We start from the raw sequence: 43,731 nt of genomic DNA on the forward strand, positions 1-43,731 counted from the left end.
TCGAACACACCATCGCCATCCCAATCGAACCAGACATCGAGATAACTGGTGCTCGAAGGCGAAGGTGCTCCTTGACGCTGGTTGATCGAAACTTCGAAATCGCTACTGAACCCTGGCTGCAGGGTTCCGAGCTGGATAACTCCGTCGTCGATATCGAGGTCATCGTTGGTGCCGTTGACGTCGGCCGTGACCGAACTGCCGAGGAACAACGCGTCGTCGTCATTGTCGACGATCGTATGGCTCGGGCCGCCCGCTTGGATCGTGGTCGGATAGTTCTGACCGTTGCCAAACGTCAGGGAAGCGTCGCCGTAATCGGACAACTGTCCGACCAGAATCTCAACGCGGGATCCCACTTGCTCGCTGGCCGGTTGCAGACGGTTGCCTGCTTGGTCAGCGATGAACTCGGTCACCACAGCGTCACCGCGTGGGGTGGTTTCGGTCTTCAACAGCACACGGTTGTCGATCTGTTGCACGTCGGTACCGTCGACGCCGCCCAGGCCGGCAGCGAGTGCCGCATCACCGAAGGCTTCGGCGACCGTATTGGAATCGTCGTTGTAACGAATCACGACGGCTTGCGATGCCGGATCACCCGGCGAACCGACTTGTTCGATCACCGTGCCTGCGGTGTTCAAACGAATGTCGTCATCACCACCGAGCGTGATTGTGCCGCCACCGTGGTTGATCGGTGTCAACGATGGGAAGACCGCTGAGACCGCCGAAACGATCGCGTTGGCGAGGGCATCCGGCGAACCGCCAAAGCCTCCACCGAAGACCGTCACAGGAATCGCACCGGTGGTGGACGTCGTACCGTCGAAATCGATCTCGAAAGTGACCGGCGTTGCTAGGCCGCTCGCGATTGTGAACGTCTGACCGTCTTGAACCGCCTCTGACATCTCGCCGGCGATCGTCGGAATCTGCATTCCAAACCCGAGCGCGACGCCGATGTCGCTGTTGCCGGTAACCGACGCACCGCCGGATTCAGCCGACAACGAGATCGGTCCATCGGTTCCGCGAACTCGGAACACGCCCGAGGCACCGGATGCTTGCAACTCGAGCCCTTCGTCTTGGAACCCTTGCAACAATGCCTGAACCAACTCACGCAGCGAAGCGTCCTCGGCGACCGGCAACACGACACGATCGACGTTTGGATCCACCGCGTCAATGATTCCGTCGGTGTCAAATTCGAACGCGACCTCACGGGTGCCATCAAACACAACGATTGTTTCGTTGTAGTTCGACAAACGCGTTCCATCAGTGTCGATCGTGATATCGGGCAGCAATTGAACGTCGAGTTCTTGGTTCACCTGACGGAAGATCGAATCATCGTCGAAGCTCACGTAGGCAAGGTTGCTGGTAGCGTGAGTTCCGAGCAGTTGCATGCGGCCCGTCGTCGAGGTTCCGTCGTCTTCGAGATAGACGGCTTCGATGTTGAGCACGCTCGGTTGCGACTGCACCAACTCGTTGATCGCGTTGGTGAGCAACAGTGCCACACGTTGTGCGGTTGCCGTCGATGGCAATCGGATCGCGTAGTTACCTGACGACGTCACAATGCCGTCGACGACTTCCTCGGTGATGTCCGTGACGAATTCAAACGTTACTTCGGAATTGATTCCGTCGAAGACCGTAATCGTTTGCCCGCCGAGCACTGATGATGTCAGACCGGTAAGGTCATCAACCTCGGTAAGCTCTGAGGCCAATACAGACAACTGAATACCGAGTTCGGTTTCGAGGACTTGTCCGTCGATGAACGTCTTCTCGCCATCCGCGTATTCGGTTCCGCTTTCGGCTTTGAGGACAGCGTTGAAACCGTCCGCACTGCCCATTTCGGTTCCGAGGAACTCGACGGTGTAGACCGCATTGTCGGCCCAGATACCTGCGATCGGAGTGATCCGGATCATGTTGTCGGCAGGTTCGTAGGAGAACGTGTAGTCCTGACCTTCCTCGAGCAGTTCGACTTCGGTGCTGCCGACGACCAAGCGTGTGACCAGGATATTTTCGCTGGTCACGGTGTTGTCGTTGACACCAACGCCGTTGCCGGTATCGGCCGGGATGATGCCGTCGATCAGTTGGATCTCGAACGCGTCATAGATCGTCCCCTGCGTGATCGAACGTCCGAAGAGTTCTCGGGTTTGATCGAAGATCAGGTCTTGCCCGCGAGGTGACGAGAGCACGAATCGCGGACCTTCGTTGTCAGTCCGCTCTTCGGCACCGCGATCAACAAATCCGCTCAGCCCGACACCGAACGAAGTATCAAACGTCGGGTCGTCGACGCGGAGTTGTCCGTTCGCGTCAAACGTCGGAGCAAAGATTGGGCTCTCCGGCAGGCCGAGCGAGTTACGCAGCGAGATCAGCGACGCACGGTCTTCGAGCGATGCGATACCGCTGTCGATGATCGGTGTGCGTGATTGCGGTGTGAAGATCAGGTTCAACGGGTCGACGAACACCGACTCGCTGGAGTCGATGAATTGAGCCGACTGCCCGAAACCTTCAACTCCCGCAATCGCGGACGCTAGCGTGTTGCGATAGTAGGTCGTGCCACCGATCACCGTGAGGTCGGCCGACACATCGACCAAACCGCTGCCAGCATCCGGTGTTGGCGACACCGAAACGCCGACATCGAAGTTGCTGACGACGTTGTTGAGCAGTGTCGGTGCCGAGTTATCGGCGACCTGAATACCGGTTTGACCGGCGATGAATTGATCACGTGGCACCGTCGAGATCGCACCGATTGCATCGATGTCAGCACCACCAGGACCGAAGTTGTTCGTTCCCGAAGGCGACAGGTCGGTCAATCGCACGTACGAGAATCGGTCACTGAGTCCGAACCCGAACGCGTCGAGGTCGATCGTGTTTTCGAGCCCGAAGATCTCACCGACGTTGAAGTACGTGATGCCGTCGCGGCTGATTTCGACCCGAACCCGTTCAGGGATTCCGGTTTCGAAGATCACCAAGTCATCAATTCCATCTCCGACTCCCATGACCGCATCCGGGTTGCTCGAGCTACCCGTCAACAAGTTGTCGTCGAAGGCGAACACGGCACTTCCGCCCGAACCGAGCGAGAAGGTAAACAGTCCGTTTTCGGGATCGGTATCCGACACGCCGTAGCAATCCGGCGAACCCAGGGCCGCTTCGCTGTCGGTGAACGAGGCTTCCACATCGGGGCCAAACACCGTTTCACTGTCGACAACACTGTCGGCGAATGAAATCGCACCGAGCGGGAAGAAGATCGATTCGAAGATCTGCGAACCGAGGCCAACGGTTTGCTCGATCGTTCCACCCATCAACGTGTTGTTGAGAATACGGTCGAATCCGACAGGGTTCTGCGACGCCAGTCCGCCGTTTTCCAACCCGCTGATGTCGATGCCGACTTCTTCGTTGAACGCGAAGGTGTTGTTTCGAACGACGACACCGGGAACGAGGTTCTCCGTGTTGAGTTCGAGGAAGTTTCGAGCGTAGGTCACCAATGATGGTGTCGAATCGGTCTCTTCGTTGGAGATCACCGACTCTTCGGCGTCACGCGAGATCTGCAGACCAGCGTCTTCGTTGTAGATGAAGCGACTGTTCTCGATCATGATCACACCTTGTTCGATGCGATCACGGTTGGTGTCCCCGCGAAGATCGTCAGTGCTCGTTGATACAAACGCGGTCGCGCCAATCGCATTGGTGCGAATCGAGGACGCACCGGAAAGGTTGATACGGCTATCGGGCACACTGCCTGACGTATTGATACGGGTCAGGTTGCCACGCGTCGCTGTCACGCCGAGCAGCGTGCTGACCTGCTGCGAGTTGATTCGCGAGATAATCGTGTCGGCGACTTCTTCCGCCGTCGCGTCTGCGGCAACTTGGACCAGCACACGGTTCGCGTTCTGTGCAAAGCCGTTGCTGTTGCCCGCCGCGTCGAGAACGTCGAATTCGAACGTCACGCGGTTGTTCGCTCCGGCGATCGTGAACGTCGAACCGTCCAAGATCTCCGACGCCGATTTCGTCGTCAGGGAAACGCTCGAGGACACCAACCGGTCGTTCGTGTCGAATGCCCGGAAGCGAGCGTCGACCAAGTTCGGTGCGTCTTCGAGAACAGCTCCCGAGGCGATGTATTCAGATGCGTCACGAATCTCGAGCTGGTAAGAGCCCGACGACGTCGGACGTGGCGTTTCGGCGGGCGATGTCAGCGACAGCTCTCCCGAATCGACGAACGCTTCGTCGGCATCGATCGGCGTCGCGGACGTCACCATTTCACCACGCTCGGCAAAGCCGATGATGATGTCGTCGATATACGCACCCTCGAACGCGTTGTCCGATGCACCGGCCTGATAGTCGCCGCCGAATTGATCGCCATAACGCTGAGCGGTCGAAACAAACGGGCCGAGCAGGTCGGTATCGACATTGAGGTTTGGCAGACGAACCGCCGTTCCCGCGACCGGGACTAAGTCCGTGTTGCCGTCGGCGAATCGTTCCGCCACCGCAGATTGCAACGCCAACGCGACGTCCGCAGCGGTGTCATCACGATTGACTCGGATCGGTGTCCCAACCAGTTCGGTCTGGTTGCTGACGGCCAATCCGTCGGCGGCACCATCGGTGACCTCCGCAGTGCCGACACTCACCAATCCGGCACCGTTGAATTCAACACTCGCACCGGAGGCGGTGATGTTCATGTCGGTTTGGATCACCACGGTCGCGGCGTAGCCACCGGTCTGTGCGGCGTCGGCGGTTCCCGAGATGCGTGGGTCGTAGGTGGAGTTTTCCGGACCGCTGATGCCGATGTAGTACAACCCGTCGCTCGGGACAACGACCGAGACGGTTCCGTCGGAGATGTTCTCAACAGCGAGCAAACCGCCACCATCGGCCAACAACTCGATACCGTCTTCGTCGAAGAAGCGAATGTTGTTTTCGACGCCCGGCTGATCGGATGTCACGCTCACGCTGATCGTGGTTCCCGCCAACACGTTATCGACACTGACCATGTCAATGTCACCGCGATTGGTGATCAAGGATGGCGTGATCGTACCGAGCGTCCCGCGGCCGTTGACCACCAAGTTGCCGCCGCTGTAGCTGATCGGGGTCGCTTGGTAGGTCAGATCGTTGCGGCCGAGTTCTCCGGCCGGGTTCGTGTTACCGAACGGATCGGTCGGATCGGATGGATCGCTAAAGTCGAACTGGTCGATCGATGCGTAGGACGGCGTTTGCACGCCGGTATTGCTCTCGACGACCGACTGCAATTCGCCGGCAATGTCGGCCTGTGACACGTCCGTGCCCAGCGGCACCGAAACTTGATTCACACCGACCGTTCGCAAACCGTCGTTGAGGACATATCCGACATCGTCGATCGTCACAACAAACGTCACGTCTGCATCGGCGTAGTAGTTATCAAGGATCCCGGCGGATGGAACGAGTTGATCGTAGTCGACCGCGAAATCGGTTTCGCCGATCAGCGTTCCGATCACAAATGCCACATCGTCATCAGACAGATCATCGAGCGATGTCGCGTCGGTTCCGTCGACCGACAGGAGCTGGAAGGTTTCGAACACGTCCACCTGTCTCGGGAAGGTGAACAGGTCGTTGTTGAATTCGAGCGTCAGGTCACTTCGCTGAGTGTCTCCGTCGAGCAGAACGAACTCGGTACCGTTGAGATACACCGTAAACAGTTTATCCGGATTGTCCGCGTAGTACTCATCAGGATCGGCACCGATCGGAATCGGGTTGGCATCATAGAACTGCTCGATCTCGGTACCCGATGGCAACACACGACTGAGATCGACTTGTCGTTCAAATCCCTCGGCAACCGTGCGTGCAATATCAGCCGCAGTCAGGCTATCGAGCGTTGCTCCGGCCGGTTGATCGGCCAGGAGGTCGATCGAAATCACGCCAGCAGGTACGACCCGGGTTCCGTCGTTGAGGAGATAAGTCTGCCCATCGACCGTGAACGTCGAGGTCGCGTTCGGGTCCTGATAGAACTCGGCCAGCGATGTTCCCGAAGAGAACGTCACGACAGGAGCCATGTCGATCGAGAACGTTTCGCCGTTGATCACGAGCGTTTCGCCGTCGATCAGTTCGCTCGCCGCAACCGTTCGAATCTCGTTAGTCAGCGTCGACGTCGTTCCGGCTGTCGCAAATTCGATCCGCAGTGACAGTCCACTCTGGCCGGCGAATTCGCTCAGCGACACACGAGCTTGACGCCACGTTCCGGTGTTGTCGTAGAGTTGCTGCACATCGACATCGATGTCGTCGTCATAGATACCGAATTCCGCCGGATCGTCGAACTCATCGTCGTTGAAGAGATCACGTCGCAATTCGTTGTTGGTCGCAACGAGGTGTTCGACACCATTTTGGTCGACGACGTAAACCCGCAGCGAATCCTGGTCTTCGTCGAACAGGTTGGTGTCGTCCTCGGTTTCTTCGTCGACACCATCGGTTTCCAAGAAGTAGTTGAAGTACATCGTCGGCAGGTCGTCCGCCGAGTAGCCGGCCAACGAGAAGGCGTTGGACTGCACCGATCCGTGAGCACCGCCGGGGAAGTTGTACGTCCCCTCGACGTCCTGTCCGTCTTGACGCACGTTCTGGGCAGCGGTGCCGAGTCCCTGCACGGGTTCTTCGCCATCCGTGTAGTTGTTGTTGAACGCGGCCGCGGTGTAGTTGAACACGAGCGAGTTGTTGGCATCACCTTGATCAGGACGTGCCCCATGGAAGGCATCGTTGATTCCGTGCCCTTCGTCGGTATCCCGCGCGTCGGTGACGTGCCACAGGTTGAAGTCCAACGTTGCGAAGTCGAGACCTTGTGCTCCGAAGATTCCCGTACTGATCGAGGTGCGTCCGCCTGCAAAGACAGGCAACAATTCACCTTCGAGGTTGAACGCGTGAATTTCCCCGGAGTTCGTGATCCCGAACAGGATTTCACGCCCCTGGTCATCGCGGAGGCTGTTGGGCCCCGTACGCAGACCGGAGAACTGAATACCGATCAGGTCGGTTGACGAGGCAACGTATTGGCCGACGTCATTGTTTCCGTTTCCGTTGAGCGAACCAGCAGATACGAAGTACAGGCCACCGGCGTCGGACACGGCATACAACGCGTTTCCGACCATCTCGATCCCGGTGATGGATCCGCCGTTGGCAAACCCGCCGAGACGAAGGTTACCGCCCGTGGAGTTGGCACTGACAACGACACCGGTCACTTGCACAGCATGGCCGAGTGATGTTCCGATGACGGTCGGCAGTGCACCGCTCGCGTTTTGCGTTGCGATCGCCTGGACGATTCGGTTGGCAATCGTTTCTGCCGAATCGGTTGGCAACAACGTGATCGGCACGTTGCCAGACTGAACCAGGTTACTGCCGTTGAGCGTCAAGCCCGTTGTTGGGTTTGCGTTCGGTGATGTCAGGGCAACCGAGGTCGCGGTCGGGAACGCCAACTGCGTTCCTTCGAACGAGACCGGAATGTCCGGAGCTTCTGCACGAATCGCGGCGGCGAGTTGTTCGATAAAGACCGTGTTGCTCGCCGTTCGATCGATGTTCACGATCACATTGCCCGGCGTGGTCGGGTCTTGAGCATTGGTCAGCTCGAAGATCACCGGTGATCGACCTGGCAGAGTGATCGACAAAGTCGTGCCATTGGCGATGCTCGCCGGGTCCGACGATATCAGCGTGTAACCCTGATTGAGTTCGAACGTGACGAACTGCGTTCCGTTGGTCACGGTGAAGCTATCACCATCGAACAACTGAGGCACCGCAACTCCGGCGGAGTTGATTGCGGTCGCCGAGGAGACGCCGATCACGTTGGCGTCGTCCGGTTGGCCGTCGTCGGGATCTTCGCTCGTGTCGATCTGGCCGACTTCGCGGATATTGGTTCCCGCACCCGCGTTAGCGAGCGTGAGATCAAACTCAGGGCCGGTTGCGGCCCCGGTCTCCTCATCGAACGCGTAAAGGATGTTGGTCGTGTAACCCTGACGATTGAAATTGAAACCAGACGTCAGACCTTGACGGACGATTGGCCGATCGGCGACGAAGAAGCCGGTCTCTTCGCCAGCCCGATCACGAATCGTGATCCCTTCGACGATCAAACCGTCATCGCTATCCTCGTCGAGCACCTGCACGGCGTCTTCTTCGATTTCCAAATCATGCGACGTTTCGATGCCGGTGTTTTCGAGCGGCGTGATCGTCGCATCGACCGTATCGATTCGGGCGTATGTGTAACTGCCGTCGTCGAGTTCTTCCGGAATGGTGTAACCGAACAACTCGCCGTTGGCGGTGAACGCGATGTCACGGATGGTCGTTCCGAATTCACCGAGTTCCGCATAAGTCTCGCCGGTGAACGGATTGACCAAGTACAGATCGCTGCCGGTGTTGACGTACAACAGCACGTCATCGAGCGTGTAATCAATGATCGAATCGTTGTCGAACAGAACCGGAACCACTGGCCCCTCGGCGACCTGCGAGTAGGTCGACGGGTTCCCGAAGTTCTCGAAACCTTCCTCGGCGATCCGGCGAGTGCTGTCGACCGGTTCGAGGCGGATCAGCGGGTTGGTCGGATTACGCGAGGTGAATTGATCGAGTTGGGCAGGTGCCTGATACTTGTTCGAGATCGCAACGTAATACGTTCCCTCAGGCAGTTCGGCGGATCCAATGTACGGGTCGGCGGTACCATACGAACCGCGTTCGAGATCCGACGTCGTTGTGCCGCCCGATGACGTGATATCGTCAGCGATGTTCGAATCGCCACCGATCAAGACCAAGTTGCCCGCTGCGTCAAAGACGTACAGCGAGAGGTCAGCACGGGATGCCCCGTCGGCGTAATCGATGTCGAACACCGTAGCGAGATACATCGCCGCAGCGTCGCGGGTGAGTTGTTGGTATTCGATCTCGAATTCGAACCAATCGACGTCGTCGGTTCCATCGATGAAGCCCGACACGTTCTTGGCCAAACGATCCGACGAGAGCGGACCGGCACCATTGTTGAGTTCCACATCGACACGGTCTTCGGTGGCCGTATCGCGTGACACCAAGATGGAACCATCGGGCAACACCACGGTTCCCGCATCGAGTGCTGGATCGCCGGTGAACTGCGTGTCGTAGAGGCCGAGACGTTGTGCGTTGGCAAAGGTGTCGTTGTCACCAGCCGTTTCGAAGTCTTCCCCGGTCAACGGGCTGTGCATCGGACCACCGATGACCTGCACACCGTTATCGGCGTACATCACATCGCTGTAACGGATCTGGGTCCCTGGCGAGACGTCGGACTCTTCGATGCGAATCTGCAACTGGTACGAACCTTGGGTCAGGCCCATCCGCAGACCGCCGTCTTGATCGGTTGTCGATTCGTTGTCGAACACGTTGCTCGTGTCGCCGACCACCATCGGGTTCTTCCCGTCGCTGGTCAGGTTTTCCTTCGAACTGGTCGAAACGGCACTACGGACGCGGACGTGATAGAGCGTCGTTTGGCCAACAACACCAGGCAGGATGACTCGCATGCCCGCGTCGCGACTGTTGATCGAGTAGTTGTCCTGGAACGCGACGAGACCGGCACTGGCGTCGATTTGGCCGGTCGCCAAACCGAAGATCGAATCGATATCGAGGGCTTGGTCTCCGCGACCGGTTCGTGAATTGATCAGTTCAGTCAATTCTTCGCGGCGGGCGTCGTTGGCAGGATCGGCAGCGTCGAGGCTCAGCAGTTCTTCGATCAACGCGGCCTCCTGCATCGCGTCATCGGAGAGCACCAACGTTTGACCGTTCGCGTTAACCAATTCGATCACGGTGTCGACGCTGAGATCGGTCCGGTCGATGTCCAACCATACCTGCGTGCCGGCTTCGGCTACGAACGAGTAAACGTCCACGTCACTTGAACTGGACAACTCGCCGTCGACGATCAAACCGAGGCGACGGTTCTCGTCACCCGAAGCACGGTCCGGTGCGATTTCGCCGAGGAATTGTGCTTGGCTCGCGATCGCGTTGGTATCGCTCTGGCCGACGTTGGAAGGCTCGTTTTCGGACGTGATCGATGCGTTGGAATCCGATGCCGCTTCGCGGATCACGATTCCGTCCCATCCGCCCGCGGTCGGGTCGATGTTCTCTCCGTCGGTGTCCAAGTTCGCAAAACCGGCCGGCGTGAAACCTGCGCCCACGCTGTCATCGGCCAACGAAGTCAAGATCACAGGGAAGTCCGGCTGGCCGATCACCTGCAGACTGCCGCCGATGCGATCGGCGATGCCGTTGAGTTCTTCTTCGGCGGTGTAAGCGTTACCACCGACGATGATACCTGCCTGCTGACGCAGCAACGCATCGGACTCAAACTCCACGTCACTGACGGGGAACAATGTTCCGGTATCGATGCGAATCACATCGTTCGGTTCGAACGTCAAGCCGGCAAGGTTCAAGAACAAGTTGCCGTCGATCACCGTCACTCGGTCGCTGTCAAAGCCGTTGAGTGTCGTGTCGCCGATATCCAACGTCGCGTTGTCGAACGCACCGAGGTCAAACTCGGCACTGATTTGAAAACCGTTGAAGGTATTGTCTGCAACCGTCGCTCCAACCGGTTCGATGATTTGAACCTCGATGAAGTCGTCGCCCGCGGTAACGGTGTAGTCGAGCGTCGCGGTGTCATCGGCGGTGACGGAGGTGAAGTCACCCGCCTCACCAAGCGAACCGTCCGACACGAAGTCGACATCACCCGGGGTCGGCAGGTCTGCCGGATCGACATCGGTGTTGATTCCAGTAAAGAACAACGTTTGCTCAGGCGTGTCGCCGAGCGTATCAAACTTGACCACCAACGAGGCACGTGCGTCACTCTCGATTCGCAACCCACCGTAGATGTGTTGGTTGGGGACTTCGATCGTATCGCGGACAATGTGAACGATATCGGTATCGTCCCAAACCACCTCTGTCGCGACTTCGCCGCCACGGATTTCCATCCCGGCCAATCCGAAGTCGGTTTCGATGCGGTTATCTTTGATCAACGGGCCGCTGTTACCACGCAGTTCGATCGCGTCGAGCATGCCGGTCGAACGACCGTAGTCGGTTTGCTCTTCCCACGTGAAGCTGTTGACGTCAAACGTCAACGTCGGGCCGCTGCCGTCGATGAACGTGTTCCCCACGATGATCGGCTGCGATCCACGAACGAAGATCGTTCCGCTGGCGTTGTTCACACGTCCGACGCGTTCTGCGAGCGGATCCGATGGGTCGCTGCTGTCGTTGACCGCCGAACGGCCGTCATCGTTGTTTTCGAATCGCGTGTTGGCGACCCGCAGGTTGCTTTGGTGGGCTTCGATCACGTTGAAGCTGGCGAAACCGCCCTCCACCCGCGACACACCACCGCCACCGGCGATCACACCGTGGTCGATCGAAACATCGGCACCAAACGCGGCATAGATGCCGGCCCAGTCGCCCGCCTCGCCGCTCGAGATCGCTCCCGGGGTGGAGTCCTGCAGCAAACCGTTGGTATTGAACGTTCCGCCGGATCCGTATCGACGATCATTCAGACTCGTCATCACGATCGGTGCGGTGTCAGTTCCCTCGGCGTACAATCGGGCACCGAAGGTGACATCGATGCGGGCATCGTTCATCTTCAAAATCGTGCCCGGGTCGATCGTCAGGCCCGGATCGAGACGTCCGGCCAACGCCAAACTGCCCACGCCCAGACGGCTCGGGTCCAACAGCGTGTCGCCGACCGCGAGGGTATCGGTGAAGGTCGTCGACGATGTATTGAGTCGACCGACTCGCATAAAGTCACTATAGATCGGCAGCCCATCGGCGTCGGTGCCGATGACTTCGGCGCGATACAAACGGCGACCGGTGTAGCCCGCACCCGAAACCACGGTCGGCAGGTTGCTCAGCGTGATCGCACCGGTTGCGGTCAACGAAACGGTCTGACTGACGTCGCTCGCGGCACTTTCGAAACCGTCTCGAGTGACGTAGGTCATCCGGTAGACATAATCGCCCTGAGGGATGTCACCGTTATCTTGGGTCGGTGTGTTGACGACCGGGTTGGCTTGCGTGAGCAACAAACTCGGGCTGTCGTTCAAACTGACCGGACCGCCCGGATTACCTTCGATGAGGAGATTCTCAATCAGGATGTGAACGATGTCGGTGTCATCGAAACGGGCGTTGATGTCCAACGTCTCGGTGCTGCCACCGGCCGGCGTGTTGATCCGAATCAACAAACCGTTGTAGGTGTTGTCGGTGATCGTGTTGCCACGAATGTGTGGCCCGATTCGGACAAAGTCGCTCGTGAAGTATTCCGTCTCCCCGGTGGTCGGGTCGATGTCATTTTGGAAACGGGCTTCGTCGAAGCGAGTCTCCTCAAACGTGTTCGGTGTCGCCGCGATGGCTGCGTCACCCGACTGCGAGATCATGCTGTTGATGATCGTCGCACGCGATTCGGCCAACTCAACGGCAGACACTCGTCGCAGTTCGCCACCTTCACGAACCTGGCCACCGGCGTGTTGAATGTCGGCGTATTGAATGTGGTTGAGGAAGATACCGTTCTCTTCCATGTTCGTGCGGCTGTCATCGGCAAAATCGATGTCGCCACGGATCTCGATACCGCCCCACGTTCCGGCTTGCGGGTTGGTGCCAAAGCCAACCAACTCGACCGGATTATCCGGCGTTCCGAGGACTTGAATCGATGCACCGCTTCGGTCCACCGACGCCGACGTGCTGCCCACGCCGATCCGACTACCGGACATTTCAAACCGTACACCGGCATCGAGAATCAGGTTCACGTCCTTCGGCACGTCGACGGTGGTCAACTCGCCGTTGGTCAGTGCCGATCCGAGTTGCGTGGTGCCGATTTGGTAAGTCGGGCTGGTGCTATCGTCGTCGCTTCCGACCACTCGAACCACTTCGACCGGGTTGTCAGTGCCACGTCGATTCTCGACGCTGCTGAACGCTTGGCTCAACGTCGTGAACGGGTTGGAGATCGATCCGAGGGTTCCGGTTCCGCTCGCTGTTCCCGAGTTGTCTACGTAGACAGTGTTGTTGGCGTCGTTCGGTTCGAACCAGTACTGGAACAAACCACCCGCTTCCCCGTCGGCATCGCCGTCGAGAATGTTCACACCGTCGGAGATCGACGAGTTGCTGGTCGTTCGCGGCGTGAAGGTCATCGAAACTTCGTAGTCGCCTTCGCTGACACCGCCGATGCCCGTTCCCGAAATGATCGGATCGTACTGGTCGTTTCCGGACGCACTGACACCGACGACGTACGTTCCGCTTTCGACTTCGATTTCGATCATCGAATCGTTGCTGAAGTAGTCATCGTTGGCTGCGATCTCAATCGGCACGCCGCCCTCGATCTTGTACAGACGCAGCATCGTGTCGAGCGTGCTCGACGATGACAAACGTTCCGCGATCGTCGAAACGTTCAGCGTTCCCGCGTTGGCGAGCGTGAACTGATACAGGTCAATGTCGTTGCTCTCGGGACGATATAAGAACTGACCGTTGACGATGTCTGCGGGGCTCGGATAGGAAGCCTCGTTCAGATCAACCAGATCCGCCGTCGTCGTTGGATTTTCCGCTGCCGAGGTATCCGGATCGAGGACCGATTCGGTCGACTGCGTGATCGGTTGCGGAAGGTGGTCGGCGTAGCCGTAACCGAGCAACTGACCGATTCCCAAGAACACACCGCGGAAGAATTCGCCGCCGGTGAAGTCATCGGTGCTTTGATCAAAATCCTGTCCATCCAGGACGATCAATTGATTTCCGTTGACCGGAACCGTATCCACGTCAAACGGCAGGAAGGTGTTTCCCAGATCGTCGAGGGCGCGGTTTGCCACGGTGACGCCACCGGCAGCACTGTTGACCGCCGCGGTGGTTCCGTCAAACGTGCTCGCCAATTCGCCCACACCGATGCTGTAAACCGGTCCGGCTTCGCCCGCGAAGTTGGGATCCGAGATGGCTGCGGCGGCGTCCTGGCCCACTTCGATAAACTGCACGCCGAGATACTCGCTGAACAGAGCCGCGACTTCTCGGACGCGTTGCTTTTGCTGTTCGGTGATCGCGTTGGAGTAGGTTTCGTCCAGGTCGGTCGATTGCGTTCCGAAATCTTCGCCCTGCCATTCGTCAGGGAAGTTGTAATAGATCGTGCTGATCCCGTCGGTGGTATCACCGTCGGTTCGCCAAATGCCCAAAGGCACAACGCGATCGTTGCCGGTAGGGTCGTCCGGACGAATGTCCTGAACACCCTCGTAGTCGGTACCACCTGGGAACTGCAGGATTTGCCCGATCGGCGTGTCAATGCTGCCGCCGGTCAGACGTATCGCGGTGGCTTGATCTTGGTTGACGCCGTTGAAGTCCGTCAGGATCATCGGCCCCGGTTCTTCGGTCGGCGACGACGGGTTGGCGAAAATGCTGTCGCCGGACTCCGCTTCGGTAACCGGAGTCACCACCGGTTCCATCGGCAACGAAGTGTCATTGCCCACGCGGAAGCGAACCGCTCCTTCGATCGAATCACCCGGGTTGTCCGGATCTGGTGTACGTGAGAACGGCGAGTTGAACACGACTCGTACCGCGTCGGATCGACCGTCGAGAGCAACCACATCGATCGGTTTGATTTCGACGTCGTCTCCGCCGGTCACCGAATCGCGAGTGAACACGGCCGTGTAATAGTCTTCGATCAGGACCGAATCGTTGACATCGCTGGTGAAGTAGACCTCGATCACGTTCGGTTCGGAGATCAATCGTCCGTCATCGAGTTTCGTAACCGGTTCCGGCACGACGGCGAGAACCTGTGGCGGCGAGTTGATCTCGAACTGAACCGCGAAGTCCACTCCGTCGTTGAACGCTTCGCCATCGGTATTGAGAAGGGCACGTTCGCCTTCGCCGTAGATTTCGATTTGATATGCGTCATCGGGCAGCGGTTCGGCAAAACGGAACACAACTTCGTTGGCAGTGTCACCGATTCCGACGTATCCGGCCGGCACGACCGTGTCGCTCGCTCCCGACAAAGGCAAACCGCTCGGGTTGTCCGTCGAAACCGTCGTGAAGGTGGTCGGGATCTCGCCGGTCGACGCGCCACGCTGCAGCGACGCGGTCACCAGGTTAGCCGCAGTCGGGTTGCCATTGACCGCAGCGATCAATTCGCCGACGGTGGTCTGAGCCGATGAATTGGAATTGATACGAATGTTGATGACGTTGTTCGTCACACTCACCAACGGCGTCGACGACGAACCCAGGTTCGCCGGCGTGATGCTGATGCTGATGTCGCGGCCGCCGGTACCGGACTGGTTCGCCAGGAAACGCACCTGAGTCGTATCGCCGAGCCCCAAATCGGTCGTCAGACGAGCCGTGTTCGCACCGTCGAGGTTGAACTCAAAGCCACCTGCGGGAACGTATTGATCGATCGCGGTGGTGGTCAGACCGTGCACCGAATACGCGGTCACGACTTGATTCGCCGTCGGGTGATTTTCCAACGTATCCAACAGGTCGCTGACCGTCGCCGCACGAGGGGCGTTCGTGTTGAACGTGATGTCGATGGTTTTCAAATCGGGGTCGACCGACGAAATCACCACGGGGGCCGCACTGCCGGCCACGCTCGCTTCGACTACGCGGACGGTCGTGCCGTTGCCCGACACACCCGGAGCGGCCGCACGGAACTCCACCTCGATACGGCGGCTTTCACTCGCGTTGACGCTCGTTCCAAAGTCGGTCAGGGCCGTCGCGGTTTCAAACCGCTGGTCGCTGCCCGCACGCGTGATGCTGAGCCCCAGAGGCGACAACGTATCGTCGTTCGCCGTCGCCGGATTGAGCAGCGTGTCGACGTCGATCGACGAATTGCTGTCGAAACGGAACCGCAATTCGTTGGGAGCCGTTTGCAGCACCTCGGTACCGAACAGCGAGGAGTTCTCGATCGACGTGCCGCCGCGAATCAACTCGCCACTGTTGGGCTGAATGCCTACGAGCTCAGGCCCCGCCAATAATTGACGTGCCTCCAACGGTTGCGAATGCAACCGACGCTCGATTCTCGCTCGTCGCTCCCGGACGCTCAACGAACGCTTGCCGCGCCGTCGTTGCGTCGATTCGTCGCCGCCAAACCCAAGCCGGTTGGCTAGATTGTTGCGGAAACGACGTCCTGAGAAGTCTTTACCCGGTTTACCGATCGTCATCAGTGGCCTCGTGATACCGCCCCCAAACTCCGCGGTCCGGAATGGTTGCGTTAGTGGGGGACAGGAAGCTGAAATTCATGTTGCAAATGCACCCTCGAGCTGGGTCACCGTGCCGACGCGAACGTGGATTCGGCACAAATAAGCGAAAGCGTCGAGAATGCGAGTCTGGATAAGATGAGGAACCTGCGCAGCCTGTGCGTCAGTCTCAAGTTGCGAGTGTAGTCGGGGCGTCCGGCATAGCAACGAAAAACGCGTTCTGGGCAGGGTTTACGCCCATCGCGACCGGACAAAACGATTGCACCGGTCGTGAGGTTGATACCGGCGATCTGACGCCTCGGGATCGCGAAAAGTTCCATGACGTCTGATTGAGCACGCAACGTGGCGTCAGAGACGATCGCCCCCAAACCAACCCCCCCAACAGAACGGCGTGATCGAAGCGTGCAACTGAACCGCCCCGCAAATATCGCCCAACATCCGGAAAGCGCTCCGGCAGATAGCCTCCCGACCAAAAGACCGCCAGAATCGACATTCATTCCCCCTCCACGCTGCCAGATCCCGGTGCGATGTCGCTGCGATGTCGCCGCGATGCAACGACGGGATTCCATCGAGCCTGCTCATCCTGAGCAAATATGGCATCCCGAGCGATTGTGGCGGCGAAAGCGACTAAGATCGGCACGCTCAGGCGATTAGCCAATCCACCGTTGTTTCGCTACAATCCATCGCTCTCCGCGAGCCAGCCTCGTACGCCATTCATGCGCAAGCGAGCGGCACTGTATCTCACGGAGCCTGTCGTTTCCCCGGATGAGCAGTTCTTCCGTTGCCAGCATCAGCATCCAACCAAGCCCGACCTTATCCTCTCAACTGGCAGCCGTGCCGGTTTGCTGGCACCGATCCACCCTGGCTTCTACCTCATCGGGCGGGATAAAAACTGCCAAATCCGGCCCAAAACGCGGTCGGTCTCCCGAGTCCACTGCCTGCTCTACTTCGGCGTCGACATTCCCCAACCGCTCGACGATCCGGACGGGGAACTGCTGCGTCCCAACGCCCAGGCCGCGGCGACGCAGGGTCGTTTCCATGTGATCGACCTCAACAGCACCTCGGGAACAAAGCTCGACGGAGAAAGACTGCCGCCTCGGTGTTGGACCGAGGTGACCAACGGAACGGAATTACGATGTGGCAAAATGGCGTGGAACGTCGTCATCGAACCCATCGAAAAAGTCGCCGCAGCCGCCGAACCGGCCGCAGCTCAAGCGACCGCCTCCGCCGCGGCAACCGCTCCCGCCACGCCACGGCGCATGCCTGCCCCCGTGACCGCGGCCCCACCTGAGGGCTCCGAAAAAATGCTGACGGGCAACGCTTGGCAAGGAGCCGACGTGGCGGCGTTCCTGGCCGCCCACGACGACGCCGACCGCGAAGCCCGTTACGAAAATATTCGGGCGAAGTCGAAGATGAAGAGCGACGAGTCGGGTTTGCTCGACGAAGACGACAACACCGACGACGGCAGCCAATTTCTCAATTCGGCCGCCTCCGGCCTCAGTCTCGCGACGACCGAAACCGTCACCGAGGTACCGCTGTCGGACGCCCCCACCCTTTCGGAAGCTTCCAACGCTCCGACGTCACCGACCACCCCAATCAAGAGCCCGGCAGAACAGAAGGCTGAAGCCGCCCGCGCCAAACGCGAAGCGAGAAACAAGAAGGCGAGCGAGAAACGAGCCGCCCGACGGGCTGAATCGGCGAAACGTTCGGCGGCCCTGGATGGCGAAAATCCATTGTTGGAAAAGATCAAACTCGTTTTGGCGGTCGCATTGACGATTGTTGTCCTGGGTTTTGGCGTCTATCAATTCATTCAATTCCGCTCCGGCCCACCGGCGCGTGTGGTCGACGGGATCGATTGAGTTGGAAGACCAATCTCGACGGCGAACTTTTTTGTTTTGCCTCGAAGTGATTACCGAGTTTCTCAACGCAGAGTATACTCGTGCCGCAAATGTTCCCGTAATGTCCTGTCGTTCTCGCACCGTCGACGGCGGCTTCACCGCCCAACTCCGCCTCCATGATGAACGACACCGCCCCGACCGCTATTAGCGAGCCGCCGCCGGTGGCAAAAAGCGGCCTGGAGGATGTCTCGGACGGGGTGGCCCTTCCGCCAAACGTCACCCAATCAGGAAGACTGGGCAAGATAAGTTCGTTTGTGCAAACGGTGGGCTTTGCCTTTGCCATCGTTGCCCTGCAAATGACGCAAGGTATTTTGCTGGCCCGATTGCTCGGACCTGAAGGCCGCGGGCAATATGCAACCACGGTCCTCTACGTACAACTGCTTCTGTACGTCGGACTCTTCGGCGGCCTGGAAGTGATCTGCCGGTACGCGGCCGAAGGTAAAACCGACATCCTGCGTCTACGCCGCGCCGCAATGTGGCTGGGCATCACGACCGGAACGATCACCACGTTGGTCGCGGTCGCCTTCAACGTGTTGGCCTTACCGGAAGAGAAACGCTTCCTCATGCCGCTCGGTTGCCTGTGTGCGATCAGCATCATCGGCCAACACGTCATGCTGATCATGACCGCTGTTGATCGCGGTGCCGGCAAGTTTGCTGCTTACAATATGCTGCGTTTCGTCGCCGCGGCTGTGTTTCCGACGCTGTTGCTGATCGCCGCGATTCTAACCAACGTAACATTGACACTGGCGTGTGGCTTGTTCGTTGTATCGTCGCTGATTTCGATGGCGGCCTGCATGCACGGGATTCAAAAACCGCTCCGGGGCGACAGCCAACCGCCGGTCGGCCAACTCCTCCGCGAGAGCAGGCCGTACGGGATCGCAATGCTCGCGACGGACCTCTTCGAGCGGCTCGACCTGCTCATGGCGATGTGGTTGATCCCTTTGGTCACGCAAGGTTTTTATGCGGCGATGGTTCCGGTGGTCTATCCGTTGACGGTGATCCCAAACACGCTCGGCATCTTTCTGTTCAACGCTGGTGCCGATGACAAACGGACGCTCACCACGCGAGACGTTCATCGCATCCTTGGCGGATCGATCGCCATTCAAACGGTCTCAACGATCGCCTTCATGTTGCTCGTCGGACCACTCGTTAATCTGGTCTACGGGGAAGAGTTCGATCCGGCGGTCCGCTTCGCGTTGTGGCTCGCACCGGTATCGGCGATCAAAGGAATCCTGCAGGGACTGGACAGCTACGTGAAGGGTCGCGGCCGCCCGCTCGCACCGATCCGTTGCCGGATTGTCGCGTCAATCGTGATGATCGCCGTTGTGGCGGCGTTGCTTCCTTCCCAAGGCGCCGTCGCGATTGCGATGGCCGCGCTGGTCGGCCAGGTGCTCTGCCTGATTTGGCTATCGGCGATCGTTTATACAGACGTCTCGCAGTCGAAAAACTCGAGCGGCTGATCCTCGGTCACGTCCGCAACGCGGATTGCGAGTTTGCCTTCGAGTATTTTCCGGAAACTCTTGCCCACGATCTCTCCTCGCCATCCTTCCAACAGAGCCGGCGTCGGAGTCCCGCGTCGCGGAGTCAACTCGTAAGCGAGAAGATCCTTCACGTCGTCCGAGTTCCCAACGATCGCCGGGGACAATTTGTGTTGGCGACTGATGCAGGCGATCGAAGTCGACAAAAACTGACTCAGCATTGGAGAAGCGTTGCGTGAGCGTCCGCGAGTCCGCTTCGGCAGATCTTCATCGGGCGTTTTCAATGCGGTGTCGATCGCCGCGGCAATCGCGTCATATTGGTCCTGAAAGTTACGACGTTCGAGCCCACGGATGCCGCGAATCTTCTTGGTATCGGCTGATCCCCGTCTAGCCAGTTCGACGATCAGATCGTCTCGCATCACGCGTCGTGGCAAGCGGTCTTTCGATTTCGCAACATCCTCGCGCCACAACCACAGTTGCCGCACGATCTCTAGCTGCCGTGGCTTCAACCCCGAACTGCCACTGACCCGGTGCCAATTCTCCGATGTCTCGGCATCGATCACCTTGTTCTGCAGACGCATCGTCTCTTCCTGAACCCACTCGAGTCGATCGAGGTCGTTGATATCCACCAACAACTTGTCGTACATCTCACGCAGATTTGTCACATCATGCAGGGCGTAGGTGAGTTGATCTTTGGTCAACGGACGATGCCGCCAATTCGTCCGCGTTTCCCCCTTGGGCAACGTCGTACCGACCAAACGCTGCACCAATGTGCCGAGCGACGCCGGGTACTCGATGCCGACAAATCCAGCCGACAACTGCGTGTCGAACAGACCGGCGATCGGTTTGCCGGTGTAACGATACGCGAACCGAATCTCCTCCCTCGCCGCGTGCGCCACGACGGTGCGTCCGGGAGTCACCAGGAGATCCCAAAAAGCACGTGTGTCCCCGACCGGATAGGGATCAATGATCGCCAGGTGGTCACCCGCTGCGACCTGGACGAGACACAATTCGGGCCGATAACAGTCCTCCGAGACAAACTCGGTGTCGAACCCGATCACGCTCTCGGAGGAAATCTTCTCGCAGAATTCTGCGAGATGCGATTGTGTCGTGATCGATTCGTAGTTCACCTGCGGATTTCCCGACAATCGTGTACAAAAATAGCGTCGCAGAAAGACTGTAGCGGGCGAACTACCGTTGGTCGAGTAGGAGGCGGCACCCCCTAACGACCAAACGAATCACTGGGTCACGCCTCGGCAGCGTGACAACCATCGACTTTCTGCTCAAAAGAACTTCTTGAGCGTCTCGGGCTTCGGCTTCGGCGTCACCAACGAAACCACCACCGTCGTGATCAGGCAGCTCAAAAACATCACCACGACGGGCATGATTTCAAACTCTTCGCCCCCCCAAGACACCGGGAATTTGAACTCCCGCAGTCCCTTCGGCGAGTTAATGCCGTGATAGAACAGGATGCTCCAACTGATGATCGCCGCGAACACGCCGCTGATCGCACCCGCCGCACTCAGCCCACGCCAATACAGCGCCAGGAACACGATCGGGAACAACGCACTGAATCCGCTGAAACACCAAACGCCTAACGCGAACACGCTTGTCGGGTTCCCCAGGCTCAGGAAATACGTCACCGCGACGATACCGATGATAAACATCCGGGTCGTGAAAACCTGCTGCTTATCGCTGACATTTTCCTCGCCCTTGTAGTGAGTATAAATGTCGTTGCTAAAGATCGTGCCGATGCACAAGAACTGGCTATCGAGGCTGGACATGATCGCGGCCAAAATCCCTGCGGCGAGCAACCCGCCCAAGACCGGACCGGTCTGCGTTTTGACCAAGAATGGCAACACCGCGTTGGCGTTGACTCGATCGGTGCCGGGAATCAAAGGCAACCGTGGGGCCAAATCTCCCGTCGCCCAGACGCCAACGAGCACGCACGGCACCCAAACGATCATGATGAAGAGAGGGTGACAAATCACCGGCACCTTGAACGACGACGCACTCTTGGCCGTCATCCAGTGCTGGAACAGGTGCGGAAACATTCCGACCGACAAAGGGATCAACAAATAAGTAAAGAACAGACTCTTGCTCATCTCGGAACGGGTGGCCCTATTTTCCGGAATCGATTCGCCGAGCACCTTGAGGTTGGCCATCAATCCGTCCTGACCACCGAGCCTATGAGCGATCACCACAAAGGTGACAACGCCCAACACCATGAACACCAACGTCTGGAACGTGTTCGCCCACGTCGTTCCACGCATCCCGCCCATGAAGACGTACACCAACACCACGGTGCAAATCAGCAACGCACCCAACGGCGTCGGGATCCCGCCATGCAGACCTCGGTTCGGACTGCCGTCGGGTAAAAGAACAGGGAACCAGTCCGGTGAGAGCCCCGCGGTCAACGTCTGCACCACCGTCCCGCCGCCGATCACGCCAACGAGCAGGTAAGGAATGACAAGCCCGACCAAGATCGGGAACAACAACAAACCGATGAAGTCGCTGTCGAGTCGGTCGCGGAAGAACTCGATCTGAGTCGTGTAGCCGTGCTTCCGGGCGAGCTTCCATACCTTCACGCCGATCAAGAAAAAACATAGCGAGTGGATGATGCCGCTACTGCTTGCCAGCATCCCGTAAACCCCCACGCCTTCCTTGAACGCCTCGCCGCTGCTTCCAACCAACGCGAACGCCGTCATCGTCGTCCCGAAGATACTCATCAACAACAGGAACGGGCCGATCGAATGGCTGGCGACCTGGTAGTCTTCCTTCGTCCCACTGAACAGCCGACTCGAGAACACGCCGAGCAGCAGGAGCAAACTCAGGTAGATCAAAATAATGACGAACTGAGGCAATCCTGAATGATTCAGCCAGCCCTCTTTCGCCGGAGGAGCCTGAGCGATCAAAAACGCAATGGAGGTTAACGAATTCATTTCTCACCCTCCTTCTCTTCGGGCGCGTTCACAGCAGCAGCGTCATTGCGTGGGCTCGTCGTCACCTCAAATTCCGGCTCGATCGGCCACGCGATCCGCGTCGCCAGAAACCAAGTAAACGAGGCCCCGATCGACAAACACGCATGCCAAAACAGCCCGACGGGGATGACCCCGAACACGAGACGACCGTCAGTCCAAAACCAATTGTCCTGATGCAAAATCAACAACAGGAGAACGAGCGCCGCAATAATCCACAGTCCAGAATGTCCACCGTCGCGTGACGATTCGGTTCGAGACGGTGATGCGGCAGACGCATCGGAGGCGTGTGGGGATTCAGTCATATCCGGCAATAGGTAGGCAGGGAGGGGAGAAATTGGAGGGCGATCGGCGAGCCGAAAACGAACGTCGGAAGTAGTTTAGTGTCTAGACGGGGGCGACGACATCGGGGCTTTGAATTACCCTATTCGCAGGCCCGATTCACCCGGCAACGCCGCAGACTCAATCTCTCTCAGCATCCTCTCTCGGCATCGAACGACTCGATCGCATTATCAGTGCCGCAAAGTGGACGCTTGCCCATCGGACAACACCGCAGCTGACGATTGATCCAAATGGGTCAACGCAAAAACCGCGGCCAAGCGATTGGGCGATGACGTTGGCAAATTGGGCCATGACGCTGGCAATCCGCCGTGAGGCTGCAGTTCGCGATGACGCTGGCAATTCACAGAACTCTGGCAATCCAGAACACTGGCAACAAAAAACCGACGCGTAACGATCTGTTCCTTAACGTTTAAAGTTCATGATGATTCCGGCTGATTGGCAGATGTGGCTTACCCTCGCGGTTGCGGGAGGACTGCTGCTGAGTCTCGCGATGCGATTGGCCGCCACCGACCTGCTCGCGTTGGCCGCGTTGACGGTCTTGGTGTTGGCCCAAAACTTAACCGGCACCGACAAACTGCCCACGCCGACCGAGGCCGCTGCGGGTTTCGGTAACAAAGGGTTGGTAACGATCGGGCTGTTGTTCGCGATCGTCTCAGGACTCGAACTCACCGGTGGCACGGAACTGGCGACCGGATGGCTACTCGGCGGCGTCAAAGGGCTCCGCAGCGCGCTGGTCCGGATCCTGCTGCCGGTTGCCGCGTTGTCGGGTTTTTTGAACAACACCCCGGTGGTCGCCGCGTTGTTGCCCGTCGTCCATGATGTCAGCAAACGCATCGGTGCCTCGCCGAGTCGGCTGCTGCTACCAATGTCGTACACCGCCATCCTCGGCGGGATGTGCACGCTGATGGGGACCAGCACCAACCTGATCGTCCGCGACCTATATACCGAGAAATTCACCGGCGAGAGCGCGCTCGGTTTCTTCACACCGGCCATCGTCGGCATCCCGGCCACGATACTCGGTTTGGTTTACATGGTCTTTGCGTCACGTTGGCTGCTCCCCGAACGCAAACCGGCGGTGTCCGTTTCGGACGATCCGCAAAAGTACACAGTCGAAATGCAAGTCGACTCGACCGGCCCGCTCGTCGGTCGCACGATCCAACAAGCGGGTTTGCGGGCGTTGCCGGGTTTGTATGTTGCCGAGATCCAGCGTGCCGATGGCCGGATCGAACCGGCCAAACCTCAACAACGTCTCTACGGCGGAGATGTCCTGATCCTCGTTGGCGCGTTGGAAAGCGTCGTCGACCTCAGAAAGATCCGCGGGCTGACCACCCCGGACGGCCAATCGAGAAAACTCGAGGTCCCCGCATGGCAACGGACGTTGATCGAAGCCGTCGTCAGCCCGCGATGCTCGCTGATCGGAAAGACTATCCGCGAAGGCAAGTTCCGCTCGAACTACAACGCCGCTGTCGTCGCGGTCGCCCGTGGTGGACAACGCTTGATGGGTAAACTCGGTGACGTCCGAATCGAACCGGGGGACGTACTGTTGCTCGAGGCATCGCCGTCGTTCCTTCACCGGCAACGCGGGTCGAGCGATTTCTATCTCGTCAGCCGGGTGGAACATGGCGAAGTGCGACGGCACGAGAAAGCCACGCTGTCGCTGATGATCACCGCCGCGATGGTCCTGGTCGCGGCCCTAGGCGTGATGGAAATCCTGACTGCGGCGATGCTGGCGGCGGTTGCGATGATCGTTTTCCGCTGCTGCACCACAGGCGAAGCACGACGCAGCGTCGACTGGTCGGTGTTGATTATCGTCGGCGCGGCCATCGGCATTGGCGAAGCGATGTGGAAGAGCGGCGCCGCCGAAGCGATCGCGACCGGCCTGCTGCAACTCGGCGGCAATAGCGAGATACGCATCCTCGCCGCGGTCTACCTGGCAACAGTCATCTGCACCGAATTGGTAACCAACAGCGCCGCCGCCGTGATCATGTTCCACATCGCTTGGTCCGCCGCGGCGACAATGCAAATGGACCCAACACCTCTGATCGTCTGTGTGATGATCGCAGCGTCAGCCAGCTTCCTGACGCCGTTCGGCTATCAGACCAACACGATGGTTTACAGCGTCGGGGGCTACCAACTCAAAGACTACCTTCTCTTTGGTCTGCCGCTGAGCCTGCTCGTGTTCTCCATCTCCATGCTGATGCTGACATGGTGGTACGGGCTCGCCTGGGCTGCATGACAGCGTGCAGCATGACAATGCGCTGAATGACAGCGTGCAGCACGCCGCGGCAATCGCAGGTGCGCGGTGAGCAGCGCGCGCCTGCAACGGCGTGCTCATCAACGCAGCCGCCAGAAAACGAGTACCTCATGTCAACTTGATTTTCGGGTTGTGGACGAGGCGACGAGTCCTTGATGCACTGGTCACGCAAGGGGATTCGTTGCGTCATCCACTACGATTCCACCCGAAAGCCACGCTGCAGTGGAATACGAGGCCGAATAGATCTAGGCTCAGTTCCCACCGGGAAGTTTAACAACTTCCACTACGTCGATGCGGTATTCTTCGCCGGTGTAGCGTTTAGGGGCGTTCGATCCATGGGTTTTCCGACTCGCTTATCCTCACGTTCTCTTTGAGGAAGTCGACGATCGCCGGGATCACCGTTGACTCTTCGTTGATCAACGCCGGACCGCTCAAATTCGTCGACGGCATCTCCAACTGATAACCCGATGCCTTGCCCCGGTTGAATCGCTTCTTCACCGACTCGAGCCGACTGCCGATCCGCTCGGACTCTTTGCCTTGCGGGCTCCCTTTGCCGGCCACAATCATCGTGGGCAGGCGGACGAGGTTTTTGTCCGTAATCGGCGTGTTCATCGCGAGCCCGTTGAGGTTCTTTTCAGGTGACACGTACACGAGCCCCTTCACGTCCTGGCCCTGCTTCATCCGGCCTACGCTAGGAATTTTCCAGTCGCGTACTGCCCAGTAACCGGCGAGAATCGCCCCCTCTTCGACGCCGATCAGACACAACGCGTTCAGATTCAACCTGCCCGCGTTGTTCTCCTCTTTGAGGAACTGCTTCGCTTCCTCGATGTCGTACCGGACAATCGCCTCGACGTCGCGGCGTCCCATCGTTGCGATATTGAATTCCTTTTCTTCGCCCGAACGATCCATGTACTTTTTGCTGTTTCCGTGACCGCGGTACTCCACAACGAGCACACCAAAACCGGCCTCACGCAGGGCCACGCACAGCTTCAGGTAAGGCGCCCCTTGCCCTTTCCACTCGTGGATCAGAATGACCGGCGCCCCTTCCTTGCCTTGTTTGGAGGGAAAGTAGAACGAGTTCAGTTTGATATTGTCCTTCGTCGTCAGACTGACGGGGCGAGGCTTCAACGCAGGATCCGTGTCCTCCTTCGCGTTCCTCTTTCCACGCTCCTGAGCAGCCACGGACGTGACCAGTGAAGCGGACACGACCGCAATCAGACCGAGCTTCACGAAAGCAGCGACGGGGAGAACTGCGAAAAATTGACGACGTTTCGAGTGATTCCAGGTGCGGCGAAAAGGCATCTTGATCCGTTGCGTGGGGAGAATAGGCGAGGAAAAGTGGCGAGATATCGAGATGAGAATGTGAATTCGGGCAGACAGCGAATCCGGACGGTTGATCAGCCGGGAACCCCCGACGCTAGCCAAAGCATGTCTGCCCGGTGCGCAAGCGAGTGATTGCGTGTGATCACTCGCTAGCCGTTTTGTCGATTTAATCAAGATTCAACCTGTTTTCGTTTAACCGGTAGCCGTAGGCGACGTGCAGTAGCAAGTAGGTCGCCTTTGGCTGCCCGTTAGACGAATAAATCAACAGCCCGTAGCGCAGCGGGCCAGGAAATCAACTGCCCGAAGACGAATTCCGAGCCCGCATCTCGACGTCATTCTACCCCAATCTAGCCCACAATGCAGAGAATCGGCATAGAGAATCAGCGCAGTGAATCGGTCTCGCACGCACGTGTGATCCGATCCGCACACGCTCGCCGCGGATCAATCGCACGGGTGTGCGGAGCAGCACTCCCAGACCAATGCGACAACTTGCCTCGACGCACGACGGGAAAAGACAGCCCCCTAGCAAGCACAATCACGGCCCGCATCCCCTCCTATTCATTCGCACACCATTTCGCGGCATCCGGGTTGCGACCTCGCGAGAGGGAAAAAACATAGCTGCGTCGCGTGATTTTGCGCGGCCAAATCCGCGTACCGCGCTCATCTGATGGAGCTGATTGAAAACATGTCAACAACCCTGCCCAACTCGCCTGCCGACTCGACCTACGTAACCTCCGAGTCCCCCACTTCCGAACCGAACAATCAAACGAAGGACGACGCTTGGCGGCAGTTTCGACCTGGGAATTGGGAAGACGAAATCGACGTTCGAGGATTCATCCAAGCCAACTACCAACCCTACGCGGGCAACGACGAGTTCCTCGCCGAACCGACCCAACGCACACGAGACCTATGGGATGACCTCAAAGTTCTGCTGGAAAAGGAACGCGAAGCGGGCGGCGTCCTCGATGCCGACACCGAAGTCGTTGGCAAGCTCACCTCACACGGACCGGGTTACATCAACCAAGACCTCGAACAGATCGTCGGCGTCCAAACCGACGCGCCGCTCAAGCGTGCCATGCTGCCATACGGCGGCGTCCGCATCGCTCAGAAAGCCTTGCTCGCACACGGCCGGCAGATGGATGAGGCAACCGCCGACATCTTTGCCAAACACCGCAAAACCCACAACGACGGCGTCTTCGACTGCTACACCTCGGATATCCGCAAAGCACGTAGCGCCGGAATCGTCACGGGCCTTCCCGACGGTTACGGACGCGGCCGAATCATCGGCGACTACCGACGCGTCGCCCTCTACGGCGTGGACCGACTGATCGAAGACAAGAAACAACAGTTCGACTCGATCGAAGATTTCGCATTCAGCGAATCATGGGTCCGCGAACGCGAAGAACTTCAAGACCAAGTCCGCGCCCTCGCCGATCTGAAAACGATGGCTGCCGCCTACGGCTTCGATATCTCGAAGCCTGCCACCAACGCCCGCGAAGCGGTGCAGTGGACTTACTTCGGATACCTCGGTGCCATCAAAGAACAAAACGGTGCCGCGATGTCGTTCGGCCGTGTGAGCACGTTCTTCGACATCTACTTCGAACGTGATTTCGCCGAAGGCACGCTGAACGAAGACGAAGCACAGGAAATCATCGATCACCTCGTGATGAAAATGCGAATCGTTCGGTTCATCCGCACTCCCGACTACGACGAACTGTTCTCGGGCGACCCGACTTGGGTAACCGAGAGCATCGGTGGAGTCGGCGAAGACGGCCGATCACTGGTCACCAAAACCAGCTTCCGCATGCTGCACACGTTGGTGAACCTCGGCACAGCCCCGGAACCCAACCTGACGGTGCTGTGGAGCGAGAAGCTCCCCGAAGCGTTCAAAGACTACTGCGCAAAAATCTCGATCTCGACGAGTTCGATCCAATACGAAAACGACGACCTGATGCGTCCATATTGGGGCGACGACTACGGAATCGCGTGCTGCGTTTCGGCCATGCGAATCGGCAAACAAATGCAGTTCTTCGGCGCCCGAGCCAACCTCGCCAAAGCAATGCTTTACGCGATCAACGGCGGCCGAGATGAAAAGAGCGGCAAACAGATCGCGCCACCAACCGAACCGATCAAGGGCGACTACCTCGACCTCTGGGAACTCGATGCCAAGTTCGACACCACCCTCGATTGGTTGGCCGAGACATACGTCAAAGCGCTCAATATTATTCACTACATGCACGACAAATACTCGCCCGAACATCTCATGTTCGCCCTCCACGATCGCGAAATCTATCGCACGATGGCGACCGGCGTCGCAGGATTGTCCGTCGCAGCCGATTCACTCTCGGCGGTAAAGAACGCACGCGTCCGCATCATCCGAAACAACGAAGGATTGGCGGTCGACTACGAAGTCGAGGGTGACTATCCGGCGTACGGCAACAACGATGACGAAGTCGATTCGATCGCTTCCGAACTGATGGAACGCTTCATGGAGAAAGTCCGTCGCCAACCGATGTACCGCAACGCCGTTCCAACGCAATCGGTCCTGACGATCACATCCAACGTGGTCTACGGAAAGAAAACCGGCAGCACCCCGGACGGGCGAAAAGCCGGCGAACCGTTTGCCCCCGGTGCCAACCCGATGAGCGGTCGCGATAAGAAGGGAGCCGTCGCCGCGATGGCTTCGGTCGCGAAGATGCCATACGAACACGCCCAAGACGGTATCTCGTACACGTTCTCGATCGTCCCCGACGCCCTCGGCAAAGACGCTCAAATGCGACAGGACAACCTTGTCGGGCTGCTCGACGGGTACTTCGCCGAAACCGGGCACCACATCAATGTCAACGTGTTCGACCAACAAACCCTCGTCGACGCGATGGATCACCCTGAGAAATACCCGCAACTCACCGTTCGAGTTTCGGGCTACGCGGTGAACTTCGTTAAACTGACTCGCGAGCAACAACTCGACGTCATCAACCGCACCTTCCACAGTGCGATCTGACGTTGGGGTCGACTTCGTCGCGGGCAGGTTTCATCAACCTGCCCGTCATCGTTTCTGCGGGTGGGATCACCCGCCTTTTCTATTGCTCGCTTACAACAACTGAAATCCATGGACGATCGGATTCCTTCTCTCGCGCATCACGACTGTAACTCGGGTGCGTCGCTGAATGATTGCTGTCCACGCGACCCGTCGATCGGTTGCGAACGTGACCGCGACTCCAACGCCGTGCCACAATCGCGAGTGGCAGAGCACCGACACGATGTCGCTCCAACACAGTCTCGCGAGGCCTCACCTGCCGACGTGCAGCCTGAACCGGTCCAAGGTTTCATTCACTCGGTGGAAACCTGCGGGACGGTCGACGGTCCCGGATTGCGGTACGTCATGTTCCTCAGCGGTTGCCCGCTGCGTTGCCAATACTGCCACAACCCGGACGCCCAAGGCAAACCGCATGGCGAAGTCCGGACGGCCGATTCGGTGATCGAGGAGGTACTGCGTTATCGCAACTTCATCCGCCGCGGCGGTCTGACGATCAGCGGCGGCGAACCGATGATGCAGATTGAATTCGTGCACGAAGTATTCCGCCGAGCCAAAGCCGAAGGCATCCACACGGCACTCGACACCTCTGGATTCCTCGGACACCGAGCCTCCGATGAGATGCTCGACTGTATGGATTTGGTGCTACTCGATATTAAGGGTTCCGCCCCGCAGATCTATCGAGAAACCACCGGCGTCTCGTTGCAACCCACACTCGATTTCGCGCGGCGCCTCAGCGATCTCGGGAAATCAATGTGGATTCGCTTCGTCCTGGTGCCCGGATTAACCGATGATGAATCCAATGTTCGGGGCGTTGCCCAACTCGTTGCTGGATTGAACGCAGTCGAGCGGGTCGAGATTTTGCCGTTTCATAAACTTGGCGAATCGAAATACGAACAACTCGGGATGCGGTACCAACTCCACCAAACTCCCGAGCCGACTGACGAACAAGTCGCACGTTGTCGGGAGATCTTCGCTCTTGAAGGTGTCACGACGCATTAGCGCAAACCGCATGCGGTCCACGAACGATCCTGTGTGATCGACCGGCGAGACGCGGCAGGGCATCGATATAGAAACTGCAACCTGAATAAGCAACCATCGATGCGACATCAGCCTGTCGTGTCTCGATTAACCGGACGGCTCATGCCCATTGCCCTCCGATTCACAGGTGACTTCGGTCATCCTTAAATCGGTTAGGCGTGGGTCGTCCGCGTTTTTGATCACGCGTCTCGCTCAATGGCTCCGCAGGAACAGAGCTTCCGCAGTGGCGTTCCTGCAGCGGATGACTCGGCAACCTGTCCGACATAGTCGTCTCCGACATTATTAGGCGCTGTGCGGAAAACGCATCGCAACTAGAATCCCGCGTCTGGACAGCGGCAAAACGCGATCACCTCGTGCGCCAGCTGTCACGGTTTCCCCGCACTCCGCACACCTGTTCCGTTTACCGCACGCCTGTCCGCTGCCGTTCGCCCGCTCTGCGAAACAACGTCAATGACTCAATCTGCCCGCCGTTGTTTTCGCTGTTTCCGTCCACGACGGATGTGCTACTGCAATGCGATTTCTCCAGTACAGCACCGCACGTCGGTATTGATTCTCCAACACCGACGCGAACGCTTTCACCCGTTCAATACCGCACGCATCGTTCACGCGTCGCTCGATCGGTGCGAACTGATGACGGCGTACAACGTTGAACTCGCGGAACAATTCGCTCAAAAAACACTGCCGCCCAAAACGGGCGTGCTCTATCCCGGTCGCGACGCCATGTTGCTCGACGATTTGCGTCCTGAGGAACGCCCTGAGCACCTCGTCATTCTCGACGGCACCTGGCATCAAGCCAAAACGCTTTATCGCGATATTCCACGACTGCAAACTCTTCCACAATACCGACTCTCCCCGGCGAGCCCTGGACGCTATCGGATTCGCCGGGAGCCCAACGAACACGCATTGTCGACATTGGAAGCGACGGTCGCCGCGTTGATGGCACTCGAGCCCGACAACCAAGATCTGCCCCGGTTGCTGCAGTCTTTCGATCGCATGATCGAAGACCAACTCGATCGGCAAAACATCGTGCCCGATGCAGCACCGCTGGAAAACTGGCGTCGCAACGAACGCCGTCGTCGCGGTTCAGCCAACGTGCCGCGGGCCCTCACCGAAAACCTCGACCGTGTCATCGTCGCCTACGGAGAACGCGACCTCGAACGACCAACACCGATCTACTGGACCGCAATGCGACTGGGGACCGGCGAACGTTTTGAATGCGTGATCGACTCGCCGTCGTTGCACGATACGAACTTCACAAAGCTCCTCCATCTCGATCACGGCGCAATCGAAGGAGCGGTCGACATCGCACAATTCCGAAACGCATGGCGAGACTTCGTCCAACCGAATGACCATGTTGCGATGCGTCATCAGGGCACCGCGCGTCTACTCGAAGCCGCCAACGCGGTTTTCGCGCCGAACATTCTCTTGAAAGCGATCAACTCACCGGTCGCTCGCATGGGAAGTCACGACCGACCGATCGAAACCGGTGAATCACGAGGCAAAGTCCGCCTCGAAGCAGCCGTCGATTTCGTCGGAAAACTAAACACACATCACCCACGCCACGATCCGGCTACCTCCTCGGTAATCCCTGCCAAGCCGTCTATGTCTCGGTAGCGAAACAAACATCGACAGGCTCGCTTTGCATCGGTCGACCGCTTAGCTTCTCATCTCACAGAAAAAAGCGAAGGCTTGATCTGCCAGAAGCCCATCCGAAAACCTCCATGATCTAATCAGCCGGCGAGCATTATCCCGGTTGTCCCATGGAAACACGACTAACGCCGATCGGCTGATGAGTTTTCGCAGACGTTCGAAGTCTCGCTCATCTTCGCTTTCTCACCTCGGCTTGAACGACCTCGGGCAACGCGTCGATCTTCTCGAGAATTTTCTCCAGATCATTCGCTTCGTTTTCTTGTTGCTCGCCGACGAAAATTGTGGTGAGCGTTGCCGTGAACACACCGACCAACACCATCCCGATCACCACCAACAATCCCGTCAGGACCTGACCGGCCAACGACTCGGGATTGTGGATGTCACCAAACCCACCGGTCAGAACCGTTGTAAAACTCCACCATGCCGATTGACCAAAAGTCGACACCGCGTTGTCTGAGTTACCCGAAATCGAGCTCTCCAATTTGTAGATCAGAAACGCACCGGCGATCGTCGCGAAGACCGCATAGCGGATCGTCTTCTTCATAATCTTGACGTCCATCACATCCTGCAGCTTGTCCAAACCACGCCACAGGAAGAAGAACAACCTCAGAAAACGCAGCAGTCGCAACAACCTCGCGAAACGAGCCAACCGGGCAAAACGACCGAACCTCGCCAGTTGCGCTTCGCCAGGAATCGGTATCGACGTGACGAAATCGACCCAGTGGTGTTTCCAAACGTAGGTTTTCGATTCAGCACTCCACAACCGCAACGCAAACTCACTCATGAAGATCGCACAGCAACACGCGTCGACTAAAAAGATCATGTTGCTCGACAGATAGCGTGGCCGAAACTCGTCCGGCCCGGCGACAAGATCGTAGACCAACAACCCGAGCACGATCACGATCAACGCCAGAATCACCAACTCGAAAACCCGCAACATCGTGTAACCGCCGAGTCGATCGGCCATCCCCTGCTGCATGTACTTGCGTTGATACACGTCGTCGAGCTGCTCGCGCAGCTCTAACAGGTAGTCAGCCCGGAACTGATACCGGCTCTGCATCCGCCGGACCTTTTGAAACACGAACGGGTCTGCCTGCTCTCGGGCATTGCCGAGCCCTTCGCGGTTCGTTTTGATTTCGGCCGCGAGCACACCGATCTCCTCATCGATCCGGCGGAGGAACCGTTGAATGTGATCCAGTGATAAGGAATCGATTCGGTACGCATCAAACCCGGACATAGCGTCCGTGAGACTTGAATTAGGCATGACATCCGGTCGCGAGAAATCCAAAAAGCCATCGAAGTGGAACGGGTCGCCCACCACGATACCTGATCACGCGGCGGAAGAGGAAACCCACGGGCGGGTCACGACTTTGACGTGGGACGAGCGAGCCATCCATCACGGCCGCGTGAATCACTCCGCGTTCGTCAACGCTCTGCCGCGATCTTCAAAACCTGCGGAAAATTCGACAACGGGAAAAAGTGGTCACCCATCATCATCTGTAAACGAAAGTCGGTTTGGGTGAACGCTTTCCAATTTTGCATCTTCGCCGCCGTAACGCGGCTATCATCCGTTCCCACCAGCGCTGTGATCGGCACGTCGACCACATCCCGCTTTGACGAGTCGTACGATTCGAGCAGCGTGAGGTCTCTGCGCACGGTCGGCAGGAACATTCGCATCGCCTCTTCGTTCTCACGCAACGTCTTGGGGACGCCGCCGTAGCGTTGATCGAGCTGCTCTGCAAACTCGCGATCATCGAGGTCGACGATCGAGTCTTTGCGCGTGATCAGGTCGGGCGAACCCATCGCCATCACGATCAACCTCCTGGACGGCTTTTGCCGAGCAACCAAGAACGCCAACAGAGCGCCGAAACTGTGCCCGACCAAGACCGGCGGTTCATCCGTTTGTGGCAGTTCATCGACCAGCGATCCTACCAACTCATCCAAGGTGCTCGACATCGGATCAGCGAAACGAGCTTCTCGCCCCGGCAACGTCGCAACATACAGATTCACCGCCGGTGGATTGGCGCGAGACAAACGGATCAGCGGCGAACATCCTCCGCCCGCATGCGGGAACCAAACCACGTGTCGTCCTCCGGCGACAGGCTGACCAACACAACGGTACCACTTTGACGGTTTGTCTGAATTCATAGGCGAGGATTGCAGCAACGTTGGCACGGCAAACGGACGGAACAAATACGGTGTCGACCGCAGGCACGCGATTCGCGGGGCCTTGCTCGGTCGGAACGCAGAACCTCCCACACGCACAAATTCGCTAACCCGGACGAGTGAATGTCAAAGCTGGCAAATGACAAGGGTTGCGCATGGCACGGGAATTGGAAAAGGACGAAAGATCGCAAACGCTCGCGGGTTTTGCTTCTCAACCTCCCCAAATGGGCCTTATGCTGTAACACAACCGGCGGCTTCACGCTGTCGGAAGGTCGATCGCAATCTTTGGCGAGCTGTTTTCTACTCGATTCACCTCGGATTTCCTACCGCCCATGCATTTGAACACTGACTCGGCCGCTCAAATCATTCCGCGACTTCCGACTCTGTTGCACGTTTTGCGCGAACGTGCCGAACGTCATCCGAATCGGGCGGCCCTGTCGTTCATTAACGACGATCAACAGGAAACCACGATCACGTACGGCGAGTTAACCGCCCGGGTCACCGAAGTCGCACAGCGGATTCTTGCTGCGGACCACAACGTCGAACCGGGCGACCGGGCAATCCTTTTGTTCCCCGCCGGTCTCGACTTCATCGTTGGCTTGTTCGCCTGCCATGCCGCGCGTGTGGTTCCGGTGCCTGCTTGCTATCCCAAGCCGGGCCGCGCGATGCCACAACTCGATGCGGCGATCTCGGATTGCTCTCCGTCCTTTCTGCTGAGCGATTCGAAAACGATCGACTCGATGGCGTTTCATCGACTCAGCCCCGCGATTTCCAAAATGCGGATGGTCGCCACCGACGCGCCCCTCGCCGAGCGATTGCCAACGGCAGACGACATTCGCGAACTGCCGGAAAACGTGTCGCAGGCCTTCGCCGAAATAGAACCCGACGACCTCGCGTTGCTGCAGTACACGAGCGGATCGACGAACGCTCCGAAGGGTGTCATGGTGTCTCACGCGAACCTGATGGCCAACCTGGAAACCATCCGCAACGCGTTCGGATTGAACTATGGCGACGCCGAGCAGAACGACTACACCCGCTCCGTCTTTTGGTTGCCGCACTACCATGACATGGGTTTGATCGGCGGAATACTCGACACGATCTACATAGGGGGACACACAACATTGATGTCGCCTCGCTCGTTCCTGTCCAAACCGCTGCGATGGCTGCGAGCAATCGCCGACCGTAACGCGACCGTGAGTGGAGCCCCGAACTTTGCATACGAATTATGCATCGACCGCATCACGCCCGACGAAGCTTCCGCGGTCGACCTCAGTAAATGGTCGGTGGCGTTTTGCGGTGCCGAACCGGTCGCGGCCGACACTCTCGACCGATTCAGGCAACGTTTCGAATCGTCAGAATTCCGCCGAGAAGCGTTCTTGCCCTGCTACGGTCTCGCGGAAGCAACGTTGCTGGTTTCATGCAGCGACCAAGGCGTCCCCTTTCGGCGTTTGGTCGTCGACCGCGACGCGTTGCTGGCAGGGCGAGTGAGCCCCGTTGCCGAATCCCACCCGCGAAACCTCACACGGAACATCGTTAGTTGTGGTGCCGTTCGAGGCGACACGCGGATCGAAGTCGTCGACCCTGTTTCGAGATCACGTCGAAACGAAGGAGAGATCGGAGAGATCTGGCTCACCGGTAGTTCGATCGCACGCGGCTACTGGTGTCGTGAAGAAGTGAACAAGCAACAATTCCATGCCACTCTCGATTGCGACAACGCCGGGCAAACTTTCCTACGCACCGGAGATCTCGGGTTCGTTCACGAAGGCGAACTGTACGTCACCGGCCGCTGCAAAGACGTTATTGTTCTGAGAGGACGAAACTATTATCCACATGACATCGAATCGACCATCGAACGTGCACTCGGTGATTCGGCACTACGCTGCGTTGCGGTGGCCACGGACGCTTTCGTAGGAGACGCAATGTCGATCGTCATCGAAGTCGATCGGCATCTCTCCGACGCCTCACTCCCGGAACTGGTTCGATGCGCTCGCCGCGCGATCATCGACGAACACGAAGTCGACGCGAGACAGGTGCTGTTGACCAAACCCGGCACGATTCCCGTCACGACCAGCGGCAAACTAAAACGTGCCGAGTGTCGCCTACGATTGCAAGCCGACGAGATCGAATACCGCTATCAATGGATGCGTTCGATTATCAGCGATGACAGCGTCGCGACGCAACTTCCACCGCTGCCGCGTTTCGTCAACTCGCATACGATCACGCACGCGACCGAACAAATCGAAACATGGCTGACGCAGTGGTTAGTCGCTCGGTGTGGGGCTCTGCCTGGGAACGTGTCGCCGGACACTCCTTTCGCCGATCACGGGCTCGACTCGATGACCGCGGTCGAATTAAGCAGTGAATTGGACGATTGGTTAGGTGTCGAACTGACACCGGAATTGGCCGCAAATTACCCAACTCCTACGGAATTAGCGGGTTATTTGGCGGAACAGATGCGGGGAGCCGCCGCCAATGCGGACTCTGGCCTTGTCGAAAATTAGAGTATGCTGAAGATGGTCTATGGTTTGTCCTTCTCCAATCTGCCCTGCCCGTGCCTGCATCCGAATCCACTGTTTTGCGTTACACACAATCGGACCCGGATGTCCGATTGATGTTGCGTGTACGCGACGGTGACGCCGGTGCCTTTGAGGAATTGGTTCGGCGGTATCAACCACGGTTGGTGCGATTGATGCACCACCTCGCCCCGCACACAGACCTAGCCGAAGACCTCGCACAAGAAACGTTCCTGCGGGTTTACCGAGCGAGAGATCGCTACGAACCGGGGGCAAAGTTCTCGACGTGGTTGTTCACCATCGCCGGCAACGTCGCACGCAACGCCAAACGAACGGTTTCGCGGCGGCATGAAGTGAGCGAAGGGGACTCGCCTCGATCGACCGGCAGCGACGCCAACGGCGACGATGGCCCGACGCTCGCGGCAACGGCACTCGAACAGAGCGGACTGATGCCGGTGCGGGTTGCCGAAGGTGACGAACGCGCCCGATTGGTTCGCGCGGCCGTCGCCTCACTCGGCGAGCGACAACGGATGGCGTTGATCCTGTCGCGTTTTGAAAACATGAGTTACGTCGAGATCGCCGACGCGATGGACCTCAGCACCAAGGCCGTCAAATCGCTGCTCAGCCGGGCTCGAGTGAGTTTGAAACAGACGCTCGAATCGTACATGGAAAGCGGAGCGTTGGACCAAGGATTTCAAACCTCGGTTTCGCTGCCTTCCATGTCGAGCATGATCGATAAATATCGAAGTTCCCAAGAGGACACGTCCTCCGAGGACTCCGGGGCAACGCGTGACGAAGGAGGCAACGACTCATGAGCAAATCCGAGATTGTTGACTCCGACGACGAACTCCTCGTCGCCTACCTCGATGGCGAACTTTCGCGAGACGAACGCGACTCGGTTGAGAATCGCCTGATCGATGACGAACCACTTCGCCAACGGATGCAAGATCTGCAGCGAAGCTGGGACATGCTCGAGTGGCTGCCCAACCCGGTCCCTGATGAGAAATCCGTTCAGACTACGCTGCAATTGGTGGTCGCGGACATCAATCCCAAGGATGCGTCTGGCAAGCGGCTCAAGAAGCCCGACACGGTCACCGTGGGCAAACGCCGACGGCCAATGGCCTGGTTGGCACTTGCGATCCCGCTCGTGATCGCCGCCCTCGCATTTGGTGTGACGCGGTGGCGTCAAACGCAAGAGATCCGACGTCAGATCGCTGATTTCCCTGTCGCGATCGACATGGACGCCTACGCGATTTTGAAAGACGGCGAGCTGATCAATGACCTGATGGCGTCGCCACGTTGGCGAGGTGTCGTCGGCGGATCGGTGACCCCGGACATCGACGCGATGGTCAATCCGATGTCGGACAATTCGCTCTACCCACGCGACAGCGGCGAGACCGTCCTGCCCGATCGAGATACGTTGGCAACGCGCCTCCAAGAGATCCCGTCACAACAACGGATCGTCGCGTTCTCGCGGTTGGACCGGTTCAACCGTTTGGACGAATCCGAAAAGGACGCACTTCGCCAATCCGCTGAACGGGTCCGAGAGTCGGAATCGCCGGCCGCGATGCTGCGAACGATGCGGCAGTACGTCCGCCTGCGAGAACAACTCAGCGACGAGGTCATCGCACGGATCGAAAACGGCACCGGCGCCGAACGACAATTGGCAATCGACGACGCGATCGAAGAAGCCATCACGTCGATCGGACGCATCACCGGACGCAATCTCAGCGATGAAGCAATCGAGCGAATCGACTACGCGGTGATCCAGATCGTCAAAGATCGACTCGACGCAGCAAAGGAGAACGGTCAACGTCAGGCCGCGGCGGCCTTGTTCCAATTCATCAAACAACGCGGCCGCCGCGACGAAGACACGCGAAACGCCTATCGAACGTTTGCCTTGGCAACGCTGCTCCGCGATTCCAACTGGACGCGATGGCAGGGCAGGTTTTTCCGAGGCGGCCCACCGCTGGAAAACGTGCCACCGCTGAATCAGCACGAACTGGAGATCATCGAATCGATGCTGCCCACCAAGGACCTCGATATCTTGCAGCAATACGTCAGCGACCCGTGGATGCAGAGCATGGTCCTGCGTGACTGGGCGACCGAGTCTCTCCGGCGAAAATTACGCGGCGAGTCCAAACGCCCGTCCCTCGTCGAGCAGTACGAATCTCTGCCGACCAACCAACGAGAAGTCCTCGACCTGTCGCCCCCCGAAGCTGTCCGCAAGGTCCTGATCGAAGGATTCTAGGTTTCCCCGCAGGCAACTCTCGCTAGGCCGCGGCCATAGTGAAGAGAGAAAACGCAGAGCCGCAGAGAGCGCAGAGAAAAAACTCACCAAACCACTCATCTGCGCTCTCTGCGCCTCTGCGTTTCAAATCACTACCAACAAACACGCCCCCACTTCCCCGCCCATCTATTTCCTCATTCTCACCAGCCCCAGCCAATTTCTGGGCGAATCACATTATTCCCCTCTCCCCAAGCCTCGGCGATTCCAATCTACGTCGGGCTCAGCGCTGAAACGGATACGTTTCGCTTCAAGGTGATCGCTCGATCAACCGAAGAGAGAGGGGTTCGTGGGAGAAGATTCGTGGCGAGCCGGGGAAACTCCCCCTGGCGAATCAAGTATCGCTTCGCTATCATTCGCCGCTCTGCATTTTGCAAAATTGAACACACCCCTCTAGTGATGGAATCCCGATGGGAAACAAAGTAAAGACCCACAAGGGCACGAAAAAGCGTTTTCGGTTGACCGCAACCGGCAAAGCCATGCACCGCCAAAGTGGCACGAGCCACCTCGCCAAAGGCCTCAGCAAGAAACGCCGTCGCAACCTCCGCGGCACGACCGCTGTCGATAGCTGCATGGAACCGACCATCCAAGCTGCACTGAACGGCTACAGCAACTAAATCGTTGGCCACGTCTATCGGCTATTTCTCAACCACTCCCTCTTAGGACTCGCCCTGCAACTCGATTGGGCAAAACTCCGGCAGCGAATGCCGGGGCCTGAATCGACACCCTCGGCAATGATTCAAAAACAACTACAAGGAACTCATTAGATGCGTACACGTAAAGGCTCGGCCCGTAATCAAGCTAAGAAACGTCTGTTCAAACGTGCAAAAGGCTACCGCGGCGGCCGTGGGTCACTGACCCGTTCGGTCAAAGAAACCTTGCTTCGCAGCGGCGCGTACGCGTTCCGCGATCGTCGCGTCCGCAAACGTGAGTTCCGCAAGTTGTGGATCATCCGAATCAACGCAGCAGTGAAGCTCCACGGGCTTCGCTACAGCGAGTTCATTCATGGCTTGAAGAAAGCGAACATCGGCTTGGATCGCAAGTCGCTTTCCGAAATGGCGATCCACGACCCCGCTGGCTTCAAAGACGTCTGCGACGCGGTCAAAGCAACACTCGGTTCGGAAAGCCAAGCCGCCTAAGGCCTTTCTTTCGCGATGTCACTGCAAAATTTCCTAAGCCGCCTGGACCAACTCCAAAGCGATGCGGAGTCGGCGTTCTCAGGCGCCTCGAATGCCGAATCACTCGAGGAAGCACGTGTTGTCTTCCTCGGTGCCAAGAATGGACAGTTCAAAGACGTCCAGAAGATGCTCGGTGGCATCGAACCGACTGACAAACGAGCCGCCGGTATGCGGCTCAACGAAGTCAAGAACGCGATCAACGAAGCGTTCAGCGCAGCCAAAGAGGCACTCGAAAGCGGAGGCGGCTCGCAAGTCGATCCGACGTTCGACCCCTCTTTGCCTGGCACGCGTCCGACGCTCGGACACATCCACCCGATCACGCAAACGATCGACCATCTGACCGAGATCATGGGCAGGATGGGATTCGAAGTCGCCGAAGGCCCCGAGGTCGAAGACCCGTGGCACAACTTCGTCGCGCTGAACATCCCCGAAGATCACCCGGCCCGCGATCCGCTCGACAACTTCTATCTCGCGACCGCTGCTGCCGGCGGCGCCGACGCGCCAGGCGAAACCGGCGAAGGCGAATCGCTGCTCCGCAGCCAAACCAGCACGGTGCAGATCCGCGTGATGAAGGCGCACCAACCGCCGATCCGGATCATTTCCCTGGGACGCGTCTACCGTCCCGACGCTCCCGACGCGACGCACTTCCCGATGTTCCATCAAATGGAAGGCCTGCTCGTCGACACCAACGTCACGATGGCCAACCTGAAAACGGTCCTTCGCGTGTTCGCCAACAACTACCTCGGGGACGACGTTGAAATCCGATTCCGCCCGTCGTTCTTCCCGTTCACCGAACCGAGCGTCGAGGTGGACTTCCTTTGGAACGGAACCTGGATCGAGTTCGGCGGCGCCGGCATGATCGACCCGAACGTCTTCGAAGCAGTCGGCTACGATCCAGAAAAGGTCAGCGGTTTCGCATTCGGCCTCGGCGTCGAACGTCTGTGCATGCGGCGTCACGGCATCACCGACATCCGCGACCTCTACAGCGGCGACCTGCGATTCCTCCAGCAGTTCTAGCCCGCTATCACGAGTCGTAGTGGACAACGCGAGGCGTCCCCACTCTCCATCGCTGGATTCGCCCGAATCCGGCCAACACACCCAAACACCGCCACTCCCCAACCTCATCCCGAAGTCTTGGCGACTCCGGCTACGCTCGTTTTCGCCGATACCTTCGCATTCGCCGGGCCGGCGTCTCCCCGAACGAACTCGCCGCACCGAATTTTCACCGCCAATCACCCTCAGCACTCAGCCACAATCAGATGCTTGTCACTCTTTCCTGGTTGTCACGTTACGTCGATATCACGCTGACGCACGATGAACTCGTCGACCGCCTGAGCCTATCGGGCCTCAACCACGAGGGCAGTGAAACGATCGACGGCGAAGTCGTCATTGACCTTGAAGTCACCAGCAACCGTGGCGATTGCCTCGGCCACATCGGCGTCGCACGCGAGATCGCGGTACTGACCGACCAGAAACTCAAACTCCCAACCATCGAGTTTCAAGAGTCCTCCAAGAACGTCAACGATCTGTTGACGGTGCGAAACGAATTCACCGATGCCTGCCCGCGATACACCGCTCGGGTCGTCCAAGGCGTCCGTGTCGGCGACAGCCCCGAGTGGATGCAGAACGCGCTCAAGAGCATCGGAATCGGCGTGGTCAATAACATCGTCGATGTGACCAACTACGTCATGATGGAATGCGGCCAACCGCTACACGCGTTCGACGCTGCCAAGGTCGGCAAGAACACGATCGTGGTTCGCCCGGGCAATCCAGAAGAGAAACTCGAAGCGATCGATCACCGCGAATACGAACTCACCGCGCAAACGTGCGTCATTGCGGACGCCGACTCCCCGATGGCGATCGGCGGCGTGATGGGTGGCGCGAGCAGCGAAGTGTCCGAACAAACCACCGACATCGTCATCGAAGCCGCCGACTTCGTACCGCTGTCCGTCCGCCGTACCGCTCGACGACTTAAACTTCACAGCCCCTCATCGTTCCGATTCGAACGACGCGTCGACCCACGCGGCATCGATTGGGCGAGCCGCCGGGCCTGCCAACTGATCACCGAAATCGCGGGCGGATCAGTCGCCAGCGGCGTGATCGACACGGGCAGCCCTATCACCGATCGTGAACCCGTGATCTTGCGACTCTCGCAATTGTCGCGTGTCCTCGGAATCGACATCACCCCGGAAACCGTCGAACGCATCCTCAAAGGACTAGGCTGCCGCGCCGATTTCGCTTCCGTCGCGAAAGCCTCCGAGTCCGCGAGCGTCCAGTGCGTCCCGCCGACATGGCGTCATGACCTGACCCGCGAAGCCGACTTGATCGAAGAAGTCGCACGGATCCACGGTTACGACAAGATCCCTGAAGACAGCCCGATCCCGGTCACGCCGAGCAGCAAGCGGACTTTTGATTCGGCCATGTCACGACTACGAGGCGTGATGACCGCGGCCGGACTCAGCGAAGCGATGACGCCGAGCGTGGTTACCGAAAAGATCGACTCAGCCCTTTCACCGTGGACCGACCGACCCGCGTTGCAAACCCGCACCGCGATGCTCGAAGGCTCCCGACGCCTCCGCCGCTCGCTGCTGCCGAGCCTCCTGCAAAGCCGCGCCGCAAACTGGGCCTCGGCATCGCTCGACGCGACACTGTTTGAAATCGCTCACGTGTATTTGCCCGCTGCTCCCGACGCGAAAGGCGACGACGCCCTGCCTGCGGAAAACTACCACGTCGGCATGATCATGGGCGAAGACTTCTTCGCCGCCAAAGGCATTATCGAAACCTTGCTGGCGCGACTCGGCATCGACGGTGCCTTGCAGGTCGAAAGTGTCGACCGAGACGGATTCGCACCAGGCGGATTGGTGGAACTCAAAGTCACCGGTCATGACGAAACACTTGGCTACCTCGGCCTGCTCGACGAGAAACTCGTCCGTTCGTGGAAGCTTCCCGGCAAAGTCGTCGCCGCCGAGTTGTCCGCCGACCTCCTGGTTGCATGGTCCCATCTCGTGCCACAGCAACAACAGATCAGCGCGTTCCCATCGATCCGCCGCGACCTCAACCTCGTGCTCCCTGAATCCGTCCGCTGGGACGGACTCTCCCAAGTCATCCGCACCGCCGCCGACGAACGACTCACCGAGTTGTCGTATCAAGAAACCTATCGCAACGAAAAGCAAGACGGTGCCGATCGCAAACGAGTCCTGTTCTCGATGGAGCTACAAAGCCTCAGCGAAACCATGAGCGGATCCGACGCCGACACCATCGTCGAAAACGTCGTCACCGCCTGCGAAAAAGAGCTAAACGCCGTCCTCATGCGATAAGCAACCCAGCGCGTTGCCCTGGGCTATGCAAACAGCGGGGCGTTGCCCCTTCTTTCAACGCAAATTTAAAACGGACAAGTCGCGTCACAATTGCCCCGGACGAGCCGCAAACGGTTTCGACGCCGCACACCCCAATCGCCCCGGGCCAAAGGCCCAGCAA

At 58.4% G+C, this 43,731-nt stretch carries 20 protein-coding genes (1 of these 20 cut by a window edge); 13 read left to right on the plus strand and 7 right to left on the minus strand.

What is annotated here, in order from left to right; translation table 11 throughout:
* On the minus strand, nucleotides 1-16,076 hold the 5' portion of the coding sequence (locus tag RSSM_RS26505) for a GEVED domain-containing protein (protein WP_008687032.1). It extends 805 nt beyond the left edge of the window; the window shows 16,076 of its 16,881 coding nt (coding positions 1-16,076); it begins with the start codon at nucleotides 16,074-16,076; the stop codon falls past the left edge of the window.
* Between the two features lie 752 nt (nucleotides 16,077-16,828).
* Here RSSM_RS26505 and RSSM_RS26515 point away from each other — a divergent pair.
* Together RSSM_RS26515 and RSSM_RS26525 are read left to right on the plus strand one after the other, a co-directional pair.
* Entirely contained in the window at nucleotides 16,829-17,971 is a 1,143-nt protein-coding gene (locus tag RSSM_RS26515; protein WP_160168181.1) for an FHA domain-containing protein, read from the plus strand.
* A gap of 335 nt (nucleotides 17,972-18,306) precedes the next feature.
* Nucleotides 18,307-19,470: a lipopolysaccharide biosynthesis protein gene (locus RSSM_RS26525; protein WP_236621409.1), complete on the plus strand. Its 1,164-nt coding sequence runs from the start codon at nucleotides 18,307-18,309 to the stop codon at nucleotides 19,468-19,470.
* On the opposite strand, the gene RSSM_RS26530 is transcribed toward RSSM_RS26525, so the two are convergent.
* The 3 genes from RSSM_RS26530 to RSSM_RS26540 form a co-directional block, all read right to left on the minus strand.
* On the minus strand, nucleotides 19,431-20,618 hold the full coding sequence (locus tag RSSM_RS26530; RefSeq protein WP_008687041.1) for a ribonuclease D: 1,188 nt from the start codon (nucleotides 20,616-20,618) through the stop codon (nucleotides 19,431-19,433). The two genes, RSSM_RS26525 and RSSM_RS26530, sit on opposite strands and share 40 nt — an antisense overlap.
* A gap of 153 nt (nucleotides 20,619-20,771) precedes the next feature.
* Nucleotides 20,772-22,430 carry a sodium:solute symporter family protein gene (locus tag RSSM_RS26535; RefSeq protein WP_008687043.1) on the minus strand — a complete coding sequence of 553 codons (1,659 nt, stop codon included), beginning with the start codon at nucleotides 22,428-22,430 and terminating at the stop codon, nucleotides 20,772-20,774.
* Nucleotides 22,427-22,771 carry a DUF3311 domain-containing protein gene (locus tag RSSM_RS26540; RefSeq protein WP_008687045.1) on the minus strand — a complete coding sequence of 115 codons (345 nt, stop codon included), beginning with the start codon at nucleotides 22,769-22,771 and terminating at the stop codon, nucleotides 22,427-22,429. The genes RSSM_RS26535 and RSSM_RS26540 overlap by 4 nt, the downstream gene beginning before the upstream one ends.
* Nucleotides 22,772-23,226: 455 nt before the next feature.
* Between RSSM_RS26540 and RSSM_RS26545 the strand changes: the two genes are divergently transcribed.
* Nucleotides 23,227-25,044, plus strand: a complete 1,818-nt coding sequence (locus RSSM_RS26545; RefSeq protein ID WP_008687047.1) for an SLC13 family permease — start codon at nucleotides 23,227-23,229, stop codon at nucleotides 25,042-25,044.
* 336 nt (nucleotides 25,045-25,380) lie between these two features.
* Here the strand turns inward: RSSM_RS26545 and RSSM_RS26550 are convergent, their stop codons facing one another.
* On the minus strand, nucleotides 25,381-26,268 hold the full coding sequence (locus RSSM_RS26550; protein WP_236621410.1) for an alpha/beta hydrolase: 888 nt from the start codon (nucleotides 26,266-26,268) through the stop codon (nucleotides 25,381-25,383).
* A gap of 802 nt (nucleotides 26,269-27,070) precedes the next feature.
* Here RSSM_RS26550 and pflB point away from each other — a divergent pair.
* The 3 genes from pflB (at nucleotide 27,071) to RSSM_RS26565 (ending at nucleotide 32,074) form a co-directional block, all read left to right on the plus strand.
* The gene (pflB, locus tag RSSM_RS26555; protein WP_236621411.1) at nucleotides 27,071-29,386 is read left to right on the plus strand and encodes a formate C-acetyltransferase; all 2,316 of its coding nucleotides are present in this window, start codon (nucleotides 27,071-27,073) and stop codon (nucleotides 29,384-29,386) included.
* A gap of 108 nt (nucleotides 29,387-29,494) precedes the next feature.
* Nucleotides 29,495-30,421, plus strand: coding sequence for a pyruvate formate-lyase-activating protein (pflA, locus tag RSSM_RS26560; RefSeq protein ID WP_008687055.1), 927 nt, complete (start codon nucleotides 29,495-29,497; stop codon nucleotides 30,419-30,421).
* 489 nt (nucleotides 30,422-30,910) lie between these two features.
* Nucleotides 30,911-32,074, plus strand: coding sequence for a tRNA-uridine aminocarboxypropyltransferase (locus RSSM_RS26565; protein WP_008687057.1), 1,164 nt, complete (start codon nucleotides 30,911-30,913; stop codon nucleotides 32,072-32,074).
* A 205-nt stretch (nucleotides 32,075-32,279) separates the two neighbouring features.
* On the opposite strand, the gene RSSM_RS26570 is transcribed toward RSSM_RS26565, so the two are convergent.
* Both RSSM_RS26570 and RSSM_RS26575 read right to left on the minus strand, forming a co-directional pair.
* Nucleotides 32,280-33,374 carry a potassium channel family protein gene (locus tag RSSM_RS26570; RefSeq protein WP_144060140.1) on the minus strand — a complete coding sequence of 365 codons (1,095 nt, stop codon included), beginning with the start codon at nucleotides 33,372-33,374 and terminating at the stop codon, nucleotides 32,280-32,282.
* Between the two features lie 161 nt (nucleotides 33,375-33,535).
* Nucleotides 33,536-34,258: a thioesterase II family protein gene (locus RSSM_RS26575; protein WP_052336136.1), complete on the minus strand. Its 723-nt coding sequence runs from the start codon at nucleotides 34,256-34,258 to the stop codon at nucleotides 33,536-33,538.
* 350 nt (nucleotides 34,259-34,608) lie between these two features.
* On the opposite strand from RSSM_RS26575, the gene RSSM_RS26580 reads away from it, so the two are divergent.
* The 7 genes from RSSM_RS26580 (at nucleotide 34,609) to pheT (ending at nucleotide 43,571) form a co-directional block, all read left to right on the plus strand.
* On the plus strand, nucleotides 34,609-36,777 hold the full coding sequence (locus RSSM_RS26580; RefSeq protein WP_008687062.1) for an AMP-binding protein: 2,169 nt from the start codon (nucleotides 34,609-34,611) through the stop codon (nucleotides 36,775-36,777).
* A 110-nt stretch (nucleotides 36,778-36,887) separates the two neighbouring features.
* Nucleotides 36,888-37,604: a sigma-70 family RNA polymerase sigma factor gene (locus RSSM_RS26585; RefSeq protein WP_052336138.1), complete on the plus strand. Its 717-nt coding sequence runs from the start codon at nucleotides 36,888-36,890 to the stop codon at nucleotides 37,602-37,604.
* A complete protein-coding gene (locus tag RSSM_RS26590; protein ID WP_008687065.1) occupies nucleotides 37,601-39,040 on the plus strand; it encodes an anti-sigma factor in 1,440 nt (479 codons plus the stop codon). Before RSSM_RS26585 ends, RSSM_RS26590 begins: the two co-directional genes overlap by 4 nt.
* 446 nt (nucleotides 39,041-39,486) lie before the next feature.
* Entirely contained in the window at nucleotides 39,487-39,693 is a 207-nt protein-coding gene (gene rpmI / locus RSSM_RS26595; RefSeq protein ID WP_008687067.1) for a 50S ribosomal protein L35, read from the plus strand.
* A gap of 150 nt (nucleotides 39,694-39,843) precedes the next feature.
* Nucleotides 39,844-40,215, plus strand: coding sequence for a 50S ribosomal protein L20 (gene rplT, locus RSSM_RS26600; protein WP_008687068.1), 372 nt, complete (start codon nucleotides 39,844-39,846; stop codon nucleotides 40,213-40,215).
* Nucleotides 40,216-40,230: 15 nt separating this feature from the next.
* On the plus strand, nucleotides 40,231-41,271 hold the full coding sequence (gene pheS / locus RSSM_RS26605) for a phenylalanine--tRNA ligase subunit alpha (protein ID WP_008687070.1): 1,041 nt from the start codon (nucleotides 40,231-40,233) through the stop codon (nucleotides 41,269-41,271).
* Nucleotides 41,272-41,513: 242 nt separating this feature from the next.
* Entirely contained in the window at nucleotides 41,514-43,571 is a 2,058-nt protein-coding gene (gene pheT, locus RSSM_RS26610; RefSeq protein WP_008687072.1) for a phenylalanine--tRNA ligase subunit beta, read from the plus strand.
* Nucleotides 43,572-43,731: the final 160 nt, after the last annotated feature.

Source organism: Aporhodopirellula sallentina SM41 (assembly GCF_000346505.1).
Taxonomy (GTDB): Bacteria; Planctomycetota; Planctomycetia; order Pirellulales; family Pirellulaceae; genus Rhodopirellula; species Rhodopirellula sallentina.

Bases quoted from the DNA above. Each gene is read 5' to 3' on its own strand.
- RSSM_RS26585 (WP_052336138.1), top strand. From the start codon at position 36,888: ATGTTGCGTGTACGCGACGGTGACGCCGGTGCCTTTGAGGAATTGGTT.
- pheS (WP_008687070.1), top strand. From the start codon at position 40,231: ATGTCACTGCAAAATTTCCTAAGCCGCCTGGACCAACTCCAAAGCGAT.
- RSSM_RS26590 (WP_008687065.1), top strand. From the start codon at position 37,601: ATGAGCAAATCCGAGATTGTTGACTCCGACGACGAACTCCTCGTCGCC.
- RSSM_RS26580 (WP_008687062.1), top strand. From the start codon at position 34,609: ATGCATTTGAACACTGACTCGGCCGCTCAAATCATTCCGCGACTTCCG.
- RSSM_RS26575 (WP_052336136.1), bottom strand. From the start codon at position 34,258: ATGAATTCAGACAAACCGTCAAAGTGGTACCGTTGTGTTGGTCAGCCT.
- rplT (WP_008687068.1), top strand. From the start codon at position 39,844: ATGCGTACACGTAAAGGCTCGGCCCGTAATCAAGCTAAGAAACGTCTG.
- RSSM_RS26570 (WP_144060140.1), bottom strand. From the start codon at position 33,374: ATGCCTAATTCAAGTCTCACGGACGCTATGTCCGGGTTTGATGCGTAC.
- rpmI (WP_008687067.1), top strand. From the start codon at position 39,487: ATGGGAAACAAAGTAAAGACCCACAAGGGCACGAAAAAGCGTTTTCGG.
- pflA (WP_008687055.1), top strand. From the start codon at position 29,495: ATGGACGATCGGATTCCTTCTCTCGCGCATCACGACTGTAACTCGGGT.
- pflB (WP_236621411.1), top strand. From the start codon at position 27,071: ATGTCAACAACCCTGCCCAACTCGCCTGCCGACTCGACCTACGTAACC.
- pheT (WP_008687072.1), top strand. From the start codon at position 41,514: ATGCTTGTCACTCTTTCCTGGTTGTCACGTTACGTCGATATCACGCTG.
- RSSM_RS26565 (WP_008687057.1), top strand. From the start codon at position 30,911: ATGACTCAATCTGCCCGCCGTTGTTTTCGCTGTTTCCGTCCACGACGG.
- RSSM_RS26540 (WP_008687045.1), bottom strand. From the start codon at position 22,771: ATGACTGAATCCCCACACGCCTCCGATGCGTCTGCCGCATCACCGTCT.
- RSSM_RS26535 (WP_008687043.1), bottom strand. From the start codon at position 22,430: ATGAATTCGTTAACCTCCATTGCGTTTTTGATCGCTCAGGCTCCTCCG.
- RSSM_RS26545 (WP_008687047.1), top strand. From the start codon at position 23,227: ATGATGATTCCGGCTGATTGGCAGATGTGGCTTACCCTCGCGGTTGCG.
- RSSM_RS26515 (WP_160168181.1), top strand. From the start codon at position 16,829: ATGCGCAAGCGAGCGGCACTGTATCTCACGGAGCCTGTCGTTTCCCCG.
- RSSM_RS26525 (WP_236621409.1), top strand. From the start codon at position 18,307: ATGACGCAAGGTATTTTGCTGGCCCGATTGCTCGGACCTGAAGGCCGC.